This is a genomic window from Oerskovia sp. NPDC057915 (assembly GCF_042887685.1).
In the GTDB taxonomy this organism is placed as follows: domain Bacteria; phylum Actinomycetota; class Actinomycetes; order Actinomycetales; family Cellulomonadaceae; genus Oerskovia.
Genome location: NZ_JBHVOS010000001.1, coordinates 1 through 57671, shown reverse-complemented (window position 1 = coordinate 57671; position 57671 = coordinate 1). Strand labels below are relative to the sequence as shown.

Here is a 57671-nt window from a genome sequence, read left to right as displayed (position 1 = left end):
CGCCCCGCGCGACATCGTCGCCCGCTCGATGGCGAACGAGGTCCGCGAGGGCCGCGGCGCCGGGCCGAACAAGGACTACGTCCTGCTCGACCTCACGCACCTCGAGCCCGCGCACATCGACGCCAAGCTCCCGGACATCACGGAGTTCGCGCGCACCTACCTCGGCATCGAGCCCTACACCGAGCCGGTCCCCGTGTACCCCACGGCGCACTACGCCATGGGTGGCATCCCGACCAACGTCGGCGGCGAGGTGCTGCGCGACGGTCACAACGTCGTGCGCGGCCTGTACGCGGCCGGCGAGGTCGCGTGCGTCTCGGTCCACGGGTCCAACCGCCTGGGTACCAACTCGCTCCTCGACATCAACGTGTTCGGCAAGCGCGCCGGGCGCGAGGCCGCGAAGTACGCTGCGACCGCCGAGTACGGCGAGCTCCCCGAGAACCCCGCGGCCGCCGTGGTCGCGCAGCTCGACGAGATGCGCAACCGCCCCGACGGCGAGCGCGTGGCCGACGTGCGCAAGGCGCTGCAGGAGACCATGGACGCCAACGCCCAGGTGTTCCGCACGGGCGAGTCGCTCGACCAGGCGCTCTCGGACATCCGCACCCTCCAGGACCGCTACCGCAACGTCTCGGTCCAGGACAAGGGACGCCTGTTCAACACGGACCTCCTCGAGGCCATCGAGCTGGGCTTCCTGCTCGACATCGCCGAGGTCACGGTCATCGCCGCGATCAACCGCAAGGAGTCGCGCGGCGGTCACTACCGCGAGGACTTCCCGAACCGCGACGACGCCAACTACATGCTCCACACGATGGCCTACCGTCGCCCCACCTCCGCCGGCGACACCGCCGACGGTCACGTCGACGGCTACTTCGACCACGTCGAGGAGTTCGATTCCTACAAGATCGTGCTGGGTTCCAAGCCCGTCACCCAGACCCGGTACGAGCCCATGGAGCGTAAGTACTGATGACTGCCACACTCGAAGCCCCTGCCGGTTCTGAGAAGACCGAGGTCGGCGCCGTGCCCTCGTTCGAGGTCACGATCAAGCTCCGCCGCTACAACCCCGAGTCCGAGCACGGGGACGACGCGTACTGGGAGGAGTACACGGTCCTGGCCCACGGCACGGACCGCGTGCTCGACGCCCTGCACAAGATCAAGTGGGAGCACGACGGCTCGCTGACGTTCCGCCGTTCGTGCGCGCACGGGATCTGCGGCTCGGACGCGATGCGGATCAACGGCCGCAACCGCCTGGCCTGCAAGACGCTGCTCAAGGACGTCAACCCGGACAAGCCGATCACCGTCGAGCCCATCAAGGGCCTGCCGGTCATCAAGGACCTGGTCGTCGACATGGAGCCGTTCTTCGCCTCCTACCGCGAGATCATGCCGTTCCTCATCACCTCGGGGAACGAGCCCAGCAAGGAGCGCCTGCAGTCCGCCGAGCAGCGCGAGCGGTTCGACGACACGACCAAGTGCATCCTGTGCGCCGCGTGCACGTCGTCCTGCCCCGTGTTCTGGACCGACGGGCAGTACTTCGGCCCCGCGGCGATCGTCAACGCCCACCGCTTCATCTTCGACTCGCGCGACGAGGGAGCGGCCCAGCGCCTGGAGATCCTCAACGACAAGGAGGGCGTGTGGCGCTGCCGCACGACCTTCAACTGCACCGAGGCGTGCCCTCGTGGCATCGAGGTCACCAAGGCGATCCAGGAGGTCAAGCGCGCGATGATCACCCGCGCGTTCTGACACGCCTTCCCGCACTGCCCGACGGCGGTCCCCGGCTCTCGCCGGTGGGCCGCCGTCGGCGTCTCGCGGCTCAGAGCCTGACGGACACCCTGGGCTCGCGCCCCCGGCGCACCCCGCGGACCACGGGGCTCCACGGGTAGCCGTACCCCGCGCCTCGGCGGACGCGGTCCTCGAGCCGCTCGTCCTGCTCCGCCTCGGCCCGCTCGCGCAGCTCGTCCGCGGTCGGCTGGGCGGGCGGGTCCGCGATCCACGCCGCGACCATGAGCAGGATCCGCGTGACGAAGTTCGCGAGCAGCAGGATCGTCACGAACGTGGCGAACGAGCCCAGCAACGCGTTGCGCGACGAGCTGCCGACGATGATGCTCGTCCCGAGGTAGCGCAGCACGCCGAAGGCCGCGGCCGCCGTCATGGCGCCGATGTACAGGTCCTTGCGTGGTGGCTGTACGCCGGCGACGAAGCGGATGATGAGCAGCACCACGATCGCGTCGAAGACGAGCCCGACGAAGATGCCGGCCACGGGCACCAGGACGGCCGCCAGGACGCCGTCCCCGAAGATCGTCGCACCGAGGGTCTGGACCACGACCGTCGCGGCCGCCGAGATCACCACGCTGATCCCCAGCACGGCGAACCCACCCAGCTCTCGCAGCTTGGACAGCACCGGGTTCTGGCCGACGTCCGTCAGCGAGAACATCGCCCGGGTCGAGGTGCGCAGCGCCGCCATGAACGAGATCGCGCTGAAGAGCAGCACGAAGACCGCGATGATGCTCGACAGGTCGAAGCCGCGGTCCAGGATCAGGTCGTCGGGCTTGACGATCCCGCCGTCCCCCGTGTCGATGAGTCCCGGGATCGCCTTGTCGATCTGCGCGAAGATCTCGTCGCGCAGCTCCTCCCTGTTGCCCAGGAAGGCCATGAAGGCGGTGTAGAAGATCGTCAGCCCGGCGAACAGGGAGAACAGCGCCGAGTAGGCCATGCCGCCGCACAGGAGCGCCCCGCGCTGCACCCCGTACTGGGCGAGCGCGCGGGCCGGGCGGGTCGTGTTCCACCAGGCCTGCACGGCCTTGGCACGAGTGACGAGACGGGAGACGGTCCCGGGACGTTCGTGGGTGCCCTCGGCGGGCGGCGTGGCCTGCTCCGGTCCGGAGCGCGGCGTCCCGCGTGACGCGACCGTCGTCCGCGGGTCACCGGAGTCCTCGTGGCCCGGACCTGACCCCCTCGATCCTCGTGCACGTCCTGGGGTGGTTGCCTGGCTCATCGCCCGAGCCTAGAAGAGGACGGCGCGACTCACCCGTCCGACGGGCCGGTGAGCTCGAACCGACGAGCCGGACGCCACACGCCGTCGTCGCCGTGCTCGTACAGGTGGATGCCCGTGACGTCGAACGCCGCCTCGAACCCGGCCATCTCGTCGAACGCGAGGTCGAGAGCCTCGTCGTCGACCTCGTGCGCGACCGTGACGTGCGGGTGGTAGTTGAAGCGCAGCTCCTGGTCCAGGATCCCCGACCGCACCGCTCCCTCGAGCCCCTCGCACTCCGCGATCCCCTGGGCGACGATCACGAAGACCACGGGCGAGACGGGCCGGAACGTCCCCGAACCGCGCAGGATGGCACGGAACGGCGCCGCGTGCGCCGCGACGTCCTCCAGGTGCGCGTACACCTCGTCGAGGTCGGACTCGTCCACGACGGTGGGCCCCAGGAGGGTGATGTGGGGAGGGATGTCTCCCGCGAACGGGTCGCCGAACGCAGCCCGCGCCTCCTGGAGCGCGGTGCCGTAGGGCTCGGGGATCTCGATCGCGATACCGATCCGCACCTGGTGCGGACCCCGCTCCGGGAGGTTCATCAGCGCGTCCGACGAGCGGGCAGCAGCCCGACCCGGTCGTAGATGCGGTCGAGGGTGACCTGCGCCAGGCCCCGAGCCCGCTCCGCGCCGCGCGCGAGGACCGCGTCGAGCTCCGCCGGGTCCGACAGGTACTCGTTCGCTCGTGCCTGGAACGGGGTCAGGAAGTCCACGACGACCTCGGCCAGGTCCACCTTGAGGTGCCCGTACCCCTTGCCCTCGTAGTCCGCGGCGATCGCCTCGACGGGCCGCGACGTGAGCGCGGAGAAGATCGTCAGGAGGTTCGAGATGCCGGGCTTGGCCACCGGGTCGTAGCGGATCTCGTTCTCGGAGTCCGTCGCCGCCGACTTGACGCGCTTCGCCGCGACCTTGGGGTCCTCGAGGAGCCAGATGACCCCCTTGCCCCCCGAGGAGGACTTGCTCATCTTGGCCGTGGGTTCCTGCAGGTCGTAGATCTTCGCGACGGCCTTGACGATGTGCGGCTCGGGGACGACCGCGGTGTCCTCACCGAAGCGGGAGTTGAGGCGCTCGGCCAGGTTGCGTGCGAGCTCCAGGTGCTGGCGCTGGTCCTCGCCCACCGGCACGAGCGCCGCGTCGTACAGCAGGATGTCGGCGGCCATGAGCACCGGGTAGGTGAAGAGCCCGACGGTCGTGCCGTCCGTGCCCTGCTTCGCCGACTTGTCCTTGAACTGCGTCATGCGGCCGGCCTCGCCGAAGCCCGTCTGGCACGAGAGCACCCAGGCGAGCTCCGCGTGCTCCGGGACGTGCGACTGCACGAACAGCGTCGACCCCTCGGGGTCCACGCCACCGGCCAGGTACTGCGCTGCGGTGCGGCGCGTGCGCTCGCGCAGCCTCTCCGGCTCGGGGTTGACCGTCAGCGCGTGCATGTCGACGACGCAGTAGATCGCGTCGTACGACTCCTGCAGGGCCACCCACTGGCTCAGAGCCCCGATGTAGTTGCCCAGCTGGAGAGAATCTTCCGTGGGCTGCATCCCCGAGAAGATACGTGGACGGCGTGCACCGGGAACCTCGTTGACCATTGCCCCATTCTGACAGGTCGAGATGCCCTGGCCGAATCCGGCCCGCGCCGGGACCGGAAGGCGCCGACTCAGGTGGCTTCGTCGTCGAACGGCGCACGCCGCTCGGGCACGGGCACCTCGGTCGCAGAGGCTCGTGACGGCGGGGGCGGAGGGACCGGGCCTGCCGCCCGAGGGCGCGACGACGAGCCGAGCACGTCGTCGTCGAGCAGCGCCTCACGGACGATGCGCCGCGGGTCGTACTGGCGCGGGTCCAGCTTGGACCAGTCCACGTCGCCGACCTGGTCGCCCAGCTCGTCGTCCACCCGCTCCTTGGCGTCCTTCAGGAAGCCGCGAGCGGTGCGGACGAACGCGCCGAGCTGTTCGGCGTACCGGGGCAGCCTCTCCGGACCGATGACGATCACGGCGACCACCAGAATGATCCCGAATTCCCAGCCGTTGATTCCGAACACGCGGTCAGACTACTCGCTCGTGGCTTCGTCGAGCACGACGCGGACGTCGCGCTCCTCGTCCCCCGTGCGCACGCGCAGCGTCACGGTGTCCCCTGGCGCCTTGGCCCTGATGGCCACGATGAGCTCGTCGCTCTGGCTCACGGGTCGACCGTCGATGGACAGGATCACGTCTCCCGCCTGGATCCCTGCCACGGCCGCAGGTCCGTCCGCGGTCACGGGGGCCTGTCCGCCCTGCGGCTCGGTCGTGACCTGGACACCCTCGCCCTGGTACCGCGAGTCGAGCAGGACGCCGATCACCGGGTACGTGGCCGTGCCGCTCGCCATGAGCTCCTGCGCGGTGCGCCGGGCCTGGTTCGAGGGGATCGCGAAGCCCAGCCCGATGCTACCCGTCGCCGCCCCCGTGCCCGGCGGCTGCGCGATCGCCGAGTTCACCCCGACGACCTCCCCCGCGCCGTTGACGAGCGGTCCGCCCGAGTTGCCGGGATTGATCGCGGCATCCGTCTGGATGGCGTCGATGAACGCGGTCTCCGCCGAGTCGCCCGCTGCGACCGGACGGTGCAGCGCGCTCACGATCCCCGTCGTGACCGTGCCGTTGAGCCCGAGCGGTGCACCGATCGCGACGACCGGGTCGCCGACGACGACCGCGTCGCTGTCCCCGAGCACGAGAGGGGTCAGTCCCGACTCGTCGACCTTGACGACGGCCAGGTCGTAGTCAGGGGTGCGGCCGACGATCTCGGCCGGACGTTCGCTGCCGTCGGCGAAGAGCACCGTGACCTTGCCCCCCGCCGCCCCGCCGGCGACCACGTGGTTGTTCGTGAGGATGAAACCGTCCTCACGGATCACGAAGCCCGACCCCGTCGAGACGCCGTCCGCGCCCTCGACCTGGAGCGACACCACGCTCGGCAGCACGCTGGCCGCGACCGCCGCGACCGACCCCGCGGGTCGTTCCTCCCCGGGCGCCGTGCCCGCGGCCGGGAGGGAGACGTCGACGGGCCGACGGTCCGCCCCGTCCACGATCCTGTCCGCCGCGACCCCTCCGACCGCCCCGGCGACCAGGGCGAGAGCCGCGATGCCCGCGACGGCCCCCACACCGAGCCTGCGCCGTCGCGACGGGGCGGGCACCTGGTGCTCTCCCCAGGGCTCGACGGGGGGTGCCGGAGGACCTCCCTGCGGCTGCGGCGAAGGGTGACCCGGCTGCTGCGGGTGCGGTCCCGGCGGATACGCCCCGGGCCGGGCCACCTGGTACGACGGCGGGGGCGGGACCGGGGACTGCGGTCCCTGGGCGGCGCCGTAGCCCGCAAGACCTGGGCGTGCGACCGGCAGCGGACCGAGCGGCGCACCGTACGGTCGGGTGTCGTGCTGCCCGGGAACGGGGGCGGGAGGCGTCGAGGAGACCCTCTCGACAGGTGCCGACGGCGCACCGGGCGCCGACCGGTAGGACGACGGCGGCGCGAACGGGTTCCGGGGCTCCTGCGGCGGCACCTCGCGGTGGTCGGGCGCCGGCACGGACGGCGCCACAGGCGGCAGGGTGGCGTCCGGCTGCGGCAGGGTGACGTCCGGCTGCGGACGCGTGGCGTCCGGCTGCGGCTCCGCCGCCTCCGGCGGGGTGCGCGGCGCCTCGGCCGGTTGCGGCTCCGCGGGTCCGGGCGCTGAGTCGTGTGCGGTCATGGGGTGCCCAAGGCTCCTGTCATGGTCGTCCATCCCCGGGAGATGCGGGCCGGGACCCCCTCGTCGAAGTCGTGCGCCGGGAACGTCGCCACGAACGCGGCGAGGACCTCCTTGCGAGCCTCGGCCACCACGTCGATCACCGTGTCCCCAGCCTGCCACACGACGTGCCACGGCTCGTCGGACAGGACGTAGACGGCGCGCCCGTCGAACCCCTCGGACCGGGTCAGCGACGTGGTGTCCAGCCGACCCACCTGCTCCCGGACCACGACCGTCCCCTCGGGGCCCGCGAGATCGACCTGCAGCACGTCCTTGTCGTCTCCGACGAGGTGGACGCCCGTCACGTCGAAACCCTCGAGGATCCCCGAGGGGCTCGTCCAGCCGTGGTCGGCCATCCATGCCAGCGCCGCGGAGTCGACCAGGTCCATCGAGTCGGCGGCCCCGGTGCCGGAGGCGCTGTTCCCCGACCAGCCGGCCGTGGGGACCACCGGGACCAGGTCGGGGTCCGTCGCGTCCTGCGCGTCGTCCCCGGCCTGCGCGAGGAGCGTCAGCGGGGCCGCGACGTGCCTCTCGGGCACCACGACCGGACGGTCGCCGAGCGTGAACAGCGCGACCGCGAGGACCGCGAGCCCGCTCGACGCCGCGACGACCGTCCGACGCGAGCGGCGTCGTCGGGCGTGCGCGACGAAGTCTCCCGTGAGGGCGTCCCGCAGCGCGCCGGCCTCGGGCGACGCCGCCCACGGGTCGCGCGCGGGCGGCCCCTGCCGCAGCGGGTCGCCCTGCGCCGCAGGGATCTCCGACGACAGCGCCAGCAGGCGGGAGGTCAGGTCCGTGGTGGGCAGCACGTCGCGCGCGCACGACAGCCGCTTGCGCACCGCCCGCGCCACCGCGAGCTCGGCGGCGCACTGGTCGCAGCCCGCGACGTGCGTCAGCGCACGCTCACGGGTGGCCGGTGAGAGCTGGTCGTCGGCGAGGGCGCTGACGAGGGTCCCGAGGTGGGTCATGGTCCCCCCGGTGCGGTGTGCGCCGCGAGCGCGGCGAGCTCGTCGACGGCCGAGTCCGCCGAGGGCACGGCGCCGGCGTCGCTCCCGGGGCGCTCGGACGGGTCACGGTGGGGCAGGGCCGCGCGCAGCTGGGTGCGGGCGCGGTGGATGCGTGAGCGCACCGTGCCCAGCTTGATCCCCAGCGTGACCGCGATCTCCTCGTAGCTCAGACCCTCGATGTCGCACAGCACGACCGCCGCCCGGTACTCCGGGGACAGGGCGTCGAGCGCCCGCTGCACGTCGTGGTCGAGGTTGGTGTGCTCGTACCCGCGCTCCGGGTGGGTCATCTCGCCCGTGGCCGGGTACTGCGCCGAGTCGTCCCCCATCGCCTCCATGCGGATGCGCTGCTTGCGCCGCACCTGGTCGAGGAACAGGTTGGTCGTGATGCGGTGGAGCCACCCCTCGAACGTGCCGGGCGTGTAGCTCGACAACGAGCGGAACACCCGGATGAAGGTCTCCTGGGTCAGGTCCTCGGCGTCGTGCTGGTTCCCCGTCAGGCGGTACGCCAGCCTGTAGACGCGCGCGGAGTGCTCCCGCACGATCTGGTCCCACGAGGGGGGCGTCCAGGGCTGGGCACTCACGTCACTGCTCACACGGTCCATTGTCCCCTCTCAACGCCGCACGACCCGCATCCGTTCCCGCCCGTGCGGGGACGTCGACACGACGTGCACGAAACCTCCCCCCGTACGTGCTCCAGCCAGCGCTCGGAGGCTCTTCGACCGGTACGATCGCATCACCTGCACCGTGCACGGCCGCCGCACCACGCCAGTCCGTCCGGGTCACCGGAGACACGCGGTGCCCATAGACCAGGAGGGCCCTATCACCACCGACATCGGCCGGACCAACGCCAAGGCGTCGAGCTGGACCTACTGCGAGGAGTTCGTGCCGGAGGACGACGTCCTCCTGCGCGCTCGCGAGCGTGCCGCCGAGCTGGGTTGCCCCGCCGTCCTGCCCGGCGTGGGCGCCGTCCTCCAGGCCCTCGCCGCGGCCCTCGCCGCCCGCGCCGTCGTCGAGATCGGTACGGGCACGGGCGTCGCGTCCCTCTGGCTGCTCCGGGGAATGCCCGAGGACGGTGTCCTGACCACGATCGACGTCGAGGTCGAGCACCAGCGGGCCGCCAAGGACGCCTTCGCCGAGGCGGGGATCCGCGCGACGCGCACCCGGACCATCCCCGGTCGGGCGAGCGACGTGCTGCCCCGGCTCACCGACGGCGCCTACGACCTCGTGCTCGTCGGGGCCGACCGGCACAGCTACCCCGAGTACGTCGAGCAGGCGCTGCGTCTCCTGCGACCGGGCGGGATCGTGGCCGTCGACGGTGCGCTCGTGGGCGACCGCGTCGCGGACCCGGCACGGCGCGACGAGGTCACGGCGATCGTCCGCGAGGTCGGCCGCTCCCTGCGTGCGGACGAGCGGGTCCTGCCTGCCATGATCCCCAGCGGCGACGGGCTCCTGCTGGGCGTCCGGCGGTAGCCGCACACGACGAGAGGGCCCCTCACCGAGACCGGTGAGGGGCCCTCTTCGATGCCAGGTCAGTCGAGGTCGCGCAGGAACTGCAGCAGGAGGCGCGCCCCGTAGCCGGTCGCGCCTTCCGTGACCTCGTGCCGCGACGCCGTGGCGCGCGCCGGCCCGGCGATGTCGAGGTGGACCCACGGCAACCCGCCCGTGAACTCGCGCAGGAACAGGGCAGCGGTGATCGACCCGCCGCCGCGCGCCTCGAGCGGCACGTGGCGCAGGTCCGCGACGTCCGAGCGCAGCGCGCTCGTGTAGTCCTCCACGAGCGGCATGTGCCAGACCCGCTCCCCCGTGACGGCCGCCGCCGCCTCGACGCCGCTCACGAGCTCCGGGCTCGTGGCGTACAGCGCCGCGTGCCCCCGCCCGAGCCCGACGCTGGCCGCGCCCGTGAGGGTCGCGACGTCGACCAGCAGGTCGGGTGCGAGGGTGGCGACCGCGTACCCGAGGGCGTCGGCGAGCACCAGGCGGCCCTCGGCGTCCGTGTTCGCGATCTCGACCGTCGTGCCCGAGTAGGTCTCCAGGACGTCGCCCGGCCGGTAGGAGTCGGCACCGAAGTGGTTCTCGGCGAGGGGCAGGACGGCCGTGACCTTGTGCCGCACGCCGGACTCCGCCGCTCCGAGCACGGCGGCCAGGGCGACGGCGGCTCCGGCCATGTCCGTCTTCATGGGCACCATGGCCTCACGGGGCTTGATCGAGAGCCCGCCCGTGTCGTACGTGATGCCCTTGCCGACGAGGACGACGTGGCGCTGGGCGGCCTCCGGCTCGTACGTGACGGTCACGAGGCGGGGCGGGCTGGCCGACGCGGCCCCGACGGCGAGGAGGGCGCCGAAGCCCTGTGCCGCGAGCTCCTTGGGGCCGAGCACCTCGACGGCGAGACCGGCAGCGCCGGCCAGGGCCGTGGCCTGCTCGGCGACCCACGCGGGGTCCTTGACGTTGGAGGGCGTGTTGGCCAGGTCTCGCACGAGCCACGTCGCGGTGGCCGCGACGCGGGCAGCCTCGAGCTGCGCCTCCTGGCTCTCGCCGAGCAGCACGAGCTGCTCCGCCGGGGCGTCCTGCACCGTGCCCTCGCCCGTGCCTGCGGTGGCGGGGCGACCGAAGCGAGGTATGCGGTAGGCCGCGAGGAGGTAGCCCTCGACGAAGGCCCGCACCCCCGTCGCGGTCGCGTCCGCGGTGGCTGCGCTGACGACCCGTTCGAGGCCGCGGGTGGCCCCGGCGAGCGCAGCGCCGGCACGGCGCAGCTCCAGGTCTGTGCCACCGCCGATCCCGAGCAGCACGATCGTCGACGGCAGACCGGCCCACGGCAGTCGGTGCGTGGATCCCGTGTGGGTCCGCGGCAGGTCGACCGTGGCCACCTGCCCTGCCGCGCCGCGGAAGGACCTGCCTCCGGAACGGTCCGCGAGCTCGGCCAGGTCGATGCCGTAGCGCGCGGTGGCGTCCACGGTCCCGGCACGCGGCTGGAGGCCGTCCTCCTCCTCGAGCGGAGGAGCGACGGCCACCACGAGCGCGGCGACCGCGTCGTCGGTGAGGAACGGACAGTCCAGGACCGTGCCCGGCGCCTCGACGACCTCGGGGAGGTGTCGAGGGGCACCGCCGACGGGCGGGAGGTCCGGGACTGGCTGGGCTGCCTGGGCTGCGCGCGCGGTCAAGACGTCTCAGCCCACGACGGCTTGGAGAGCCTCGCCCAGCTCGCTGGCCTCGGTCGCGTTGAGCTCCACCACGAGTCGACCGCCACCCTCGAGCGGGACGCGCATGACGATGCCGCGACCTTCCTTGGTGACCTCGAGCGGGCCATCCCCCGTACGCGGCTTCATCGCAGCCATTGTGGGCTCTCCATTCCGTAGTCCAGTACTGCTGTGGTCGACGTCCCGGCAGGTCGGCGGCGCGTTCCCGCGCCGACCGTCCAGAGGACGTCCAGGTACCATTCTAGTTCACCGATACGACACGCCGTGGCCGCAAATGCCCAGATCGTGACCTGAGCCGTGGCAGGACGTGGCCAGGAGCGCGCCGGGACGCGCGCGCATCGTGGCGCCAGGACTCGCTACGGTGGCCAGCCGCTGGGTGGCGTGAGCCGCCACAGCGCCCAGACCCACCAGACCTGCCCTGCCACGCCGGCGGCCAGGCATCCCCAGAACCACCATCGTGAGCGGGTCCACCCGAGCGTGACGGCCCCCAGTGGGAACGCGAGGAGCAGGAACCTGACGATGCTCGTCCAGGGCTCGATCACGGCGACCAGGTATCCCAGGTAGGCCAGCGGCCAGGCCTGGAGCTCCGGGCCCAGCCGCCGGGCGCCCGGGCTCAGCCCGAGTGCCGCCACCCCCGCGAGGACGGCCGCGAGCACCCACGGCCCGGCTCCGCCGAACAGGGCGCGCGAGACGTCCAGCCAGGGCACGAACGGCACCACGGGACCGGTCCCTCGCCAGGCGCCCTGCGTCAGGAAGTAGGCGTCCGAGCGCCCCGTGACGACCCCGCAGACGAGCTGCCACAGCAGCCCGCTGAGCACGGCGACGACGAGCAGGACGGCGATGCGCGCGGCGTCCCGCCACGGGAAGGGTGCCGGGCCGGGAGCCCCGGCGAGGGCCACCGCACCGGTGGGTACGGCCCCTGCGGGTACCGCGCCCGCCTCCGGCGCACCCGGCGAGGCGCGGAAGGGTGAGGCGCCGCCGGGCGGGCCGCTCCCCACCGCGGCGGCGACCGACCGGCGCGCCTGCCGCCACTGCCGGTACCGCACGACGGCGTGCCACGCCACGACCAGCGCGAGCGGCAGCGCGACCGCGCGGGTGAAGCCGAGGAGCACGATCACGAGCGCCGCCCACTCGTAGCGCCTCGCCCAGATCAGGTACAGGGCCGCGGCGACCAGGAGCAGCGCGAGCGCCTCGGTGTAGGCGACCTGGAGGACGACCGAGGACGGGAAGACGCTGACGAGCGCGACCGTCGCGAGCGGCAGGCCGGGCCGCCGCGCGACGGCCCGGTGCCCGGCCCGCTCCACGAGGCGGTGGATGACGAGCATCGCCCCGGCGCCGCAGAGCAGGGAGATCGTGGGCGCCACGACGTCCCAGCCCAGCCCGGTGACCTGCTGGACCGCGCGGACCATGAACGGGAACAGGGGGTAGAAGGCCCAGACGTTCTGCTGCACGGCCCCGCCGGGTCCGACGGGCAGCTCCGCGGGGTACCCCTGCGCGGCGATCTGCTGGTACCACGAGGCGTCCCACATCCGCCCCGTCCACGCGCTGTACGACGGCGCGGCGTCCGTCCAGAGGTTGGCCTCCTGCCAGCGCGAGACGACCAGGAGGATCACGGTGGTGACGAGCCGCGCCGCGACGTAGACCGCGAGCACCCGGACCCACCAGGGCCACCGCGCCGGGACCAGCGCCGCAGGCCGGGGTCGCGGAACAACGGCTGGCACGCTGGGCACGGCCGATGCGTCCGCGCCGCTCGTCCCGTCCGCGGCCGCGTCGCGACGACTCATGCCAGACCGCGCAGCGCGCGCGCCGGCGGTGCGTCCCCGCGGATCGCCGCGACGGTCTCGAGGACCCGACGGGTCGCGGCGACGTCGTGCGCACGGAACACGCGGGCGCCGAGCCACGCTGCGACCGCGGTCGCGGCGAGCGTCCCCTCGAGGCGCTCGTCGGCGGCCAGGTCGAGCGTCTCGCCGACGAAGTCCTTGCGCGAGAGCGCCATGAGCAGCGGGTACCCGAGACCCGCGAGCGCCTGGGTCCTGCGCACCAGGTGGAGCGAGTGCCAGGTGTTCTTGCCGAAGTCGTGGGTCGGGTCGACGAGGACGGACGCGGGCGGCACGCCGCACGCGACGGCGCGCGCCGCGGCGGCGGTCAGGGTCGCCACGACGTCCTGCACGACGGCGTCGCGAGGGTCGTGCGGCCGGGTCGCCCCGTCCTGGTCCGCGGTCGGGTAGGCGACGCGGAACGGGTCGGTCCGAGGCAGGGCCCCGCCCGTGTGCGAGCACACGACGCCCACGCCGAGCTCGCCCGCGACCTCGACCAGGGCCGGGTCGTGCCCGGCCCAGGTGTCGTTGATCAGGTCGGCGCCGGCCAGGGCCGCCTCGCGGGCGACCTCGGCCCGCCAGGTGTCGACGCTCACGAGCAGGTCGGGGAACTCCGCGCGCACCCGTTCCACGAAGGGCACGACGCGTCGGATCTCCTCGGTCGGGGTGACCTCGGGCCCGGTGCCGGCTCGCACTCCGCCGACGTCGACGATCGCGGCCCCTTCGGACCATGCGCGTGCGACGGCCTCGAGGGCGGCTCCGTCGTCGAGCTGGCGCGCCGGGGCGTAGAACGAGTCGGTCGTGCGGTTGACGATCGCCATGACCACCGGCCGCTCGGGGCGCCCGGGGGCCGTCTCGTCGACACCGACCTCCCGACCCCGCAGGACCAGCGGTGCGCTCTGCGGCGGGACCCCGTGCACCGTCGGCCGGGGAACCGTGGGCGCTGCGCCCTGCGCCCCGGCTCGCTCCTCCGGGCGGGGTGCGTGCGTCACCGGTCGCCGGCCGCCCGCTGCTGGGCGGCTGCGGTGTCCGCCACGGCCTCGAGCTCTTCGGCGCGGAGCTCCGCCCCTCGCTCGCACACGTACTCGACGGCCTCGACGGGGTCGTCGCACAGGTACAGCAGGTCGAGGTCGTGGGCGCTGATCATGCCGCGCCCGGCGACGGTCGTGCGCGCCCAGTCGAGCAGCCCCTGCCAGTACCCGGTGTCCACGAGAGCGATGGGGAACTCGGTGACCTTGTGCGTCTGGACCAGGGTCAGCGCCTCGAAGAGCTCGTCGAACGTGCCGAACCCGCCCGGCAGGACGACGAAGCCCTGCGCGTACTTCACGAACATGGTCTTGCGGGCGAAGAAGTACCGGAAGTTCACGCCGAGGTTGACGTACTTGTTCATGCCCTGCTCGAACGGGAGCTCGATCCCGAGGCCGATCGAGAGACCTCCTGCCTCGTTGGCCCCCTTGTTCGCGGCCTCCATGATCCCGGGACCGCCACCCGTGATGACCGCGAGGTCGCGCTCGGCGAGGAGGCGGCCGACCTGCTCGGCCAGCGCGTAGTCGGGGTGCTCGGGGCTCGTGCGCGCCGACCCGAAGACCGACACGGCCGGGCCGACCTCGGCGAGGGCTCCGAAGCCCTCGACGAACTCGCTCTGGATCCGCATGACCCGCCACGGGTCGCTGTGCACCCAGTCCGCGCTGCCCGCGGTGTCGAGCAGCCGCTGGTCGGTCGTCTGCTGGGGAATCTGCTCGCCCCGCAGCAGCACCGGTCCCTTGCGGTACCCGGTGCCTGCCTGGGGAACTCCGTCGTCGCTCATGCTCTCGAGCCTAAGCCGTCCCGGGGCCGGTGGCGGGGACGGTCAGCGGGTGAGCCACGCGTGCAGCGCGTCGTGGCACAGTGCGAGGTGACCGACCGGGCAGCGCTCGTCGTCCTTGTGCGCGAGCACGGGGTCGCCGGGGCCGAAGTTCACGGCCGGGATCCCCATCTCGGCGAAGCGCGCGACGTCGGTCCAGCCGTACTTGGGCGCGGGGCCGCCGCCCGTGAGCTCGAGCACCGTGGCGGCGAAGTCCGCCGCGAGCGGGTCGTCGAGCCCGGGACGCGCACCGGGGGCGGCGTCGGTGACGACCACCTCGAAGCCGGAGAACAGGTCGCGGACGTGCGCCTCGGCGTCGGGCAGGGTGCGCGAGGGCGCGAAGCGGTAGTTGACCGTGACCACGCACTCGTCCGGGATGACGTTCCCCGCGATGCCGCCGCGGATGCCGACCGCGTTCATGCCCTCGCGGTAGACGAGGCCCTCGACCTCGATCGACGCGGGCTCGTAGGCCGCGAGACGGTCGAGCACGACCGACGCCGAGTGGATCGCGTTGGAGCCCATCCAGGCACGCGCCGAGTGCGCCGTGACCCCGGGCACGCGGACCTCGACCCGCAGCGTCCCGTTGCAGCCACCCTCGATGCCGGCCGCCGTGGGCTCGCCGAGGATCGCGAAGTCGCCCTGCAGGAGCTCGGGGCGGTTGCGTGCGAGGCGACCCAGTCCGTTGAGGTCGGACGCGACCTCCTCGAGGTCGTAGAAGACCCAGGTGACGTCCTGGTTGGGTTCCGTGAGCGACGCCGCGAGCGCGAGCTGGATCGCGACACCACCCTTCATGTCGACCGTCCCGCGCCCCCAGACCTCGGCCTGGGCACCTTCGCCGACCACGCGGGTGGGCAGGTTCGGCGGGTCGGTGAGCGGCACGGTGTCGATGTGCCCGGCGATCACGACGCGGCGCGAGCGCCCGAGGTGCGTGCGGGCGACGATCGCGTCGCCGTCGCGCACGACGTCGAGGTGCGCGAGCGGTCGCAGCGCGGCCTCTATCGCGTCCGCCAGCGCCTTCTCGTCCCCGCTCACGGACGGCGCGTCGCACACCGCGCGGAAGAGCGCGAGGAGGTCGCCGTCGAGGTCGAGCCGGATCGCGGGAGTCGACGACGCGGGCGGTGCGCTGTGGTCGGAGGTCTGGAAGGAGGTCTCGTCGCTGGTCACACGCAGACCCTACCCGGACGGTTCACCACCCGCGCCGAGGTGGCCGATAGGGTGAAGGCATGACTTCAGCGACCCCCACCGGCGCCGCACCCGGCCCCCGCACCGCCTGGGCCTTCGGCCTCGCCACCGTGACCGACGAGGGCACCGTCCTCGACGTCTGGTACCCGTCCCCCGCCCTCGGGCAGGCCCCGGCGGACGAGACCACCCCCGCCTCGCTCGACGCCCTCACGGAGCGCGACGACGCGCGCCGCGTGGACGTCGTGGTCGTGCGCACCGAGATCGACCTCGACGCCGCCCCTGTGGGCGCGGCCGACGCCTACCTGCGGCTGCACCTCCTCTCGCACCGCCTCGTCGTCCCGCACGGCCTCAACCTGGACGGTGTCTTCGGGGCGCTCGCCAACGTCGTGTGGACCAACCACGGGCCGTGCGCGGTCGAGGGCTTCGAGGAGACCCGCCTGCGCCTGCGGGCCGCGACGGGCCAGCCGGTGCAGGTCCTCGGGGTCGACAAGTTCCCCCGCATGGTCGACTACGTCGTCCCCTCGGGCGTCCGCATCGCCGACGCCGACCGGGTCCGCCTCGGTGCTCACCTCGCCGCGGGCACGACCGTCATGCACGAGGGCTTCGTCAACTTCAACGCCGGGACGCTCGGCACCTCGATGGTCGAGGGCCGCATCTCGGCCGGTGTCGTCGTGGGCGACGGGTCCGACATCGGCGGCGGCGCGTCCATCATGGGCACCCTGTCCGGCGGCGGCCGCGAGGTCATCTCCATCGGCCAGCGCTCGCTGCTCGGCGCCAACGCAGGCCTCGGCATCCCGCTCGGGGACGACTGCGTCGTCGAGTCCGGGCTCTACGTGACCGCCGGGACCAAGGTGACCCTCGTCGGCCGCAGCGGCCCCGACGGCACCCCGGTCGTCGTCAAGGCTCGCGAGCTCTCGGGACAGGCCAACCTCCTCTTCCGCCGCAACTCGCTCACGGGCGGTGTCGAGGCGGTCTCGCGCACGGGCGTCGGGATCGAGCTCAACGCCGCGCTGCACGCCAACTGACGTGTCCGCCACCAAGGGTCCCTCCGGTCCGCAGGGCACCGCGCCCTTCTTCGGACCGGAGGGCCCGGGGTCCGCGCCGCGCACGCCACGCGACCGGCCCCGGCGGCGGCCGCTGCGACTCGCCGTGACGGTCGTCGCCGTGCTCGCGGTCGCGACGACCGGGGTCGTCCTGGCCCTCAACCGGCTCGACGACCACAGCCCGGTCGCCGAACGGTGCGCGGCGACGGCCGACGGACAGGCCTGGCACCTGTCGCCAGCGCAGTCCGACAACGCCGCCCTCATCGCGGTCACGACCGTCCGGCGGGGCATGCCGGCCCGCGCGGCGACGATCGGTCTCGCGACGGCCCTGCAGGAGTCACGCCTGCTCAACATCGACTACGGCGACCGCGACTCGATCGGCCTGTTCCAGCAGCGTCCCTCGCAGGGCTGGGGCACGATCGAGCAGATCATGGACCCCGTCTACTCGACGACGGCGTTCTACGACGGCCTCGACAAGGTCGACGGCTACACCGAGCTGCCCGTGACCGTGGCGGCCCAGGCCGTGCAGCGCTCCGGGTTCCCCGACGCGTACGCGCAGCACGAGTCCCGCTCGCGCGCCTGGGCATCCGCTCTCACGGGCAACTCCCAGGGCACCCTGACGTGCGACCTGGCTCCCGTCGACCCCGCGACGCTCGTGAGCACCCAGGAGTCGGTCTCCGGCCTCGAGGCGCGGGTCCAGCGCGATCTCGGCGACCTGCCGGTCACCGCCGACGGGGCGGCCGTGACGGTCGACGCCCTGCCGCTCGCGGGGAACCCACCGGAGGCGGACCGGGCAGGCTGGGCCGTCGCCCAGTGGGCCGTGGCGAGCGCCGACGCGACCGACGTCGTGCAGGTCGACGTCGGAGACCGGACCTGGTCCCGCGAGTCGCCCGAGTGGGCCGCTGCCGAGGCCACCGACGGTTCGCCGCACCCCGGCCCGGGACAGGTCCGCGTCACGGTCGCGACGACCGACGAACCCTGACCCGCTCGTTCGGCGTCCTCGTCGAGGACCTTCCGCCCGAGCCCGGAGACGCGGACGGCGCCCCGCACCGTGAGGTGCGGGGCGCCGTCGGGCGGACGCGGGGTGAGGTCAGCGACCGTCGACCGGCACGTACGGACGCTCGGTCGCGCCCGTGTAGACCTGGCGCGGGCGCCCGATCTTGGTCTGCGGGTCCTTCATCATCTCGCGCCACTGCGCGATCCAGCCGGGCATGCGGCCCAGCGCGAACAGCGGCGTGAACATGGCCGGCGAGAAGCCCATGGCCTTGTAGATCAGGCCGGTGTAGAAGTCGACGTTCGGGTAGAGCTTGCGCTCGATGAAGTAGTCGTCGTTGAGCGCGATCTCCTCGAGACGCAGCGCGATGTCGAGGAGCTCGTCCTTCTTGCCGAGGGTCGACAGGACCGCGTCGGCCTTGGCCTTGACGATCGCGGCGCGAGGGTCGTAGTTCTTGTAGACCCGGTGCCCGAAGCCCATGAGCCGGACACCGTCCTCCTTGTCCTTGACCTTCTTCATGAAGGTGTCGACGTCGAAGTCGCTGTGCTGGATCTTGTCCAGCATCGACAGGACGGCCTCGTTGGCGCCACCGTGCAGCGGGCCCGAGAGGGCGTTGACCCCGGCGGCGACCGAGGCGTAGAGGTTCGCGTGGCTCGAGCCCACGACGCGGACCGTCGAGGTCGAGCAGTTCTGCTCGTGGTCCGCGTGCAGGATGAGGAGCTTGTCGAGCGCGTCGACCACGGTCGGGTCGGACTCGTACTTCTCGTAGGGCGTCGCGAAGGTCATGCGCAGGAAGTCGTCGACGTAGCCGCGCGAGTAGTCCGGGTAGAGCAACGGCTCGCCCACGGCCCGCCGGTGCAGGTAGGACGTGATGGTCCGCGTCTTGGCGAGGAGCAGGACCGTCGCGAGCTCGACCGTGTCGTCGTCGAACGGGTCGAGGGAGTCGGGGTAGAACGTCGACAGCGCGTTGATGGCCGAGGAGAGCACGGCCATCGGGTGCGCGTTGCGGGGGAACGTCCCCATGAACGTCCGGAAGTCCTCGTGCACCAGGGTGTGGCGGTTGACGCGCTCGACGAACGCGTCGAGCGTGGGACCGTCGGGGAGCTCGCCGTGGATCAGGAGGTAGGCGACCTCGAGGAACGTCGACTTCTCGGCGAGCTGGTCGATCGGGTAGCCGCGGTAGCGCAGGATGCCCGCGTCGCCGTCGATGTACGTGATCTCCGACTCGCACGAGGCGGTGTTCATGAACCCGGGGTCCACGGTGACGAGCCCGGTCGACTTCAGCAACGAGGAGACGACGATGCCGTCGTTGCCCTCGGAGGCTGCGACCACGGGCAGGTCCTGGCTCGATTCGTTGACGACGAGCCGAACTGTCGCCTGCTGGGTGGTGGTCATGTCTTCCTTCCTTGCGCGCGGCCGCACCCCCTGCGGGTGGCTGCGCGTGTCTTTCGTGGTGTCGCTGCGAGATCGTCACCTGTCCGGCCCGGATGCTGGATGGCCGAGAACGTCGGACAGCATTGGCCTGGGTCGACGGTACTCGCTTCACCCACACGTGACCAATCTGGAACGGTCACGAAACCGTCACGCGGGTGTGATGCGAGTCACAGGCGAGAACGTGCAGGGATTGCCCCAACAATCCCCCGGGCCCGCGCAGGCGGTCACCGCCCGGAGAGCCGGGCCGCAGCCTCGTGCACCCTCTCGTCGCTCGCGGTGAGAGCGACCCGCACGTGCCCCGCGGCCGCCGGGCCGTAGAACGCGCCCGGCCCCACGAGGATCCCGAGGTCCGCGAGGTCCCCCACGACCGACCAGCAGTCCCCCGACGCGTCCACCGCGCCCGCGGGGCGCGACCACAGGTAGAGCCCCGCCTGGGAGCCGTCGACCTGCAGGCCGACCTCACCGAGCGCGGGCAGCAGCACGTCCCGACGGCGCCGGTAGACCTCGCGCTGCGCCGCGACGTGCGCGTCGTCCGTGAGCGCCGCCACCATGGCCGCCTGGACCGGCGCGGGCACGATCATGCCAAGATGCTTGCGCGTCGTCAGCAGGTCCGCGACGACCGCGGGGTCGCCCGCGACGAACGCGGCCCGGTATCCCGCGAGGTTCGACTGCTTGGACAACGAGTACGCCGCGAGCAGCCCGTGCGTCGAGCCTCCGCTCACGCGCGGGTCGAGGATGCTCGGCACCCCCTGGCCCGCGAACGGCTCCTCCCAGGCGAGCTCGGCGTAGCACTCGTCGCTCACGACGAGCGCACCGATCTCCCGCGCCGCGGCCACGACGCGCGCGAGCTCCTCGACCCCCAGGACCTCACCCGTCGGGTTGCCCGGCGAGTTGACCCAGACGAGCCGCACGTCGCTGCGCCCGGCCCAGTCCTCGACCCGGTCGGTCGCGAGCGGGGTCGCCCCGGCGAGGCGCGCGCCCACGTCGTACGTGGGATACGCCGTGGCGGGGTGCACGACGACGTCGCCCGGGCCCAGCCTCAGCAACGAGGGCAGCAGACCGACGAGCTCCTTGGAGCCCACCGTGGGCAGGACGGCGTCCGGGTCGAGCCCCGGCACACCACGTCGGCGGTCGAACCAGCCGACGACGGCCTCACGCAGCGCGGAGGTACCGTGCGTGGTCGGGTAACCGTGCGCGTCGCCCGCGGCGGCGAGCGCGTCACGGACGACGGCGGGCGTCGGGTCGACCGGCGTCCCGATCGACAGGTCGACGATGCCCCGCGGGTGCGCGCGCGCACGCTCCGCGTAGGGCGTGAGCGAGTCCCACGGGTAGGCGAGGCCACCCAGGTCGGCGAATCCCATGCTCGGCTGCCCGCTCAGGCCTGCGGGGCCAGGGCCGCGATCATCGGGTCGTCCTTCTCGATCATGCCCATCTTCGCCGCACCACCGGGCGAACCCAGGTCGTCGAAGAACTCCACGTTCGCCCGGTAGTAGTCGCTCCACTCCGACGGCACGTCGTCCTCGTAGTAGATCGCCTCCACCGGACACACCGGCTCGCACGCACCACAGTCAACGCACTCGTCAGGATGGATGTACAACGACCGCTTGCCCTCGTAGATGCAGTCCACCGGACACTCCTCGATGCACGCCTTGTCCTTCACGTCCACACAAGGCTGAGCAATCACGTACGTCACGTCGGAGGTTCCCTTTCACCTGCTGCACCGAGCACTTCCCCCTAGTATCGCTCAGGAACGGGGCATCCCGGCCATCGGCGGACGAAGAGAGCGTGAGCACGACCATGGACTCCACCCCGCGCCCGGCGCTCGACCCGGAGTGGACCACGTGGCCCCCGGGCGCTCGCGTCGTGGTCCGGCGACGACTGACACCGGACGAGGTACGCGCCACCCAGGACCCCGCGACCGGGGAGGGCAGGTCGGTGACCGACGTGATCGGCATCGTCCTGTCGGTCTCCCCCGGGGCCTCGATCAGCCTGCGCACGGACGCGGGGGGCTCGCACGAGTCGGTCGAGGTGACGATCCCCGCCGAGCAGCTCGTCGCCGCCAAGCGGATCCCGCCCCGGCCCCCGCGCAGGCTGCCGCGTCAACCGGTCGACTGACCGGCCTCAGGCCGGGACGACCGCCGCGATCGCGCTCACCTCGATCAGCGCGCCGGGCACGCCCAGGCCCGCGACGCGCGCGGCCGTGACGAGCGGCGGTACGCCCGGTCCGGCGAGCCGGGGCGCGATCGCGCCGTAGGCCGCGCCCAGGTCGGCGTCCTCGACCAGCAGGACGGTCCACTGCACGACGTCGGCGAGCGTCGCGCCGGCCGCCTCAAGCGCGACGCTGACGTTGTCGATGGTCCGGACCGACTGCTCGGCGACGTCGTCCGAGACGACCGCCCCCGTGTCGTCGACGCCGTTCTGGCCGCCGACGTAGATGGTCGCGGCGCCCGGCGGGACGATCGCGACGTGGCTGAACGCCGGGCTCACGACGAGCCCGGCCGGCTGAATCCGTGTGATCTCCATGACGTCCACGGTTCCACCCACCACCGACACCCGCACGGGGTGGTGCGAGGTGGGAGGTGCGACGCGCCGCGTACCGTGTGCGGCGTGCGGCGTGCGGCGTGCGGCGTGCGGCGTGCGGACGACGGGATCTCCCGCACGACGCGCCCGGGTCGTGCACGGCCAGGCGCGACGCGGGGGTGAGGCACCTAGCGCGCGAGCTCCACCAGGGCACCGTGCACCGCGACGACGGCCCAGCCCGCGAGGGAGAGCTCGACGAGCTCGGCGGACCACCCGGGTTCCTCCAGGTCGACCGACAACCGCTCCGCGCCGCCGGCACCTGCGCCGCCGGCGTCGGCGTCGGCGGCATCGGTGTCGGCGGTGGCCGCTCCCTGGGGCTGCCACGTCGCCCGGACGTCGTCGGCCCGGTCGAAGAAGTCCGTCGTGGCGGCGTTCGCCTCCAGCGCCGTCGCGAGCGCCTCGAGGTCGCGCGCCGCGAGCCGGAGCGCCGGCGCGACCCAGCCCGCGTTCTCGGTGAGCATGGCCTCGGTCCGGCGCGGGTCCGTCCGACCCACCCGGGTCCCGTCGCGGAAGCTCCCCGCGGCCAGCGCCAGCGCCATCCCACGGACCGGGGCGGCCGACACGAGGTTGAGCATCTCGATCGCGAACGCGTGCGGGACGTGGCTGATGAGCGCTGCGGCCTCGTCGTGCACGTCGTCGGTCAGCACGAATGCACGACCGCCCGCGGCACCCGTCACGAGCGAGAGCACCGTCGCGAGAGGTTCGGGGCGAGTCCTGTCGGTGACCGTGACGGCCCACCGAGCGGCGTCGAGCAGCTCCGCCGACGAGGCGGCGAACCCGGACGCCTCGGTCCCCGCCATGGGGTGAGCGCCGACGTACCGGTCCCCCAGGCCGCACCCCTGCAGGACCTCACGCACCGGCCCCTTGACGGACCCGACGTCTGTGACGACGGTCGACGCGGGCAGGTGCCGGGCGACCTCGGTGGCCACGGGGCGCATGGCCCGCAGCGGGACCGCGAGGACCAGGACGTCGGGGGCCGAGGCGCACAGCGACTCGACGTCCTCGGCCACCCGGATCCCGGCCTCCGCGGCCTGCGTCCGCGTCTGGGCCGAGGCGTCGTACCCCGTGACGGTCACGCCCTCACGTGCCAGACGTCGGGCCAGCGAACCGCCGATGAGCCCGAGCCCCAGGACGGCGACCGTCCGGGGGCCCTCGCGGTGCGCGTCCGCGTCTCGCCTCACGCCCACAGCAGGCCCCTGTCGAGCTCGTCGGCCGGGGCGCCGGCCCGGACCGACCCCACGGGGACGTGGTCGGAGGAGAGCGCCTCGTCGAGCTCACCTCGTGCCGGGAAGACTCCCAGCGTCTTGACCGAGTCTCCTGCCGCGAGCAGCCCGTCGAGAACCTCGCGCACGGCGGGCTCCCAGGGCGCGGCGTCGACCGTCAGGACGAACACGTACTTGCCCTCGAGCGCCTTGAGCGGGCGGGTGATGAGGCTCGACAGGTTCACGCCCCCCGCACCGAACGCCCGGGTGATCCTCGCCAGGACCCCGGGGCCCGTGACGTGCGGCGTCAGCGCGAGCATGGTGCGCCACTGGTCGTCGCCCCCGCCGGCCCGGGCGGCGGCGAGCGCGACCTGCGCCCGGTCGCGTCGGACGATCGTCAGGAACCTCGTCCGTGCGCCCCGGAAGTCCTCGACCCCGGCCTCGAGCAGGTCGAGCCCGTACAGCTCGCCACAGATGGCGGGGCCGATCGCGATCTGGTGCTCGGTCGCGTCACGGCACGCCGCCGCGTTCGACGACGAGGGGACGGGGGCGGCCCCCGACCGGACCACGAAGTCCTGGCACTGGGCCAGGCCGTGCGGGTGTGCGGTGACCTCGGTCAGCTCGCCGTGACCCGGGCGGACGAACGCGTCGAACGTGATCTCCAGGACCACCTCGTCGATCGCCACGACGTCCTCGCTCCCCACGATCGCGTCGAGCGAAGGGACCACGTACCCCTCGACCGAGTTCTCGATCGCGACGATGCCGTGGTCGATCTCTCCCGAGGCGACGCCCGCGTAGACGTCGGTCACGGTCAGGGCCGGGACGAGCTCGACGTCCGCACCGCCGTCCGCGCCCTCGACGCCCGGGGCGAGCGACGACGTCGGGCCCGTCCCGCCGGAAACCTGCGCGCGCGCCCACCGGACCGCCGCCTGGTGCGTGAACGTCCCCTCCGGTCCGAGGTAGGCGACCCTGGTCACGCGCCCACGCGCCCCGGTGCCCACTGCGGTGCCAGGGCGTCGGGTCCGGGGACGAACTCCCGGCCCGGGAGGACCGCGAGCACCCGGTGGGCGACGTCGCGCGAGGAAAGCTCGGCGATGAGCCCCGTCAGCACCGAGTCGTCGGGGCACGAGAAGGAGGAGAAGAAGATGTGCGGACCAGCGGACGAGCGGTGGCTGCGCAGGTGCTGCATGTCGATCCCGCTCTCCGCGACGACCGACAAGGTCTGCTGGAGCGAGCCGCGGTGGTCGTCGCGCGGGCCGAACGCGAACCAGACCTGCGCCTCTCCCGCGAACTCCGGAGCAGGGCGGCGGGCCTCGACCAGTCCGTACCAGATCGGCGCCCCCTCGCTCAGGCGAGCGCTGCCGGGGATCTCCTCCCACCCGGCGGGGATCTCCGAGCGCTCCACGACGAGCGTGCCGCTCGGACCTGCCAGGGCGACCCTCTCGTCGAGCGCGGTCCGCGACGGGACCAGGCGGGGGTTCGCCCCGAGCGTCCGCAGGACGTGCCGGCAGTCACGCATGCCGGCCTCGTCGACGACGACGCTCCCCGTGGACTGGCCCGGGCGGCCCACCCACACCCACTGCGCGGGAACCGCGACCGACGACGTGATGAGCAGCGACGGCGCCGCCGCCAGCAGCGCACGCTCGAGGTCGTGGGACGGCTGCGCCGGATGGCCGATGTGCACGACCGCGGCCAGGTCGTCGATGCTCGCGACGGTCGCGAGCGTCGTCGAGGTGGACCCCAGGTCCAGCAGGTCGTCGGCCCCCGTGCCCGCAGGCCACCCGTCCGCGCCGTGCCACTTCGCGATCTGTGCGGCGAGCCGTGCGTGGGCCCCCGACTCGCGTTCACTACGTCCGAGCATCGAGTGTCCTCGCCCTGCCTCTCGCGGTGGCCGCGCGTGCGCGGCGCCTGTCAGCGTCCGACGAGCAGTCTAGCGGCGGGGTCCCAGGACGACCGGGGCGTGAGCCACCTTGAGACGCAAGGGCCCGCCCGCCCACCTCCCCCGCCCCGAGACGACGGAGCGGGCCGAGACCCGTCGGTCTCGACCCGCTCACCCCGCCCCGGCGCGTACCGGCGCAGGACCGTCAGTGCGACCTCAGGGCCCGCAGACGACCTGGTTGTCCGGCTTGTACGTCCACCGGTCCGACTCCTCCTTGACGACCTTCCCCTCGAGGAGGAGCTTGCGGTACGTCGTGATCGAGAAGCCCGCGTTGCCCTTGGCCTGGGGCACGCAGTCCGGACCCGAGTGCGTCACCGTGGTCGGCTCGACCACGTTCTGCTTGCCGCTCGAGGACTCCTCCACGGTCCAGTACTTCGTGCTCCAGATCGCGACGTGAAGCTGCCCCCCGCCGATCCAGGACTGCATGAGCACACCGTAGGGCGTGTTGTTCTTGAACTTCATGTCGATCGAGCCGACGAAGATCGTCGCCTCACGACCGGCCGGGTACCGGCTGAACCAGTAGCTGTGCTGACGGTGCTCGACGTCCTCCAGCCCGGCGTAGAAGCCGGCGTTGTAGGTCGTCGTGGCCATCTGCGACAGACCGCCACCGATGCCCTCGACGTGCTTGCCGTCCTGCACGATGCCGGCGGAGTAGTAGCCGCCGGCCGCCGTGATCGGGGACAGCGTGTCCGTGAGGGAGAACGTCTCGCCCGGCTTGACCAGGGTGCCGTTGACCTTGCTCGCCCCGACCCTCAGGTTCTCGGTGCGCTGCGCGTCGCTCGTCAGGTTAGTGGAGAACTCGGAGATCTTCTCCTTGACGCCGAGCGCCTCGAGCGCCGCGACCGACTCGGCGGGGTCCGACTGCGTGAGCTCGACGGTCGCGGTCCGCTCGGTGCCGACGGCGGCCGTCGTGACCGCGGCGCTCAGCGCGACCGGATCGATCGTGGTGCCCGGCTCGCCGCCCTGGATGACGGGTGCTCCGTCGACGAAGACGAACTTCGCGTCCGCGGCCTCGTCGAGCAGGTCGTCGGTCCCCGCGACGACGGCCTCGAGCAGCGTCGGGCCGTCGAAGGTGAGCTGGAGCGCGCCGTCCGTCGGGTTGAAGGCAGCCGCGGACGCGAGGACGTCGGGCGAGAGCTCGGCCTGCTGACCGCCGACCGCGACCGTGACGGGGGCCGAGACGACGCTCTGCGCCAGAGCGAGCGCCGCGTCCGTCTCCTCCTGCGTGACGGCAGGAGCTTCCGGGGTCGTCGGGAGGTCGAGGGGGTCAGGACCCGTGAGCCACGAGGTGCTGATGATGTCGATCGACTCGTCCTCGACGATCTCGGCGCCGTCCTGCGCCTGCGTCGCCACGGGCTGCCCGTCCGCGAACACGACGTTGCCGTCGACCGGCTCGAGCGCGAGGCGCGCCTTGAGCTCGGTGACCTGGGCCTCGAGCTTCTTGTCGTCGACGGTCGTCACCGGCTCCTCGTCCGTGCCCCCGAAGACGTGCTTCCAGAGCTGGACGGGACTCATCGAGAACGACGTGAGCTCGTCGACCGTCGCCTGCGCGTCGAACGCGAGCCCGGCCGTGGCCGGGTCGAGCGTCGTCGTCGAGGTGCCCGCCTGGAGCGTGATCGGCTCGGCAGCGCGTCCGCCGAGCCCCTTCTCGAGCGCAGCCGTGGCCGCCTTCGCGTCGAGACCTCCCACGGACACCCCCGCGACGGTGGTCTCCGGCGGGACCTTGTCGGAGTAGAACCACTGCGCCCCGGTGTAGAGGCCGCCGAGCACGACGACCCCGATCCCCGCCCACAGCGCCACCTTGGGCAGACGGCTGGGTGCCTTGTCGCCGGAGATCCCGTCGAGCGGCGACCCGCCGTCGGTCGGGGCGCCCGGCGCCGCCTCGGGAGCACCGACCGGGGTGAACGCCGACGCGATCGAGGGCCGGGCGGGTCCCGCGGCTGCCGCCGGGCCGGCGGTCGTCGCAGCGCCCGACGTCGCAGCACTGGTCCACGCCGACGTCGCCGGGGCGAAGGGCGAGACGGGAGGCGTCGGGTCCGCCGGCACGGCAGACGTCTCGACGGGGGGCATGACCTGCGTGGCCTGGGCGTCCGCGGCGGGGTGGACGTCCCCACCGGGCTCGACGTGCACGGCGGAGGTCGGCGGCGTGACAGGGACCGCGGGCGCGGACGCGGGCACGGCAGGCGTCTCGGTGGGCGCGGGCTGGACCGCGGTCCGCTCCACCGGTGCGTCGGGGCTGGCAGAGACCGGCGCAGGCGGCGTCTGAGGAACGACCGGGACGGCGACCGGCTCCTCGAAGGCGAAGACCCGCGGTGAGTACGGCACGTCGTCGTCGTCATCGAAGCTGGGGCGACGAGGCTCGACCGGCTCGACCGTCGGCGTCGCCGGGTCAGCCGGGTCCGTCGGCGTCGCGGGGGTCGCCGGCGTCGCGGGGGTCGCCGGCGTCGCGGGGGTCGCCGGGGTCGCCGGGGTCGCGACGGTGTCCGGCACGACCGGGTCGGCAGGCCTGGTCGGCACCACGGGCGCGACCGGCACGTCACGCTCGGCCGGCGCCACGGTCTCAGCCTCCGGCGTCACCTCGCTCGGAACGGGAGTCGCGACCACAGGGGTCGCCTCGTCGGCCGGTAGCGGCGCGTCGTCGGTCGCCGCAGCCTCGGTCGGCGCAGCCTCGGTCCCCGCGGCGTCGGTCGTGCCGGTGCGGTCCGCACCGGCCTCGGGTGCTGCCGTGGACGGCTCCTCCGGGGCTCCGGGCTCGGTGCTCTCGGGAGGAACGCCGTCGGTCGGCTGCTCCGGGGTCGACACCTCGTCGTTCGTGCTCGGTTCCTGCGCGTTCTCACGCTCGGTCGGGTGGCCCATCGACTGTCTCCGTGACGGTTCTGGCGCGCGGCGAAGGCCGCGACGAAGGAGGGTGGTGCGGACTGCCCGCGGGGGGCAATTCTATGCGTCCGTACCGATCTGTCCGGTCGTTGTCCGGCGTGAAGATCCGGTGACGATCTGCGCCGCCGGGTGGCTCGCAGCACCCGACCGCAGCGGCTGGTCGCTGAACCACGACGACGGCAGGAAGGCGATGACCGCGACGACGGCCATCCCGCCGTAGACCCATACGAGCCCGACGGTCTGGTTCGGTACCAGCAGGTCGCCGCCCGGGCCCTCGGAAGCGAGAACCTGCACCGCCACGACCCAGCCGATCGCGTAGCCGACGACCCCCGCCCAACCGGTCCACGCGCGCGCGAGCACTCCCCCGGCGAGAACCGCGAGCAGCGCCACGACGATCCCGACGGGCAGCAGGTGGTCCGTCACCACGACACGGTGCATCACGGTGCCGACGGCGCCCACCACGAGGCCGAGCACCACGCACAGCAGCGCACGCCCGATCGTGCGGGCCCGGGTCTTCTTCACTGTGTCCACGCTACTGGTCCTGTCTGATCATTTCCCGTGAACCTGCGGGGAGGTCCCGCAGACTCCGGGGTCACGCTGTAGAACTCGCGTGAAGGAAGGGCGGCGAGGACGTCGTTGCTCAACGCGTACCACCCGAGCACTCCACCGGACGCCTCGGACGGCGCCGCGACGCCCCAGGCTCCCGCCGGCCCGGTCCCGACGTGCTGGACCTGGGTCGCGTGCGCGCGCAATGCTCCGACCACTGCGTCGAGCACGGGCGCCACCTCGACGACCACGACGTCCGCGAGGTCGTCCTTCGCCACGGGAGGCAGGTCCTCCTGCGGGTCCGGCAGGGTGAGGTCGGGATGCTCGGCCAACAGGGTGCGCACTCCCGGCAGGTCGGCCAGCTCGCGACGAGCGGCCCGCGCCACCGCGGTCGGCACGACGGACTGCCACAGCTCAGGTCCCCGCTCCCCCGCCTCGCCCTCCGGCAACTGCTCGCCCTCCGGCCCCCGCTCGCCGTCCGGCGCGACGCCGTCGAGCACTGGGTTCTGCTCCCCGCGGACGGCGAGCGCGATCGCCCGGACGGTGATCTCGTGCGCCCGGACGTGGTCAGGGTGCCCGTAGCCCCCCGACGGCTCGTACGTCACGACGACGCGGGGCCGCCGCTCGCGCAGGACCCGCGCGAGGCGGTGTGCGGCCTCGTCGAGCGGGACCCCGACGAGCGCGCCGTCCGGGAGGTCGGCCTCCGCTGCCGCCCGTGCGATGCCCGGCGCGGCCCACGCCATGCCCGAGTCCCGGTAGGCGACGGTTGCGCGCCCCTCGTCCGCGGCGCTCTCGTCGGGCTCGACCTGGTCGAGGAACAGGTGGTCGGATACCCCCAGGCTCGTCAGGGCACGCGCAAGCTCTCCCTCACGGTGTGCAGCGAGGGCCGGACCGTCACCCTCGAGGTGCGCGAGCTCCGGGCCGATCACCTCGCCCTGCTCACCCCGCGTGCACGTCACGAGCGTCACGGGCTCGCCCGACGCAGCCCACGTCGCCAGCAGCGCGCCGGTCGCGAGGGTCTCGTCGTCGGGATGGGCGTGCACCGCGAGCAGCCCACCGCGGGGCCGGACCGGCTCGGACCTCATACGTCCTCCAGGGGGGCGGGTAGTGCGGAGCCCGCACCGCCGGTCACGAGGACCGGCGGCACGGGCTGCACGCTCAGCGGTGGTGCCGTCCTGACGAGGTCAGGACTTCTTCGCGCGGGAGAACGCGCGGGCGCGCTCGGTCTGGTCGAGGATGACCTTGCGGATGCGCACGACCTCGGGGGTGACCTCGACGCACTCGTCTTCGCGGGCGAACTCGAGCGACTCCTCGAGCGTCAGGTGCTTCGGGGGCGTGAGGTTCTCGAAGGTGTCGGAAGACGCTGCACGCATGTTCGTGAGCTTCTTCTCCTTCGTGATGTTGACGTCCATGTCCTCGTTGCGCGAGTTCTCGCCGACGATCATGCCCTCGTAGACCTCCTGCGTGGGGTCGACGAAGAAGGAGCCGCGCTCCTGCAGGTTGATCATCGCGAACGGCGTCACGACACCGGCACGGTCCGCGACGAGCGAACCGTTGACGCGGGTCTCGATGGGGCCGGCCCACGGCTCGTAGCCCTCGGCGATCGAGGACGCGATGCCCGTGCCGCGCGTGTCGGTGAGGAAGCGGGTACGGAAGCCGATGAGCCCACGCGCCGGGACGACGAACTCCATGCGGACCCAGCCCGTGCCGTGGTTCGACATGGTCTCCATGCGGCCCTTGCGCTGCGCGAGGAGCTGCGTGACGTTGCCCAGGTACTCCTCGGGCACGTCGATCGTCATGCGCTCCATGGGCTCGTGGCGCTTGCCGTCGACCAGCTTGGTGACGACCTGGGGCTTGCCCACGGTCAGCTCGAAGCCCTCGCGACGCATCTGCTCGACGAGGATGGCCAGCGCGAGCTCACCACGGCCCTGGACCTCCCAGGCGTCGGGGCGCTCGGTCGGCAGGACGCGCAGCGACACGTTGCCGATGAGCTCCTTGTCGAGGCGGTCCTTGACCTGGCGGGCCGTGACCTTGTGGCCCTTGCCGCCCTTGCCCGCGAGCGGGGAGGTGTTGATACCGATCGTCATCGAGATCGCGGGGTCGTCGACCGTGATGAGCGGCAGCGGACGCGGGTCGTCGGGGTCCGTGAGGGTCTCACCGATGGTGATGTCCTCGATGCCGGCGACCGCGACGATCTCGCCCGGGCCCGCGGAGTCGGTGGGCACACGGGTGAGCGCCTTGGTCTCGAGCAGCTCGGTGATCTTGACGTTCTGCATGGTGCCGTCGGCACGCGCCCACGCCACGGTCTGGCCCTTGTGGATGGTGCCGTTGAAGATGCGCAGGAGCGCGAGGCGACCGAGGAACGGCGACGCGTCGAGGTTCGTGACGTGAGCCTGGAGCGGCGCGCCCTCCTCGAAGGTGGGGGCCGGGATCTTCTCGAGGATGACCTTGAACAGGGGCTCGAGGTTCTCGCTGTCGGGAACCGAGCCGTCCGCGGGCTGCTCGGTCGAGGCACGCCCGACCTTGGCCGCGGCGTAGACGACGGGCATGTCGAGGATCGCGTCGAGGTCGAGGTCCGGGACCTCGTCCGCGAGGTCGCTCGCCAGACCCAGGAGCAGGTCGGTCGCCTCGGCGACGACCTCCTCGATGCGCGAGTCGGGGCGGTCGGTCTTGTTGACCACGAGGATCACGGGGAGCTTGGCGACGAGCGCCTTGCGCAGCACGAAGCGCGTCTGGGGCAGCGGGCCCTCCGACGCGTCGACGAGGAGCACGACACCGTCGACCATGGACAGGCCGCGCTCGACCTCACCACCGAAGTCGGCGTGGCCCGGGGTGTCGATCACGTTGATCGTGATGCCCTCCGGGTGCCCCGCCTCGACGGCCGCCGGGCCGGCGTAGTGCACGGCGGTGTTCTTCGCGAGGATCGTGATGCCCTTCTCGCGCTCCAGGTCACCGGAGTCCATGGCCCGCTCGTCGACGTGCGCGTGAGCGCCGAAGGCGCCGGACTGGTGCAGCATCGCGTCGACGAGGGTCGTCTTGCCGTGGTCGACGTGGGCGACGATCGCCACGTTGCGCAGGTCAGAGCGCACAGACATACAGAACTCATTTCGGGAGAGGAGCGAGCGACGGAGGATTCCGCCCCGGAGCTGGTGGCCGGCGGACGGGCGCCGCCCGCGCAGAGCACGCGCGCGCCGTCGTCCGGGCACGGCTATCTTACCGGGTGCGAGCCAGTGGGTGGAGAGGGTGCTCCGTCACACCCCGCCCTCGCCCCTCCGAGAACGCAAGATGCCCGACGACGGCGCGTGCCGTCGTCGGGCATCTCACCCGTGCTGTGCGAGGTCAGGGCTGCTGCGGGATGCGGTCGCCCTCGATGTTCTCGCGGCGGTCCGCCTGCGAACGCAGGAGCTGGTCGACCTCGCTCGCCTCGTCCTGGGCGATGTCCTTCGCCTCGTTGACGAGCAGGAGGTCGCGCGCCTCGCGGCGCACGCGCTGCTGCTCCGGGTCCGGGACGGGCACCGCGGCGAGCAGGCGACGCGTGTAGTCGTCCCGCGGGGAGTTGACGACCTGCGCCGTGTCCCCGACCTCGACCAGCTTGCCGTGGTGCATCACCGCGATCCGGTCGGACAGGATCTCGACGACCGCCAGGTCGTGCGAGATGAACAGGCACGCGAAGCCGTGCTCGCGCTGCAGGTCCTGGAACAGGTCGAGGACCTTGGCCTGGACCGACACGTCGAGGGCCGAGGTGGGCTCGTCCGCGACCAGGAGCTTCGGCTCGAGCGAGAGCGCCCGGGCGATGCCCACGCGCTGACGCTGACCACCCGAGAGCTCGTGCGGGTAGCGGTTGCGCATCGCACGCGGCAGCTCGACCTGGTCGAGCAGACGCTCGACCTCGTTGCTCAACGCCTTGCCCTTGATGCCCTTGTGGAGCATGAGGGGCTCCCCGATCGACTCACCGATCGGCAGGCGCGGGTTGAGCGACGAGCCCGGGTCCTGGAAGACGATCCCGACCTGGTTGCGCAACGGACGCAGGTCGCGCGAGCGTGCACCGACCATGTTCTGGCCGACGATCGTCAGCTCGCCACCCGTGACGGGCAGCAGGCCCACCACTGCGCGACCGATCGTCGTCTTGCCCGACCCGGACTCACCCACCAGACCGACGACCTCGCCCTGGCGGATCGTCAGGTTGACCTGGTCGACGGCGCGGAAGCCCGGCGCCCGACCACGGCCCGGGTACTCGATGACCATGTCCTTGGCCTCGAGCACGACCGGGCGCTGGTCGACGACGGGCTGCACGGGCTCGACGACCTCGGCACGCGCGGTGCCCAGGTGCGGGACCGCGTCCAGCAGGCGCTGCGTGTAGGGGTGCTGGGGCGAGGAGAAGATCTGCGCCGCCGTCCCCTCCTCCACGACCAGGCCGTTCTTCATGACGAGGATGCGGTCCGCCATGTCGGCGACGACGCCCATGTCGTGGGTGATGAGGATGATGCCCGAGTCGATGCGGTGACGCAGGTCGCGCATGAGCTTGAGGATCTCGGCCTGGACCGTGACGTCGAGGGCCGTGGTCGGCTCGTCGGCGATCAGGAGGCGCGGGTCGCACGCCAGCGCCTGCGCGATCATCGCGCGCTGGCGCTGACCACCCGAGAGCTGGTGCGGGTAGGAGTCGAACCGGCGCGCCGGGTCGGGGATCTCCACGAGCGTCAGCAGCTCGATCGCGCGCTTCTTGGCGTCCTTGGGACCCATGTCGAAGTGCGTGCGCAGCGTCTCGACGATCTGGAAACCGACGGTGTACACCGGGTTGAGCGCCGTCATGGGCTCCTGGAAGATCACCGAGATCTCCTTGCCACGGATGTGGCGGAGCTTGCTCGTGGACATCCCGATGAGCTCACGGTCGCCCAGCTTCGCGCTGCCGGTCGCCCGACCGTTGGGCGGGAGCAGACCGATGAGCGACATCGACGACTGCGTCTTGCCCGAGCCGGACTCGCCCACGATCGCGAGCACCTCGCCCGGGTGGACGTCGTAGCTGACGCCGGACGCAGCGGGGAACCACTCGCCGTCGACGTAGAAGTCGACGCCGAGGTCACGGACGGTCAGCACGGGTTCGCCGGTGGGCGCCGGTGCCGCCTGGGGTGCTGTCTCGATTGCCACAGGTATCAGGATCCTTCCTGTATGCGACGGACGTCGGCGCTGGTCAGCGCTCCGGTCGATGTCTGCATCTCTGGGAGTATGGGCCCATGGGACCCACACACGTTTTCAGGTCGACGTACGGCCGGATACTGACCGGTGCCGCGGCGCTGGTCGCGCTCGTCACCCTGGTCAGCCTCGCGACGTCGGGGGGCGTCGAAGAAGTACTGCGCTACGGCGCGTGGCCGCTGCTCGCGGTGCTGGTCGTCTGGGCGCTCTTCTGGTACCCCGAGGTCCAGGTGAGCGACGGCGAGATCGTGCTGCGCAACGTGCTGCGCACGGTTCACGTCCCATGGCCCACCTTCACGAGCGTGGACTCGCACCTCGCGCTCAAGGTGACGACGACGAGCGGCACCTTCACGGCGTGGGCCGCACCCGCCAGCAGCGGCTCCGTGGCGAGGCTGCGCAACCCCCGCACGGTGGACCCCGCCAAGGGCATGGTCGGTGACCGGCTGGTCAGCGGTGCAAACGCCGACGCGGTGGCGCTGGTGATCGGCGAACGCTACGAGGCTCTCCGCGCCGCGGGCCACCTCGACGGCGACGACCACGGGCTGACGCCGCGCGCGACGTGGCACGTCGCGACCCTCGCGGGCCTCGTGGTGCTCACGGCGCTCGGGGTGCTCGCACCACAGCTCGGCTGAGCACGCCACCGGTACCGACGGCGCTCCGAGGAGCGTCGTCGGTACCGGTGACGTGAGGCCGGTCATGTCAGCTCCCGCCGCCGATGGCCATGCCCGCCTGGCCGCCCTGGCCCTGCAGCGGGACCGTGGTCTCGCGCGAGGCGCCGGCGGCGCGGTCCATCTTCTTCTGCGAGGGGATCCGCTTCTGACGCGGGTCGAACGCGTCGCGGAGGCCGTCACCGATGAAGTTGATGCAGAGCGCGATCACGACGATGAACAGACCGGGCCACCAGAACAGCCAGGGACGCGTCGCGAACGACGACTGGTACTGGCTGATGAGCTGACCGAGCGAGATGTCGGGGGCCACGATCCCGAAACCCAGGTAGCTCAGCGCGGTCTCGAGCAGGATCGCCGAGCTCATGAGCAGCGTCGTCGCGACGATGATGACACCGATCGCGTTCGGCAGGATGTGCTTGAAGATGATGCGGGTGTTGGACGCCCCGGCGACCCGTGCGGCGTCGACGAACTCGCGCTCGCGCAGGCTCAGGAACTCACCGCGCACCAGTCGGGCCAGGCTCGGCCACAGGATCAGGCCGAGCGCCGCACCGAAGATCGCCGCGCTCAGGGAGCCGGCCATCTTGCCGATGACGGCACCGATCACGATGGTGGGGACCGTGATGACGAGGTCCGTGAAACGCATCAGCATGCCGTCCGTGCGACCACGGAAGAAGCCCGAGAGCGAGCCGATCAGGACACCGAGCACGCAGGCGATCGTGCCGATGATGAACATGACCCCGAGCGAGGTCTGGGTGCCCTTCATGACGTAGTAGAACATGTCGTGCCCGTTCTCGTCCTGACCGAACGGGTGCTCGCCGATGGCGAAGCCGGAGCCGCCGAGCCAGGTGGGCATGCTCAGCGTGGGCGCTCCGCCCGCGTTGATGACCTTGCCCGACCCCGCACCCTGCGGCCACCAGCCCGGCACCGGGCCGAAGCCCACCGAGGTGAAGGCGAGCAGCACGACGAGGATCAGGACGGCGAGACCGACCATGGCGCCCTTGTGCCGGAAGAACCGGCTGCGGACGATCTGCCCCTGGGACAGACCTTCGACGTCCTTCAGCTCGATCGCGTTCTCGATGGTGACCGAGTCGTCGCCGTTCTGGGGGTTCTGAGGGGTACTCATGCGTTCACCCGAATTCGTGGGTCGAGGGCAGCGTAGATCAGGTCCGCCACGATGTTGGCGATGATCGCGAGCGCAGCGGTGATCAGGAGGTAGGCCATGACCGGCTCGATCTCGGCCTCCTGGAGCGAGTTGAGGAAGAGCGCGCCCATACCCGGCCGGTTGAAGATCCGCTCGGTGACGACCGCACCACCGATGAGGGTGATGACGTCGATCGGGACGATCGTCGCGAGCGGGATCAGCGAGTTGCGGAAGCCGTGGCGCATGATGACCGTGCGCTCGCTCAGACCCTTGGCACGAGCCGTGCGGATGTAGTCCTGGCTCATGACCTCGAGCATGCTCGAGCGCGAGTAGCGCGTGTACCCCGCGAACGCGACCAGGATCAGCGTCAGGGTCGGCAGCAGCAGGTGGGTGTACTGGTCGAGGACCTGCACCCAGTAGTTGCCGCCGAGATTCGGGGTCCGGTCACCGAAGGTCGCGATGGGGCGGCCGTTGATCGCGTTCGAGTTGACGTACGCGGGCCAGACCTGCATGACGCGGTCGACGTAGATCATGGCGGCGACCACGAACGCCGTGATGCCGCCGGTCCGCGCGGAGACACCCCAGTCGGGTCCGCGGAACAGGTAGCCGACCAGGACGCCCACGCCGATCGCGACCAGCGCGAGGCCGAACATCATGAGGTGGCTCGGGGTGACCGACGTGAAGAAGCCCTGGAGCGGGTAGTAGAGAGCGACGCCGATGGCCACGGTCGCGAGCGCCGTGTACAGCGCGCGACGGTTGCGCAGACCCGCGGAGAGCGCCGTCAGGGCGAACGCGAAGCCGACTCCGGTGATCGCGATCAGGATCGGGCCCAGCTGCGGCTCGGACCACCAGTCGGTGAGCTGGACGTAGAGCATCACACCGAGCGTGGCCGCGAAGGCGAGACCGAAGGTCTGCACCCTGCGCTTGACCGAGCCGCCGATCGCGAGCACCCACAGCAGACCCGTGAGCGCAGCGACACCGATCAGCACCGGGATCGAGAGCGCCGGGTCCTGGAGGAAGTCGTTGAAGCCGATCGCCCCCCACTGCTTGAGCAGCACGGCGACCCAGAAGGAGGGCAGCGAGTACAGCAGGAAGGACAGGAAGATGATCAGGTAGTCGAACGTCGCGTACTGGCGCAGGGCGCTGACGATACCGACCGAGACACCGAGGATCAGCGACAGGACCGTGGCGGCCGTCACGAGCTGCAGGGTCGAGCCGATCGCGTGCGACACCAGGGTCCCGACCTCCTGGCCGGAACGCCAGGCGACGCCGAAGTCCCCCTGGAACGCGTGGCCGAGCCACTGGAAGAACCGCACCACGACGTTCGTGTCGAGGTTGAGCATGTCCTCGCGCGCGGCGATGCGCGCCGCCTTGTCCGCACCCTTGTACTCACGCAGGTCGGCAAGGGGGTCGATCGCGAGATCGACCAGGAGGTACATCAGGAAGATGGCCACGAACAGCGTGGCTATGCCGGCCAGAAGGCGGCGCGTAATGAACGTCAACACGTTGGGGTAAACCTCGCAGACGACTGAGGACTCGCGATCAGCGAGTCATTCTATTCCGCGGTCCGGCAGCTGATGCACGGCGGGAAGTTCTGGCCGGCATGTGCAGGCACGCGCGAGGGCGCCGGATGGGTGCTTCCGGCGCCCTCTCGTCGTCTCCGACCGAGGAGATCCTACGCGCTCGCGGGGAGGGACTCACATCCCTCCCCGCGAGCGATACGTCTCGCCTGACGGAGTCGGTACTACTTGCTGGCCTCGGCGTTGCCGGTCTTCCAGTCCCAGTAGCCGTAGAAGATGCCCGGGGCGATCGTGAGCGGCTTGACGCCCGAGATCTTGGACTCGTTCCAGGCGGTGACGCCCGGGAATTGGAAGATGGTCACGCCGAACGCGTCGTCGACGAGGTGCTTCTCGACCTCACCGAGGATGCGGGTCTGCTCGGCCGGGTCCGTCTCGACCTGGAGCTGGTCGAACAGCCCGTCGACCTCAGCGTTGGAGTACCCGTAGAAGTTGTTCGTCGCGCCGGTGCGGTAGTTCGCGTCCGACTCCGTCACGGCGGTCGAGGTGGACTGCCACCCGAAGAGCGCCGCGTCGTAGAACGACGTCGCGTTGCTCAGGTCCGTACCCCAGTCGGTCTGGACCTGGTACGGGGCGACCGTGAAGCCGGCGAGAGCGGCCGACTCGGTGATGAGCTGCGCCTGGTTGACACGACGCGTGTTGTTGGGGTCGAACAGCAGGCGGACGGAGACGGGCGACGTGACGCCGGCCTCGGCCAGGAGCGCCTTGGCGCCCTCGATGTCGACCTCGTCGTACTGCGACTGACCGTTCGCCTCGACGATGGAGTCGTACGCGGGCGAGCCGGGAACCTGGGTGTACGAGTTGCGGATCTCGGCGTCCGGGTTCAGCGGCTTGATCAGGTTGTCGACGATCTGCTGACGCGGGATCGTCTTGAGGAACGCCTGGCGGACCTTCTTGGCCTTCTCGGCGTCGCCGCCGTAGTTAGCCGGGTCGAACGGTCCACCGTTGGCGAACTGCAGGTCGACGTGCTCGTACGTGCCCTCGGTCGCGGACTCGACCGTGACGCCGTCGAGCGCGCTGACGGCCGAGAGGATGTCGGCCGTGGACTGCGGGTTGATGAGGTCGACCTCACCGTTCTGCAGCGCCTGGACCTGGCCCATCGGGTCGCCGTTGTAGCGGATGGTGACCTGGTCGATGCCGGCCTTGCGGTCGCCCTTGTACTTCTCGTTGGCCTTCAGCGTGACGTACTGGTCCTTGACGAAGTCCGTCATGACGTACGCGCCGCTCGAGAGGTAGAGGTTCGCGTCGTCGGGCAGCTCGGCGTAGTTGAAGTCCGTGCTCCACACCTTGGCGATCTTCTGCAGGCTCGCGGTGTCGTTGTCCTGGATGGCCTTGACGACGGCGTCGCTCGCCTCGGTCGCGTCCTCGATGCCGAGCGCGCGCTGGCCCACGACGTGAGCCGGGAGGTTCGGGGAGATCGCGGTCTCCCAGTCGGCAAAGGGCTTGGAGTACGTCATCGTGATCGAGTTGTCCTCGATGACGGGCGTCTCGGTGATGAGCGCGACGGCGGGCGACGCGGCGTCGAAGTAGACACCTGCGTCGACCTCGGCCTGGTTCGTGACCTCACCGGTCTCGTCGTCCAGGATCGGCTCGACGGTGTTGAACTTGCCGTTCTGAGCAGCCCACTCGAGCAGGAGGTCCGCGGGGCCTGCCGCGACGTCGTCGGACCAGCCGGCGGTGTCCGCGTAGGTGTACTTGATCGTCAGCGGGTCGTCGGAGACCTTCTCGTAGGTGCCGTACGACTCGTCCTGAACCAGGTTCAGGTCCTCGTCGTAGTAGTTGAAGCCACCCTTCATCAGGTAGATCACGACGTTGTTCGCCGTGGCGTTACCCGTCATCGAGTTGCCGTTGTACGAGTAGAACGGCTGGTTCCACGCGATGTTGACGCTCTCGCTGTCGTTGATGCCCGCGCCGTCGTCGCTGTTGCCGTCGCCGGACCCACCGGCGCACGCGGAGAGCGCCAGTGCGCTCGCCGCCACGGCTGCGACAGCCGCAGACTTCCGTGAGATCTTCAATGTTCCTCCTCAAGGGGATGGTGGGTTCCCCGTCGACGTGCTCCGCAGCAGCACTGCGCGCGGAGCTCGGCGACACTCGCGGGAGACCCACCATTGGTTTGGGGCAACGGTACCGACCAAGATGGGCGACTTCACCCGGTTGCACCTTTCGAGCGGCCGATCGTTACCGAGTTGATACTGGCCGGTACGGTGCTGTTTCCCTTCCGATACCCGGCGAAACGGGTACGTAACGGACCGGAAACACAGGACGGGCGCCGGTCGCATCTCACGATGCGGCAGCACCCGTCCCATATCCGGCGAATGTGGCAGACCTCATAGCGGCCTGCCGGGGCCCGGCCGGAGGGCTCAGACGTTGAAGCGGAACTCCACGACGTCGCCGTCGACCATGACGTAGTCCTTGCCCTCGATGCGGGCCTTGCCCGCCGCGCGGGCCGCGGCCACCGAGCCGGTCTCGACGAGGTCGTCGAACGAGATGACCTCGGCCTTGATGAAGCCGCGCTCGAAGTCGGTGTGGATGACCCCGGCCGCCTGCGGTGCGGTCCAGCCCTTGCGGATCGTCCAGGCGCGCGACTCCTTGGGCCCGGCCGTGAGGTAGGTCTGCAGGCCCAGCGTGTCGAACCCGACACGCGCGAGCTGGTCGAGGCCCGACTCCTCCTGGCCCGTCTCGGCGAGCATCTCGGCCGCCTCCTCGGGCTCGAGCTCGGCGAGCTCGGACTCGAACTTCGCGTCCAGGAAGATCGCCTGGGCCGGCGCGACGAGCGCACGCAGCTCGTCCTTGCGGGCCTCGTCCACGAGCCCCGCGTCGTCGGTGTTGAAGACGTAGATGAACGGCTTGGCCGTCATGAGCTGCAGGCTCGCGATCTCGGCCAGGTCCAGCCCGGCGGCCTTCGCGCCCTGGAACAGGGTGATCCCCTGCTCGAGCAGCGACTGCGCCTTCTGGGCCGCGGCGACCAGGACGGGGTCGCCCTTCTTGATCTTGACCTCTTTCTCGAGACGCGGCAGCGCCTTCTCGAGGGTCTGGAGGTCCGCGAGGATCAGCTCGGTGCTGATGGTCTCGATGTCGTCGGCCGAGTCCGTCGAGCCCTCGACACGGATCACGTCGGGGTCGTCGAACGCGCGCGTCACCTGGCAGATCGCGTCCGCCTCACGGATGTTCGCGAGGAACTTGTTGCCGAGCCCCTCCCCCTCGCTCGCGCCCTTGACGATGCCCGCGATGTCCACGAAGGACACGGTCGCGGGCAGGATGCGCTCGCTGCCGAAGATCTCCGCGAGCTTGTTCAGCCGCGGGTCCGGGAGGGACACGACGCCGACGTTCGGCTCGATCGTCGCGAACGGGTAGTTCGCGGCGAGGACCTGGTTGCGCGTCAGGGCGTTGAAGAGGGTGGACTTGCCGACGTTGGGCAGGCCGACGATGCCGATTGTTAGAGCCACGGGGCCTGAGTCTACGCCGAGCGACCGTGCGCGCCGCTCGCGCCGCGGGGGCGGCAGGCAGGCAGACGGCCCGACGGCGCCGCCCGCCCCGGGTGGCCACGTGCACTGGTGCACGGGCCCACCTGGGCGGGCGGCGCCGTCGGGCCGCTGCGGGAGCCGCCTACTTGTAGCTCATGACCTGCTGGAGGAGCTCCGGGCCCCGCTGGTCGACCAGGCGGCCGCCCCAGCGCATACCCACCACGAGGAACACGACCCCGAGGCCGACGCCCACGACCAGCGTGAGCCAGCCCCAGACCGCAGCACCCGTCAGGACGTTCGTGAGCGCGAGCCCCGCGGCCGGCAGGCACAGCGCCGTGAGGACCAGCATCGTGATCATCTGCGCGACCAGCGTCGCCATCGCCGCACCCTGCGGGGACTTGAACGGGCTGTCCCCCGGCTTCGGCACCGGGTAGAGCAGCCGTGCCGAGACCACGCTCGACACCCCCAGCCCCGCACCCAGCACGCCCAGGCTCAGCCCGACCGTCGCGACCAGCAGGTCCCAACGGCCCGTGAAGGCGACCGAACCCACCGCGAAGGCGAGCACGACCGGCACACCGATGACCGCGGCCGCGACCACGCGGCCGGCCCGGTCGGCGAACCCGCTCACACCCGACGACACCTGCGTCCAGAACGCGGTGTGGTCGTACGCGACGTCGGCCGAGATCGAGAACCCGAACGTGAACGCCGTGACCGGGCCCAGCACGAGCATGAGCTCGACGAACCCGTCGCCGCCGTCGATCCCCACGCTCGACCCCACGAACCACAGCAGGACGGGGAGCAGCGGCACCACCGCGATCGAGCCCGAGTAGCGCGGGTCGCGGAACCAGTACGTCAGGCAGCGCGCCGCCACGGCGCCCACGGGCGTCGCCGGGAACCGGCCGAACCAGCCGAGCCCCTTGGACTTGCCCGCCGCCGCGCCACCGTGCGGCGCGACCAGCGCCTTCGCGAGCGCACGGTCCCACACGACCCACGCGGCGACCAGGACGACCACCGCGATGCCGAGCCGCGCGAGCGCGAGGCCCCAGGCGCCGTCGGACACCGCCGACGCGACCGCCCACGGCGCACCGAACGGCGTCCACCCCAGGACGTCTGCGATGACGGGCAGCACCTCCTGGCCGCGGGCGATCGCCGACGTCGCCCAGCCGATGATCGGCCCCGCGAGCATGAGCGGCACGAACGCCGCGATCGACAGGACCTCGCGGTAGCGCCGCGAGTCGAGCAGCGGGGCGAGCGCCGTCGTCGTCGCACGAGACCCGACGACGCACAGCGCCACCGCGACCAGCGCGCCCACGAGCGCGGCCAGCGCCGCGAGCGGCGAACGCCACCACGCGAGCGCCGTACCGGCCGACGCCACCAACGTCACGATCCCCGGGATGCCCACGAGACCCGCGACCGCGAGCCCCGCCAAGAGCTGGCGCTGCGGCACCGCGAACGTCACGAAGCGCTGCGGGTCGAGCGTGGCGTCCACGCCGAACGCGAACAGCGGCACGATCCACCATGCGAGGACCACGACCGCACCGACGATCGTGATGATCTGGCCCGCCATCTCGGGGGCCGTGGTGCCCAGGACCGCGAGGCCGATCAGGGCCATCGAGATGACGCCCAGCCCGTAGAGGATGCCGAGGACCAGCCCGACCGTCTGCCACACGCTCTTCTTGAGCGTGTTGCGCAGGAGCGTGAGCTTGAGCCTTACGAGGTGCGCAACCACGACAGCCCCTCCGTGGTGTGACGCCCGCCCACCAGGTCGACGAAGCGGTCCTCCAGGCTCTGGCCCGCACGGACCTCGTCCACGGTGCCCGCAGCGAGCACGTGCCCGCCCGCGATGACCGCGACGTGGTCGCACATGCGCTGGACCAGGTCCATGACGTGCGAGGACACGATGACCGTGCCGCCGCTCGCGACGTACCCGTTGAGGATCTCCCGGATGTTCGCCGCGGAGACCGGGTCGACCGCCTCGAACGGCTCGTCGAGCACGAGCAGGTTCGGGGCGTGGATCAGCGCCGAGGCCAGCGCGATCTTCTTGGTCATGCCCGCCGAGTAGTCGACCACGAACGTGTTCGCGTCGGCCGCCAGGCCCAGGGCCTCGAGCAGGTCGGTGGTGCGCTCGGCGACCGTCTCGCGGTCCATGCCGCGCAGCAGGCCCGCGTACGTGATCAGCTGGGCACCCGTGAGCCGGTCGAACAGGCGCACGCCGTCCGGGAGGATGCCGAGCAGGCGCTTGCCCTCGAGCGGGTTCGCCCACAGGTCCAGGCCGTGCACGTGGACCGAGCCGAAGTCCGGGCGCAGCAGGCCCGTGGCCATCGACAGCGCGGTCGTCTTGCCCGCGCCGTTGGGGCCGACGAGCCCGTAGAACGAGCCCGCCGGGACGTCGAGGTCGATGCCCGCCACGGCGACCTTCTCGCCGAACCTCTTCCACAGCCCGCGCACCGACAGCGCGGGGGCCGCGCCCGCCGCACGGGTCGAGGGAGCGGGCGTCGCGGGAGCGAGCACGGGCGCTGCGGTCTGCGCGCCGGGCGCTGCCGGGGCTGCGTCGTCACGGGGTGGGAACTGGTCGCGGGGCTCAGGATCGTGGGCCATACGGACAAACCTAGTGGAGCCGGGCGACGTCCCCCCAGGAGATTTGTCACGTCTTTCCAGGTGGGAACCGGATTCACCCGTCCGTGCGCCGACGCAGGCCCAGCGACGCGCCCGACGGCGCAGCTCCCCAGACCCTGTGGGTGTCACCTGGCAGAGTGCGGGCATGGACAACGCCCTGCCGTGGCTCATGCTCGTCGTCGGACTCCTCGTGGGAGCACTCCTGGGCTGGCTCGCGCGCCGCACCTCCCCCGATTCCGGGCGCGCCGAGATCGGCCGGCTCACCGGGCTGCTGACCCAGGCCCAGCACGAGGCCGCGCGCGGCGCGGGCCTCGCCGAGCGGCTCGCGGCCGAGCGCGAAGGCTTCGAGCGCCAGCTCCGCACCGAGCGCGAGGCGTTCGGGCGCCAGCTCGCGAGCACCGAGCGCGCCGCGGACGAACGCCTCGACATCGAGCGCGCCAACCACGAGCGGTCGATCGAGGACCTGCGCGCCGGCTCCGAGAAGCGCCTCGCGGAGATCCGCGGCGACCAGGCCCGGCTCGAGGCCCAGTTCGAGGCACTCGCGCGCAAGGCCCTCGCGACCAGCTCCGAGCAGTTCCTCATGCAGGCCGAGGAACGCTTCAAGCGCAGCCAGCAGGTCGGCGAAGCAGAGCTCGCCAAGCGCGAGCAAGCCGTGCAGCAGCTCGTCGAACCCCTCAGCAAGGCCCTCGACCAGGTCAAGGCCGAGGTCTCCGCCGCCGAGCAGGCACGTCGCGAGGCCCACGGCACGCTCACCGAGCAGGTCCGCGGCATGCGCCACGACTCCGAGGCGCTGCGCGCCGAGACGTCCCAGCTCGTCACCGCCCTGCGCTCCTCGCAGGTCCGCGGGGCGTGGGGCGAGCTCCAGCTGCGCCGCGTCGTCGAGGCCGCAGGCATGATCCCCCACGTCGACTTCATGGAGCAGGACCAGGTCACGACCGACGACGGCGCCCTGCGCCCCGACATGGTCATCAGGCTCGCGGGCGGCAAGAACGTCGTCGTCGACGCCAAGGTCGCCTTCCTCGGCTACCTCGACGCCCAGCAGACCACCGACCCCCGCGTGCGCGCCGAACGCCTCGCCGCGCACGCCCGCCACTTCCGCAAGCACATCGACGACCTCGCCGGGAAGCGGTACTGGGACCAGTTCAGCCCGGCCCCCGAGTTCGTCGTCATGTTCGTCCCGGCCGAGTCCTTCCTGTCGGCCGCGATCGAGCAGGACCCGTCGATCCTCGAGTACGCGGTCGCGAAGAACGTCATCATCGCGGCGCCCATGACCATGATCGCCCTGCTGCGGACCGTTGCGTACGCCTGGCGGCAGGACGCGCTCGCCGCGAACGCCCAGCAGGTGCTCACGCTCGGCAAGGAGCTCCACGGCCGGCTCGCCGTCATGGGCAGCCACCTCGCCAAGCTCGGACGGTCCATCCAGGGCGCCGCCGAGTCCTACAACCGCACCGTCGCCTCGCTCGAGACGCGCGTCCTCGTGAGCGCACGACGCTTCGCCGACCTCAACGTGGTCGACGAGGACCTCGAGACCCCCGCCGTGGCCGACCCCCAGCTCAGCGCCGTGAGCGCCCCCGAGCTCCTGGCCTCGGTCCACGAGAACTTCGTGGCGATCGACGAGATCAGCGCAGGACCACGAGCGGTCGCCGCTCCGGCGGAGGACGACGAGCAGGACCCGCTCGACGCCGGGATGCTCGGGACCATCAACGCCCCCGGACGGCACGAGCGCGACCGGGGAGCCGACGCGTCATGAGATGAGCGGCGACCGAGCGTCGCCGTGGTGAGGGACGCGCCGGGATGAGGGGCGCGCCTGGGTGGAGCTGCGCCGTCGACCCGACGACCGGGCTGGTCTCGGGGCCGGGCGGGGTGGGGCGTCCGGCTCGCCGCGCTAGGAACTTGCTAGCGGTGGCTATCGTGTGCTGGCGGTCGCTAGCGCAGGCTAGATCGCTCTACCACAACAGGGGGCGGACCCCCGCCGCGGACCCCTCGTGACGCACCCATGGCGTCCCCGCCGACCCCCGGCGCGACGTCGACCACGACCACCGAGCCCGCCCCCGCTCGACGACGGCCCGAGCCCGAGCCGGGTCGGGTCGACGTCGCAGCCGAGCACGGCCCCCGCGAGCGACGAGCCCGCCCCCTGGACGTCGACCCGGCACCCGACTCCCTCGACCCCCACACCACCCCGACGACGGCCGCGAGCGAGCCCCTGGCGCGTTCGAGCTCGAGCCCGAACCGGCACCAGGTCGACGCCCCAGCCGTGCCCTCGTCGACACCGCGACCGGCCCCCAGCCGCTCCCCTGAACACGACGACCAGCCGGCCCCTGGGCAAGGAGCCCCCTCAACGCCCCCCAGACGCCCCCAGAACACCCACCCCCGCCAGGGCCCCGGCACCCCCCAGGCCCCCCACGCCCACCTCCCGCACCCCACGAGGGCACCAAGGCAGGCACCAACCCAGGCACCAAGGCAACGGCCAGAGGGCGCGGCACCCCACACCTTGAGTAGTGGCACACTCACACCACTTCCGCTACGGTGACCGAGATTCACCTGACCAAAGCACTCCCCCTCAAAGAAGATCGGGATAGACATGGCCAAACGAATGAGACAAAGCGCGATCGCCGTTGGCATCGTCTCAGTTCTCAGCTTGCTAGTCCCAACCGCCTACGCGGCAGGGACGACAACCACCCCCCTGCCGCAGAAGTTTCGACCGATGATGACCAAGTCACCCTAATTGACAACCTTGGAAATGCGACCATCCTCAACGATGGCGTCGCTGCAAGGTCGTCATTCTCGGCAGACGAGCCGCGTGACGGAACGGGAAACCTCTCACAGCTCGGAGGAGACGCAGTTCTCAATCCGGAGCTCCCTGACGAGTTCCTGAAGGCTCTCGACCCCGCGACGGGTGAGCCGTTCGATTTCTCGAGCGTCTCACCTTCCGACACGCAGGTGTCACCATTCTCTGTCATCGGCGGTGATGGCCGATACGCCGTCGACCCTGGTGCAAACCCCTACAACAGAATCGTATTCATCACCTACGCCCTAAAGGGTGAGCCCTACGTCTGCACTGGATCCCTCGTCGCAAACCGCATTCTGGCCACAGCGGCACACTGCCTAAATGACGGACTGGGCACGAGCAGCACTGACAATGGAACGTGGGGAACCAACTACAAGGTGTGGTTCGGCTACACCGGCGTAGGGTCTGTTGCCACGTGCGGCTCCAATGTTACTGCTGCCCCGAACGGATTCACCAACGGTGGCGGAAACAGCAATTGGGACTGGGGACTCCTGGTTCTGAACTGCAACGCAGGGAACGTCTTCGGCTCGTTCAGGCCCGTCGTCCAGACAGACATCCCTTTGTACACCTGCGAAATCACCGGCCTCCCTGGCGACAAGGCCGATCAGCAGGGCTACTGGTCGATGTTCTCGATGGCTGGCCCCATCAACGGAATGACTGACTACCGGTGGACCTACTCGATGGACACCGCTGGGGGGCAAAGCGGTGGACCGGTCTGGGGCGACAACAACCCTGGATGCCCTGGGTTCTGCGCCATCGGCATCCACACCACTGGCAACGTGATCTTCAACGCAGGAAGTCGCATTACCCAAAACGTAGTGAATGCCTTCGACGCATACAAGACCGCCTACCCCTAACAACCCCGCAGTTTCACCCATCATCAGCTCCGGCGGTCGAAGCAAACTCGACCGCCGGAGCTGTTCAATCTCGACAGGAATGCCTTCTACGGTGAAAACCCAACGAATCGACCTCGCTGTTTCACGTGGCGCTCTGGCTCTAGTTGTTGCGATAACCTTACTCACATCCTGCGCTAGCGGCGGTTCTGAATCGCCAGCCGCTACCATTCGCGGGAAGGTCAACATTTCGCCAGAGAAGGTCACCGCCGTTTGCAGTACGTCTTTGTCGTCTAGAGATTACTCGCTTCCTGAAGTTGCAAAGATTCTCGCCGATGACGGCTCTTTCAAATGGGAGGTTCCTGGCCCCGGGGACTTCCTTGTAGCGGTCCATTGCGGTGGACTCTCAGAAGAGGTGTCTGTCCATGTCGGAGAGGATGATGTAACGCTGGAGATCGACCTTGACGACAACTAAAGTGTCACGGAATTGAGGGAACCGCCCACACGCCCACACGCCTCCAGCGCACCCCATCAGCTGCCAAGGCTTTTGTCACCCCACGCCCCCTCCGAGCCTCAGCCCCCCTCCCCCGGGGCCCCCGCCCGCATTGGCGGAGCGCGCCAGCGCTCCCGCCGCGCCGGACTGCCGAGGGTGACGGAACCCCACGCCGAGGGTGACGGACCCGACCGCCGAGGGCGACCCGCCGGACTGCCGAGGGTGACGGACCTGACCGCCGACGGAAGGCGGCAGGACTGACGAAGCCCGTCCCGGAGCATCCGGGACGGGCTTCGACGTACGACGGCTCAGACGGGCTCGACCGAGAGCGAGGTGCGGTTCTCCCGGCGCGGGCGCGCGGGTGCGTTGCCCGCGGCCTTGAGGTCGGCGCGCAGCTCCTTGGGGAGCGAGAACATCAGGTCCTCGGTCGCGGTCCGCACCTCCTGGACGTCGCCGTAGCCGCGCTCGGCCAGGTACGCGAGCACGTCGTTGACGAGGATCTCCGGGACCGAGGCGCCCGAGGTCACGCCGACCGTCGTCACGCCCTCGAGCCACGACTCGTCCATCTCCTGCGCGCGGTCGATGCGGTACGAGGCATCCGCACCGGCGTTCAGGGCGACCTCGACGAGACGCACCGAGTTCGACGAGTTCGCCGAACCGACCACGATCACGAGCTCGCACTCGGGCGCGAGCTTCTTCACCGCGACCTGGCGGTTCTGCGTCGCGTAGCAGATGTCGTCCGACGGCGGGTTCTGCAGCGTCGGGAAACGCTCGCGCAGGCGGTCGACCGTCTCCATTGTCTCGTCGACCGACAGCGTCGTCTGCGAGATCCACACGACCTTCTCGGGGTCGCGGACCGTGACGTTCGCGGCGTCGTCGGGCGAGTTGACGATCTGGACGTGGTCCGGCGCCTCGCCCGCGGTCCCCTCGACCTCCTCGTGGCCCTCGTGGCCGATCAGCAGGATGTCGTAGTCGTCCGCAGCGAAGCGCACGGCCTCCTTGTGCACCTTGGTGACCAGGGGGCACGTCGCGTCGATGGTCTGGAGGTTGCGCTGGGCGGCCGCCTCGTGGACCGCGGGCGAGACGCCGTGCGCCGAGAAGACGACGCGGGCACCTTCGGGCACCTCGTCGGTCTCGTCGACGAAGACCGCGCCCTTGTCGCTCAGCGACTCGACGACGTACTTGTTGTGCACGATCTCCTTGCGGACGTACACGGGGGCACCGTAGTGCTCGAGCGCCTTCTCGACCGCGATCACGGCACGGTCGACGCCCGCGCAGTAGCCGCGGGGGGCGGCGAGGAGGACACGCTTACCAGTCGGGGAAGTCACGTCACGAGTCTAGGCGACGGGCTTTCGACGGCGGGCCCGGCGGGTGGGTCCGGGAGCGGTCCGGGCCATGTCCTGGCAGCAACTCCACAGGATCCTCACGGGGCCGGTGCCTGCCGAGGGTGGCGTGCCACCTGGTCGAGGGTGACGTACCGCCGCGCTGACGGTGCCGTGCGCGCCGGCCGAGGGTGACGCGGCGGGCCGCCGACGGTGACCGACCTGGTGGCCGAAGGTGACGGGACCGTCACCCTGGGCACGTCAGCACGTCGCCCTCGGCGGGCGTGGCCGTCACCCTCGGCGCATCAGCACGTCACCCTCGGCCCATCAGCACGTCGCCCTCGGCGCATCAGCACGTCACCGTCGGCGGGCAGGCCCGTCGCCCTCGGCGCCTGTCACACCCATGAGGCAGGCTTGACCCCGTGACCGACCGACCCGCCGACCCCGCTGCCTCTCCCGGCTCCCCCAGCTCGCCAGCCGCATCACCGGCCGCACCCGCACAGCCGACCCCCCTCCCCGTCCGGGCCCTCGACACGAGCGCCGAGCACCCCTGGCCGGTGCGGCTCCTGTCGAGCAAGATCACGGCGTACATCGACAGGATGTCCCCGGTCTGGGTCGAGGGGCAGGTCGTGCAGCTCAACCGTCGGCCCGGCGCCTCGATGGCCTTCCTCACGCTCCGCGACACCGACGCCGACATGTCGCTCCCGGTCGCCGCGCTCGCCAAGGTCTTCGAGTCCGCGAGCACTCCCCTCTCGGAGGGGGCGCACGTCGTCGTCCATGCCAAGCCGGTGTTCTGGCCCAAGCGCGGGTCGTTCCAGCTCCAGGCGAGCGAGGTCCGCACGGTGGGGATCGGTGAGCTCCTGGCCCGGATCGAGCACCTCAAGCGCATCCTGGCGGCCGAGGGCCTGTTCGACGCCGACCGCAAGGTCCCTCTCCCGTTCCTGCCCGCGGTCGTCGGGCTCGTGTGCGGGCGCGAGTCGAAGGCCGAGCACGACGTCGTGGTCAACGCCCGTGCGCGCTGGCCGCAGGTGCGGTTCGAGATCCGCGAGGTCGCGGTGCAGGGCGCGAGCGCGGTCTCGCAGGTCAGTGCCGCGATCGCCGAGCTCGACGCGCGCCCCGACGTCGACGTGATCGTGGTCGCGCGCGGTGGAGGCGCGGTCGAGGACCTCCTGCCCTTCAGCAACGAGACGCTCGTCCGGGCGGCGGCCGCGTGCCGCACACCTCTGGTGAGTGCGATCGGTCACGAGACCGACACCCCGCTCCTCGACCTGGTCGCCGACTACCGCGCCTCGACCCCGACGGACGCCGCCAAGCGCATCGTGCCCGACGTGGGTGAGGAGCGTGCGCGCGTGCTGCAGGCCAGGTCCCGCATCCGGGCCGCGATCACGCACCAGCTCCAGCGCGAGCAGTCCCGCCTCGACAGCGCGCGCTCGCGTCCGGTGCTCGCGGCCCCGGAGACCATGATCTCCACGCGCGAGCAGCAGGTGCTCGCGGCCCGCGACCGGGCCCGGCGGTCGCTCGACGCGATCCTGCTGCGTGCGCACGGCGAGGTCGACCGGTTGGCCGCCCAGGTGCGCGCCCTGTCCCCCGCGTCGACGCTCGAGCGGGGCTACGCCGTCGTGCACGGGCCCGACGGCGGGATCGTCCGCTCCCCCGACGACGTGAGCCCGGGCGACGCCCTGCACGTGCGTCTCGCGAACGGCGCGATCGACGCGACCGTGCGCTGACGCGACGCGCCAGGACCAGCCCGAGCCCCGCCCCCTCCCTCCGACGACCCAGACCCCAGACCCCAGCCCAGGAAGGCCCTCCATCATGAGCAGCACCACCCCGCCCCCCGCCGACGTCGCGACGCTCACCTACGAGCAGGCGCGTGACGAGCTGGTCCAGGTCGTGTCGCGGCTCGAGGCCGGCGGCGAGCCGCTCGAGGCCTCGCTCGCCCTGTGGGAGCGCGGTGAGGCCCTCGCGGCCCGTTGCCAGCAGTGGCTCGACGGCGCGCGCGAGCGCCTCGCGTCGGCCCGGGCGGCGGACGCGTCGGGCACGCAGGCCACCCCGCAGGACGCCCCCACCGAGGACGACTGACCAGGACGATCGGCCCCGTCGGTGGTCAGGCGCTCTTGCGCGCCTGACCCTCGGACTGCGCCTGGGCCCGTTCGAGCGACGTGCGACGGTCGTCCTCGTTCTCGCGGTCGAGCCGGTCTACCTCGTCCTGGTCGTGCGTGAGGTTCTCGCCCGTCTCGGGGTCGAAGACCATCATCTTGTCGGGGTCGAACCAGAGCTCGGTCGTGTCGCCGTCGCGCACGCGGGACGCGGAGTTGAGCGCGACGACGAACTGGGTGCGCAGTCCTTCGCCGTCGAGCTCGCGGTCGAGCTCCTCGAGCTGTGCCGCGACCGAGGCGTGCATCTCGAACGGCACGTAGGCGTAGAGCTCGGCGCCGAGCCACTCGGTCACGTCGATCTGCGCGTCGAACGTCCGCCCCCGGTCCTTCTTGGACGGGTCGACGAGGCGGGCGTCCTCGAAGTGCTCGGGGCGCAGGCCCACGATCACGAGCTCGCGGTCCCCGATCGCCGAGACGATCCGTTCGGGCAGCTCGAACGTGCCGAACGGCAGCTCCATGCTGCTCCCGGAGACCTCGCCGGGCAGGAAGTTCATGGGCGGGGACCCGATGAACCCCGCGACGAACAGGTTGACGGGCTGCTCGTAGAGCGCGCGCGGGCTCGCGATCTGCTGGAGCTCGCCCTTGCGCAGGACGGCGACGCGGTCGCCGAGCGTCATGGCCTCGGTCTGGTCGTGGGTCACGTAGACGGTCGTGGTCGCGAGCCGTCGTTGGAGCCGCGCGATCTCGGTGCGCATCTGGCCGCGCAGCTTGGCGTCGAGGTTGGACAGCGGCTCGTCGAACAGGAACGCCTTGGCGTCGCGCACGATCGCGCGGCCCATCGCGACGCGCTGGCGTTGGCCGCCGGACAGGTTGGCGGGCTTGCGGTCGAGGTGCTCGTTGAGGTCGAGGAGGTCGGCGGCGTGCTCGACCTTCTCGCGGATCTCGGCGTCGCTGAACCTGCCCTTGGTCAGGCGCAACGGGAACGCGATGTTCTCCGCGACGGTCAGGTGCGGGTAGAGCGCGTAGTTCTGGAAGACCATCGCGAGGTCGCGGTCTCGGGGCGCCTTCTCGTTGACGCGGTCGCCGTCGATCAGGAGGTCGCCCGAGGTGATGTCCTCGAGGCCCACGATCATGCGCAGCAGCGTCGACTTCCCGCAGCCCGAGGGGCCCACGAGGATCACGAACTCGCCGTCGGCGATGTCGATGCTGACGCCTTTGACGGCGGGGAACCCGTCGCCGTACTTCTTGACGATGTTCTTGAGGGTGATGGAGGCCATCAGCTCTCTCCTCGGTCGGTGGACGGGCGGCGAAGGGTGCGGGGGCGTGACGGGGTCGCCCGAGGGTGCCCGACGACGTCGCGCACCCCGACGTGCCGCCGCACCCGGGCGGGGCACGCCACGCGGGGGGTGACGTGGCAGCGGTGGGCGGGCGGCGCCGTCGGGCAGGTCGTGGTGCTCATCCCTTGACCGCCCCCTGCGTGAGGCCCGAGACGATCTGGCGCTGGAACAGCACCACGAGGATCACGACGGGGATCGTCACGACGACCGCTGCGGCCGAGATCGCGCCCGTGGGCTCCTCGAAGTACGACGCGCCCGTGAAGAACGCGAGGGCCGCCGGCACGGGCCGTGCCGCGCTCGTGGACGTGAGCGAGATGCCGTACACGAAGTCGTTCCACGCGATGAAGAACGCGATGAGCGCCGTCGTGAAGACGCCGGGTGCGGCGAGCGGCACGATCACCTTGCGGAACGCCTGCCAGGGCGTGGCGCCGTCGACCTGCGCGGCCTGCTCGAGCTCCCACGGGATCTGCCGGAAGAACGCGGCGAGGGTCCAGATGGAGATCGGGAGGGTGAGCGACAGGTACGGGATGATCAGGCCGAGCCACGTGTCGTAGAGCCCGATGTTGCGCCACAGGTTGAACAGCGGCGTGACGATCGAGACCACGGGGAAGATCGAGACGCCCAGCGCGGTCGTGAGGATCAGGCGCTTGCCGGGGAAGTTCAGGCGAGCGATCGCGTACGCGGCGAGCGTCGCGAGGACGACCGCGATGGCTGTCGCGATGAGCGAGATGCCGACCGAGTTGCGCAGCGCCGACAGGAACAGCTCCTGCGCCGACCCGCCCGAGGACAGGATCTGCTCGTAGTTGTCGGTGCTCCACTGCGGCGGCAGGAACGTGCCGGAGTTGAGGTCGCTCGGTCCCTTGAAGCTCGTCATGAGGATCGAGACGACCGGGAACAGCGCCCCCACGAGGACGACGACCGTGATGACGGCCCACCACACGCGGGCCCGGGTGCTCAGGACGCTACCCATCATCGCTCCCCTCTCGCGCCGGCCAGATCCACCTTGAACAGCTTGATCGCGACGAAGCAGATCCCGATCACGCACAGGAACAGCAGGACCGAGATGGCCGAGCCCATGCCGATCTGGAGCTGACCGATCGAGGTCCGGTAGGCCAGCAAGGACAGCACCTCCGTGTTGTTCGCGCCGTTGGTCATGATGAAGACGTTGTCGAAGATGCGGAACGCGTCGAGCGCGCGGAACAGGACGGCAACCATGATCGCGGCCTTCATGTTGGGCACGATGACGCGCGAGAAGCGCTGCCAGGCGGTGGCGCCGTCGACCTTCGCGGCCTCCTCGAGCTCGCCCGGGACCTGGGCGAGGCCCGCGAGCAGCAGGAGCGAGATGAACGGCGTGGTCTTCCACACCTCGGACGCGATGATGACGAACAGGCTCGTGCCCTGGTGCGCGAACCAGTTGAGGTCCGGCCCGATCCCGGGCACCCAGTCGAACCAGCTGTTGACGTAGCCGGACGTGATGTCGAACGCGTAGAACCACGCGAACGCCGAGACCACCGTGATGATGCCGTAGGGCACGAGGATCGCGGTGCGCAGGAGCCCGCGCAGGCGCCTGATCGCGCGGTGCATGACGAGCGCGAGCGCGAAGCCCAGGACGAGCTCGACGACCACGGACACGACCATGATGAAGAACGTCACCGCGAAGTCGCGCCACCAGACGGGGTCGGTGAGGATCACGACGTAGTTGCCGAGGCCCACGAACGAGCGGTCGTCGGGGGCCGTGAGCTTGTAGTTGAACAGCGAGTCGTAGACGGCCTGGAGGATCGGGTAGAGCGTCACGGCCAGCATGACGACGAACGCGGGGCCCGCGAGGTACCAGCCGAGGCGGGCCTCGGCCCGGGCCCGGTCGCTGCGCGCGGCCTTGGCCTTCGTGTCGGGGGCCAGGCCGGCGGGGTCCGGTTCGGGCTGGGCGCGGTGCGCGCCCCGGGTGTCGGTGCTCACAGCAGTCGCTCCCCTCGCAGGACGGCGGTGATGAAGTCGGTCGACGTCACGGGCGTGCCGTCCTCGGTCACGCTCGCGGGCGGGTACCAGGTCTGCTGGAGCCCCGTGGAGACCTCGTTGTAGAACGGTGTCTGCGGCCGGGGTGCGGCCTGCTCGAGCGACTGCCGGATCACGTCGTACATGGGGTAGGCCTTCTGCACGGCGGGGTCGTCGTAGGCCGCGGTGCTCGCCGCGGGGTTGCCGTCCGACACGAAGTACGAGGCCTGGTTCTTGGCGCTCACGATGCACTGGGCGGCCTCGTAGGACAGGTCGGTGTGCTTGCTGAACGCCCCGACCCCGAGGCTGATGCCGCCGTAGGGCGGGCGTGTGTCCTGCCCCTCGACCACCTGCGGGTACGTCGTCCAGCCGATGTCGTCGAGCAGCGACTGGTCGAGCGACCCGGCGTCGACGCCGCTCAGGGTCGAGGACCACACGAACGGCCAGTTGACCATGAACGAGCCCTTGTCCCCCTGGAAGAGGGTCAGCGACGCGGCCTCGTCCTCGCTGGGCAGGCCCGGGCCGCCGAGGCCCGAGCTCCCGATCTCGCCGATGATGCGGGCGGCGGCGCGGCCGGCGTCGGTCTCCAGCCCGAGCGTGAGCTCGTCGGCCGGGGCCTCGGGGTTCTCGAGGATCTGCCCGCCCGCGGACTCGACGAGCGCGTTGATCCACACGGTGAGCGACTCGGCCTTGGCTCCCTGCACCGCGAGGTACTTGTCCTGGTCCTTCGCGGCAGCCATGATCTGGTCCCACGTCACGGGCTTCGTCAGGTCGAGCCCCGCGGCCTGGGCGACGGACTTGCGGTACCACAGGAGCTGCGTGTTGGCCCAGAACGGGATCGCGACGAGCTCGTCCTTCCACGTCGAGCCGTCGATCGCGCCCTGCACGACGTCCTGGGTCGTCGCGGCCGCGACGTCGTCGGGCACGGGCGCGAGGAAGCCCGCCTCGGCGAGCTCGGGGATGAACGGCGGGTCGAGGCTCATGAGGTCGATCGACGAGTCCTTGGCCGCGAGGCGGCGCGCGAGCTGTTCGCGCTGGGCCGCGGCGTCGCGCGGCAGCAGCGAGGTCTCGATGCTGTACGCGCCGCCCGAGGCGTCGCTGCAGGACTTCGCGATCGCGGCCTGTCCCCCGTTGTCCGGGTTGATGTACCAGGTGAGCACGGGTGGGCCTGAGCCCTCCCCGGTGCTGCACGCGGCGAGCGGCACGATCGTCGCGACGGCCAGCGCCGCGGCGAGTGCCCGGGTGCGTCGGTGCACGGTCTCCCCTTCGTCCAACGGGCGCATCGCTGCGCCCGCTCTCGGTTGGTTCCTCCTTCTAGGGGTACCCGCTCCGGGGACGTCTCGCCACGCGAGGGACATTTCCACCACGCCCGACGGCGCCGCTCACCCGGGTGCGCACGTCGCGGTGTCCAGGGGTCTGGTCAGATCGTGAACGCCGTGCACGGCACGGCCCGCGGTGAGCGAACATGGAGGTTGTGACGACGACGAGCAGCACCCCCGAGACCACGTCCATGACGCCCGCAGAGGCCTGGGCCCAGCTCCGCGACGGCAACGGCCGCTTCGTGCGGGACGAGATGGAGCACCCGTCGCAGGGTGCCGCGCGTCGCGCCGAGGTCAGCGTGGCCCAGCACCCCCACACCGTGATCTTCGGTTGCGCGGACTCGCGAGTCGCGGCCGAGATCATCTTCGACCAGGGGCTGGGCGACGTCTTCGTCGTGCGGACCGCGGGTCACGTCCTGGACACCACGGTGATCGGGTCGATCGAGTACGGGGTCAACATCCTCGGCACGCCGCTCGTGGTCGTGCTCGGTCACGACAGCTGCGGGGCGATCGCCGCGGCCGCCCACACGCTGGCGACGGGCGAGCAGGCCGACGGGTTCGTGCGCGCGGTCGTCGACCGGGTCATCCCCTCGATCGTCAACATCACGAGCAGCAAGGGCGGCGTGTCCGCCGTCGACCCGGACACGCTGCGGCGCGAGCACGTGCGCCACACCGTCGACATGCTGCACGGCTACTCCGCGGCGCTCGCCGAGGCGGTCGCCGAGGGGCGTCTTGCGATCGTGGGCGTCGAGTACACGCTCGCGGACGGTCGCGCCCGGCTGGTCGAGGTCGTGGGCGAGGTCGGCGACACCCCGGACGTGTGAGGCCCGGGTCCCGCCTGCGGGGCAGGACCTGCCCGGCGGCTCGCGGGTCGGGCACGGACCGGTTCGAGAACACCCGTCCCGGTGCGGCACCATTAGGCCCATGACTTCTGCCGAAGCTTCCGACTACCGCATCGAGCACGACACCATGGGTGAGGTCCGCGTCCCCGCGGCCGCCCTCTACCGCGCGCAGACGCAGCGCGCCGTGGAGAACTTCCCGCTGTCGGGCACTCCTCTCGAGCGCAGCCACATCGAGGCCCTCGCTCGCGTCAAGAAGGCCGCCGCGCGCGCGAACGCCGAGCTGGGGGTGCTCGACGAGGACGTCGCGGCCGCCATCGTGGCCGCCGCCGACGAGGTCGCCTCGGGCGTCCACGACGCCCACTTCCCGATCGACATCTTCCAGACGGGCTCCGGCACGTCGTCGAACATGAACACCAACGAGGTCCTCGCGACGCTCGCGACGCGCTCGCTGGGCCGTGAGGTCCACCCGAACGACCACGTCAACGCGTCGCAGTCCTCGAACGACGTCTTCCCGACGTCGGTGCACCTGGCCGCGACCGCGGGCGTCGTGCACGACCTGGTCCCCGCCCTGACGCACCTCGCGGAGGCGCTCGAGGCCAAGTCGGCCGAGTTCGCGACGGTCGTGAAGTCGGGCCGCACGCACCTCATGGATGCGACCCCGGTCACTCTCGGCCAGGAGTTCGGCGGGTACGCCGCGGCCGTGCGCTACGGGATCGAGCGCCTGCAGTCGGCGCTGCCCCGCGCGGCCGAGGTCCCCCTGGGTGGCACGGCCGTCGGCACGGGCATCAACACGCCGGCCGGCTTCCCGCAGCGCGTCATCGCGCTGCTCGTCGAGGACACGGGCCTGCCGCTGACCGAGGCGCGCGACCACTTCGAGGCGCAGAGCTCGCGCGACGGGCTCGTCGAGCTCTCGGGCGCGCTGCGCACCATCGCGGTCTCGATCACGAAGATCTGCAACGACCTGCGCTGGATGGGCTCGGGCCCCAACACGGGCCTGGGCGAGATCTTCATCCCCGACCTGCAGCCCGGTTCGTCGATCATGCCGGGCAAGGTCAATCCCGTCGTGCCCGAGGCCGTGCTCATGATCGCCGCGCGCGTGATCGGCAACGACGCGACCGTGGCGTGGGCCGGGGCCTCGGGGAGCTTCGAGCTCAACGTGCAGATCCCGGTCATCGCCCTCGGCGTGCTCGAGTCGATCCGCCTGCTCTCGAACGCGTCGGTCGTCCTCGCCGACAAGACCGTCGTGGGCATCACGGCCAACGTCGAGCGTGCGCGCGCGCTCGCGGAGTCCTCGCCGTCTATCGTCACGCCCCTCAACCGCGTGATCGGCTACGAGGCGGCGGCCAAGGTCGCCAAGCACTCGGTCAAGCAGGGCCTCACGGTCCGCGAGGCCGTGATCGACCTGGGCTTCGTCGAGCGCGGCGAGGTCACCGAGGAGCAGCTCGACACGGCGCTCGACGTCCTGTCGATGACGCGCCCGCCGCAGGCGTGACCACGCGCTGAGGCGCCGAGGGGCGCGCTCCGGCGTGGAGCGCGCCCCTCGGTGTGGACGACGGACGGCGTGGGCCGGGTGAGGTCACC

Annotated in this window: 49 protein-coding genes (1 of these 49 running past the window's edge); 13 read left to right on the top strand and 36 right to left on the bottom strand. The window is 71.3% G+C overall.

All coding sequences use genetic code 11. From position 1 onward, the window contains the following. Both sdhA and ACFVQ3_RS00240 read left to right on the top strand, forming a co-directional pair. Positions 1-961, top strand: partial view of a succinate dehydrogenase flavoprotein subunit gene (gene sdhA / locus ACFVQ3_RS00245; RefSeq protein ID WP_387633732.1) — the 3' portion only. 872 nt of this gene lie to the left of the window's left edge; 961 of the gene's 1833 nt are visible here — the last part of the coding sequence; its start codon lies beyond the left edge, outside the window; it ends in the stop codon at positions 959-961. Further along, positions 961-1734, top strand: a complete 774-nt coding sequence (locus ACFVQ3_RS00240; protein ID WP_138823851.1) for a succinate dehydrogenase iron-sulfur subunit — start codon at positions 961-963, stop codon at positions 1732-1734. Before sdhA ends, ACFVQ3_RS00240 begins: the two co-directional genes overlap by 1 nt. 70 nt (positions 1735-1804) lie before the next feature. Here the strand turns inward: ACFVQ3_RS00240 and ACFVQ3_RS00235 are convergent, their stop codons facing one another. The 7 genes from ACFVQ3_RS00235 to sigE form a co-directional block, all read right to left on the bottom strand. Further along, positions 1805-2986 carry a YihY/virulence factor BrkB family protein gene (locus tag ACFVQ3_RS00235; protein WP_387633730.1) on the bottom strand — a complete coding sequence of 394 codons (1182 nt, stop codon included), beginning with the start codon at positions 2984-2986 and terminating at the stop codon, positions 1805-1807. A gap of 29 nt (positions 2987-3015) precedes the next feature. Next, on the bottom strand, positions 3016-3567 hold the full coding sequence (locus ACFVQ3_RS00230) for a 2'-5' RNA ligase family protein (protein WP_387633728.1): 552 nt from the start codon (positions 3565-3567) through the stop codon (positions 3016-3018). Further along, positions 3567-4604 (bottom strand): tryptophan--tRNA ligase, encoded by a 1038-nt coding sequence (trpS, locus tag ACFVQ3_RS00225; protein WP_387633726.1) that lies wholly within the window; start codon positions 4602-4604, stop codon positions 3567-3569. The genes ACFVQ3_RS00230 and trpS overlap by 1 nt, the downstream gene beginning before the upstream one ends. A gap of 68 nt (positions 4605-4672) precedes the next feature. Further along, positions 4673-5053: a twin-arginine translocase TatA/TatE family subunit gene (locus ACFVQ3_RS00220; protein ID WP_387633724.1), complete on the bottom strand. Its 381-nt coding sequence runs from the start codon at positions 5051-5053 to the stop codon at positions 4673-4675. 9 nt (positions 5054-5062) lie between these two features. Next, positions 5063-6175 carry a S1C family serine protease gene (locus tag ACFVQ3_RS00215; RefSeq protein WP_387633722.1) on the bottom strand — a complete coding sequence of 371 codons (1113 nt, stop codon included), beginning with the start codon at positions 6173-6175 and terminating at the stop codon, positions 5063-5065. Positions 6176-6717: 542 nt separating this feature from the next. Continuing rightward, positions 6718-7722 (bottom strand): anti-sigma factor family protein, encoded by a 1005-nt coding sequence (locus ACFVQ3_RS00210; protein WP_387633720.1) that lies wholly within the window; start codon positions 7720-7722, stop codon positions 6718-6720. Next, a complete protein-coding gene (gene sigE / locus ACFVQ3_RS00205) occupies positions 7719-8363 on the bottom strand; it encodes an RNA polymerase sigma factor SigE (RefSeq protein WP_387633718.1) in 645 nt (214 codons plus the stop codon). The genes ACFVQ3_RS00210 and sigE overlap by 4 nt, the downstream gene beginning before the upstream one ends. A 199-nt stretch (positions 8364-8562) precedes the next feature. Here sigE and ACFVQ3_RS00200 point away from each other — a divergent pair, with 199 nt between their 5' ends. Then, positions 8563-9231 carry an O-methyltransferase gene (locus tag ACFVQ3_RS00200; RefSeq protein WP_387634125.1) on the top strand — a complete coding sequence of 223 codons (669 nt, stop codon included), beginning with the start codon at positions 8563-8565 and terminating at the stop codon, positions 9229-9231. Positions 9232-9290: 59 nt separating this feature from the next. Here ACFVQ3_RS00200 and ACFVQ3_RS00195 read toward each other — a convergent pair whose 3' ends face one another. The 6 genes from ACFVQ3_RS00195 to dapE form a co-directional block, all read right to left on the bottom strand. Continuing rightward, positions 9291-10919 carry a leucyl aminopeptidase family protein gene (locus ACFVQ3_RS00195; RefSeq protein WP_387633716.1) on the bottom strand — a complete coding sequence of 543 codons (1629 nt, stop codon included), beginning with the start codon at positions 10917-10919 and terminating at the stop codon, positions 9291-9293. A gap of 6 nt (positions 10920-10925) precedes the next feature. Further along, the gene (locus ACFVQ3_RS00190) at positions 10926-11093 is read right to left on the bottom strand and encodes a DUF3117 domain-containing protein (protein WP_064506638.1); all 168 of its coding nucleotides are present in this window, start codon (positions 11091-11093) and stop codon (positions 10926-10928) included. A gap of 218 nt (positions 11094-11311) precedes the next feature. Further along, positions 11312-12676: a hypothetical protein gene (locus ACFVQ3_RS00185; RefSeq protein ID WP_387633714.1), complete on the bottom strand. Its 1365-nt coding sequence runs from the start codon at positions 12674-12676 to the stop codon at positions 11312-11314. 59 nt (positions 12677-12735) lie between these two features. Continuing rightward, entirely contained in the window at positions 12736-13692 is a 957-nt protein-coding gene (gene folP / locus ACFVQ3_RS00180; RefSeq protein ID WP_387634123.1) for a dihydropteroate synthase, read from the bottom strand. Positions 13693-13760: 68 nt separating this feature from the next. Continuing rightward, positions 13761-14579 (bottom strand): TIGR00730 family Rossman fold protein, encoded by an 819-nt coding sequence (locus ACFVQ3_RS00175; RefSeq protein WP_387633712.1) that lies wholly within the window; start codon positions 14577-14579, stop codon positions 13761-13763. Positions 14580-14621: 42 nt separating this feature from the next. Continuing rightward, a complete protein-coding gene (gene dapE / locus ACFVQ3_RS00170; RefSeq protein ID WP_387634121.1) occupies positions 14622-15710 on the bottom strand; it encodes a succinyl-diaminopimelate desuccinylase in 1089 nt (362 codons plus the stop codon). 128 nt (positions 15711-15838) lie between these two features. Here dapE and dapD point away from each other — a divergent pair, with 128 nt between their 5' ends. Both dapD and ACFVQ3_RS00160 read left to right on the top strand, forming a co-directional pair. Further along, entirely contained in the window at positions 15839-16822 is a 984-nt protein-coding gene (gene dapD / locus ACFVQ3_RS00165; RefSeq protein WP_387633710.1) for a 2,3,4,5-tetrahydropyridine-2,6-dicarboxylate N-succinyltransferase, read from the top strand. Between the two features lie 124 nt (positions 16823-16946). Continuing rightward, the gene (locus ACFVQ3_RS00160; RefSeq protein WP_387633708.1) at positions 16947-17822 is read left to right on the top strand and encodes a hypothetical protein; all 876 of its coding nucleotides are present in this window, start codon (positions 16947-16949) and stop codon (positions 17820-17822) included. Positions 17823-17930: 108 nt separating this feature from the next. Here ACFVQ3_RS00160 and ACFVQ3_RS00155 read toward each other — a convergent pair whose 3' ends face one another. From ACFVQ3_RS00155 to fdxA, 3 genes are all read right to left on the bottom strand, one after another. Beyond that, positions 17931-19229 (bottom strand): citrate synthase, encoded by a 1299-nt coding sequence (locus ACFVQ3_RS00155; protein ID WP_191794409.1) that lies wholly within the window; start codon positions 19227-19229, stop codon positions 17931-17933. A 263-nt stretch (positions 19230-19492) separates the two neighbouring features. Then, complete coding sequence (dapC, locus tag ACFVQ3_RS00150; RefSeq protein ID WP_387633706.1) at positions 19493-20629, bottom strand: succinyldiaminopimelate transaminase; 1137 nt, start codon at positions 20627-20629, stop codon at positions 19493-19495. Between the two features lie 14 nt (positions 20630-20643). Beyond that, positions 20644-20961 carry a ferredoxin gene (fdxA, locus tag ACFVQ3_RS00145; RefSeq protein ID WP_056764260.1) on the bottom strand — a complete coding sequence of 106 codons (318 nt, stop codon included), beginning with the start codon at positions 20959-20961 and terminating at the stop codon, positions 20644-20646. Between the two features lie 92 nt (positions 20962-21053). Here fdxA and ACFVQ3_RS00140 point away from each other — a divergent pair, with 92 nt between their 5' ends. Further along, positions 21054-21383: a DUF6725 family protein gene (locus tag ACFVQ3_RS00140; RefSeq protein WP_387633703.1), complete on the top strand. Its 330-nt coding sequence runs from the start codon at positions 21054-21056 to the stop codon at positions 21381-21383. Positions 21384-21389: 6 nt separating this feature from the next. Here ACFVQ3_RS00140 and ACFVQ3_RS00135 read toward each other — a convergent pair whose 3' ends face one another. The 9 genes from ACFVQ3_RS00135 to ACFVQ3_RS00095 form a co-directional block, all read right to left on the bottom strand. Continuing rightward, on the bottom strand, positions 21390-21791 hold the full coding sequence (locus tag ACFVQ3_RS00135; protein ID WP_387633701.1) for a RidA family protein: 402 nt from the start codon (positions 21789-21791) through the stop codon (positions 21390-21392). Between the two features lie 185 nt (positions 21792-21976). Beyond that, a complete protein-coding gene (locus ACFVQ3_RS00130) occupies positions 21977-23029 on the bottom strand; it encodes a prephenate dehydrogenase (protein WP_387633699.1) in 1053 nt (350 codons plus the stop codon). Further along, positions 23026-24027: a prephenate dehydratase gene (locus ACFVQ3_RS00125; protein ID WP_387633697.1), complete on the bottom strand. Its 1002-nt coding sequence runs from the start codon at positions 24025-24027 to the stop codon at positions 23026-23028. The genes ACFVQ3_RS00130 and ACFVQ3_RS00125 overlap by 4 nt, the downstream gene beginning before the upstream one ends. Continuing rightward, positions 24024-24911: a hypothetical protein gene (locus tag ACFVQ3_RS00120; RefSeq protein ID WP_387633695.1), complete on the bottom strand. Its 888-nt coding sequence runs from the start codon at positions 24909-24911 to the stop codon at positions 24024-24026. The genes ACFVQ3_RS00125 and ACFVQ3_RS00120 overlap by 4 nt, the downstream gene beginning before the upstream one ends. Before the next feature lie 234 nt (positions 24912-25145). After that, positions 25146-27845, bottom strand: a complete 2700-nt coding sequence (locus ACFVQ3_RS00115) for a VanW family protein (RefSeq protein WP_387633693.1) — start codon at positions 27843-27845, stop codon at positions 25146-25148. An 81-nt stretch (positions 27846-27926) separates the two neighbouring features. Continuing rightward, positions 27927-28397 (bottom strand): DUF6113 family protein, encoded by a 471-nt coding sequence (locus ACFVQ3_RS00110; RefSeq protein WP_387633691.1) that lies wholly within the window; start codon positions 28395-28397, stop codon positions 27927-27929. After that, positions 28385-29497: a PIG-L family deacetylase gene (locus ACFVQ3_RS00105; RefSeq protein ID WP_387633689.1), complete on the bottom strand. Its 1113-nt coding sequence runs from the start codon at positions 29495-29497 to the stop codon at positions 28385-28387. The genes ACFVQ3_RS00110 and ACFVQ3_RS00105 overlap by 13 nt, the downstream gene beginning before the upstream one ends. A 99-nt stretch (positions 29498-29596) precedes the next feature. After that, complete coding sequence (gene typA, locus ACFVQ3_RS00100; protein WP_387633687.1) at positions 29597-31507, bottom strand: translational GTPase TypA; 1911 nt, start codon at positions 31505-31507, stop codon at positions 29597-29599. Positions 31508-31751: 244 nt separating this feature from the next. Next, positions 31752-33557, bottom strand: a complete 1806-nt coding sequence (locus tag ACFVQ3_RS00095) for an ABC transporter ATP-binding protein (protein WP_387633685.1) — start codon at positions 33555-33557, stop codon at positions 31752-31754. An 86-nt stretch (positions 33558-33643) separates the two neighbouring features. Here ACFVQ3_RS00095 and ACFVQ3_RS00090 point away from each other — a divergent pair, with 86 nt between their 5' ends. After that, positions 33644-34234, top strand: a complete 591-nt coding sequence (locus tag ACFVQ3_RS00090) for a hypothetical protein (RefSeq protein WP_387633683.1) — start codon at positions 33644-33646, stop codon at positions 34232-34234. 67 nt (positions 34235-34301) lie between these two features. Here the strand turns inward: ACFVQ3_RS00090 and ACFVQ3_RS00085 are convergent, their stop codons facing one another. The 6 genes from ACFVQ3_RS00085 to ACFVQ3_RS00060 form a co-directional block, all read right to left on the bottom strand. Then, on the bottom strand, positions 34302-35393 hold the full coding sequence (locus ACFVQ3_RS00085) for an ABC transporter permease (RefSeq protein ID WP_387633681.1): 1092 nt from the start codon (positions 35391-35393) through the stop codon (positions 34302-34304). After that, complete coding sequence (locus tag ACFVQ3_RS00080) at positions 35390-36865, bottom strand: ABC transporter permease (RefSeq protein WP_387633679.1); 1476 nt, start codon at positions 36863-36865, stop codon at positions 35390-35392. Before ACFVQ3_RS00080 ends, ACFVQ3_RS00085 begins: the two co-directional genes overlap by 4 nt. A 290-nt stretch (positions 36866-37155) precedes the next feature. After that, positions 37156-39003, bottom strand: a complete 1848-nt coding sequence (locus ACFVQ3_RS00075; protein WP_387633677.1) for an ABC transporter family substrate-binding protein — start codon at positions 39001-39003, stop codon at positions 37156-37158. 345 nt (positions 39004-39348) lie between these two features. Further along, a complete protein-coding gene (ychF, locus tag ACFVQ3_RS00070) occupies positions 39349-40434 on the bottom strand; it encodes a redox-regulated ATPase YchF (protein WP_387633675.1) in 1086 nt (361 codons plus the stop codon). A 160-nt stretch (positions 40435-40594) separates the two neighbouring features. Then, positions 40595-42181, bottom strand: a complete 1587-nt coding sequence (locus ACFVQ3_RS00065) for a hypothetical protein (RefSeq protein WP_387633673.1) — start codon at positions 42179-42181, stop codon at positions 40595-40597. Next, entirely contained in the window at positions 42163-43050 is an 888-nt protein-coding gene (locus ACFVQ3_RS00060) for an ABC transporter ATP-binding protein (RefSeq protein WP_387633671.1), read from the bottom strand. The genes ACFVQ3_RS00065 and ACFVQ3_RS00060 overlap by 19 nt, the downstream gene beginning before the upstream one ends. 163 nt (positions 43051-43213) lie before the next feature. Here ACFVQ3_RS00060 and rmuC point away from each other — a divergent pair, with 163 nt between their 5' ends. Together rmuC and ACFVQ3_RS00050 are read left to right on the top strand one after the other, a co-directional pair. Then, positions 43214-44818: a DNA recombination protein RmuC gene (gene rmuC, locus ACFVQ3_RS00055; protein WP_387633669.1), complete on the top strand. Its 1605-nt coding sequence runs from the start codon at positions 43214-43216 to the stop codon at positions 44816-44818. A 776-nt stretch (positions 44819-45594) separates the two neighbouring features. Next, complete coding sequence (locus ACFVQ3_RS00050; RefSeq protein WP_387633667.1) at positions 45595-46713, top strand: trypsin-like serine protease; 1119 nt, start codon at positions 45595-45597, stop codon at positions 46711-46713. A gap of 777 nt (positions 46714-47490) precedes the next feature. On the opposite strand, the gene ACFVQ3_RS00045 is transcribed toward ACFVQ3_RS00050, so the two are convergent. After that, the gene (locus tag ACFVQ3_RS00045) at positions 47491-48510 is read right to left on the bottom strand and encodes a 4-hydroxy-3-methylbut-2-enyl diphosphate reductase (RefSeq protein WP_387633664.1); all 1020 of its coding nucleotides are present in this window, start codon (positions 48508-48510) and stop codon (positions 47491-47493) included. Between the two features lie 416 nt (positions 48511-48926). Between ACFVQ3_RS00045 and xseA the strand changes: the two genes are divergently transcribed. After that, entirely contained in the window at positions 48927-50231 is a 1305-nt protein-coding gene (xseA, locus tag ACFVQ3_RS00040) for an exodeoxyribonuclease VII large subunit (RefSeq protein ID WP_387633662.1), read from the top strand. A gap of 85 nt (positions 50232-50316) precedes the next feature. Continuing rightward, positions 50317-50583 carry an exodeoxyribonuclease VII small subunit gene (locus ACFVQ3_RS00035; protein WP_387633660.1) on the top strand — a complete coding sequence of 89 codons (267 nt, stop codon included), beginning with the start codon at positions 50317-50319 and terminating at the stop codon, positions 50581-50583. 25 nt (positions 50584-50608) lie between these two features. Here the strand turns inward: ACFVQ3_RS00035 and ACFVQ3_RS00030 are convergent, their stop codons facing one another. From ACFVQ3_RS00030 to ACFVQ3_RS00015, 4 genes are all read right to left on the bottom strand, one after another. Further along, the gene (locus tag ACFVQ3_RS00030; RefSeq protein ID WP_387633658.1) at positions 50609-51877 is read right to left on the bottom strand and encodes an ABC transporter ATP-binding protein; all 1269 of its coding nucleotides are present in this window, start codon (positions 51875-51877) and stop codon (positions 50609-50611) included. A gap of 178 nt (positions 51878-52055) precedes the next feature. Further along, positions 52056-52910 (bottom strand): carbohydrate ABC transporter permease, encoded by an 855-nt coding sequence (locus tag ACFVQ3_RS00025; protein ID WP_387633656.1) that lies wholly within the window; start codon positions 52908-52910, stop codon positions 52056-52058. Next, positions 52907-53836, bottom strand: coding sequence for a carbohydrate ABC transporter permease (locus ACFVQ3_RS00020; protein ID WP_387634119.1), 930 nt, complete (start codon positions 53834-53836; stop codon positions 52907-52909). Before ACFVQ3_RS00020 ends, ACFVQ3_RS00025 begins: the two co-directional genes overlap by 4 nt. A gap of 53 nt (positions 53837-53889) precedes the next feature. After that, positions 53890-55185 (bottom strand): extracellular solute-binding protein, encoded by a 1296-nt coding sequence (locus ACFVQ3_RS00015; RefSeq protein WP_387633654.1) that lies wholly within the window; start codon positions 55183-55185, stop codon positions 53890-53892. Between the two features lie 254 nt (positions 55186-55439). Here ACFVQ3_RS00015 and ACFVQ3_RS00010 point away from each other — a divergent pair, with 254 nt between their 5' ends. Both ACFVQ3_RS00010 and ACFVQ3_RS00005 read left to right on the top strand, forming a co-directional pair. Continuing rightward, entirely contained in the window at positions 55440-56072 is a 633-nt protein-coding gene (locus tag ACFVQ3_RS00010) for a carbonic anhydrase (RefSeq protein WP_387634117.1), read from the top strand. Positions 56073-56172: 100 nt separating this feature from the next. Continuing rightward, positions 56173-57582: a class II fumarate hydratase gene (locus ACFVQ3_RS00005; protein ID WP_336708563.1), complete on the top strand. Its 1410-nt coding sequence runs from the start codon at positions 56173-56175 to the stop codon at positions 57580-57582. Positions 57583-57671 lie beyond the last annotated feature (89 nt).

What these genes read in the sequence shown, in the direction of transcription:
- ACFVQ3_RS00240 (WP_138823851.1), top strand. Translation starts at nt 961, where the DNA reads ATGACTGCCACACTCGAAGCCCCTGCCGGTTCTGAGAAGACCGAGGTC.
- ACFVQ3_RS00235 (WP_387633730.1), bottom strand. Translation starts at nt 2,986, where the DNA reads ATGAGCCAGGCAACCACCCCAGGACGTGCACGAGGATCGAGGGGGTCA.
- ACFVQ3_RS00230 (WP_387633728.1), bottom strand. Translation starts at nt 3,567, where the DNA reads ATGAACCTCCCGGAGCGGGGTCCGCACCAGGTGCGGATCGGTATCGCG.
- trpS (WP_387633726.1), bottom strand. Translation starts at nt 4,604, where the DNA reads ATGGTCAACGAGGTTCCCGGTGCACGCCGTCCACGTATCTTCTCGGGG.
- ACFVQ3_RS00210 (WP_387633720.1), bottom strand. Translation starts at nt 7,722, where the DNA reads ATGACCCACCTCGGGACCCTCGTCAGCGCCCTCGCCGACGACCAGCTC.
- sigE (WP_387633718.1), bottom strand. Translation starts at nt 8,363, where the DNA reads ATGGACCGTGTGAGCAGTGACGTGAGTGCCCAGCCCTGGACGCCCCCC.
- ACFVQ3_RS00190 (WP_064506638.1), bottom strand. Translation starts at nt 11,093, where the DNA reads ATGGCTGCGATGAAGCCGCGTACGGGGGATGGCCCGCTCGAGGTCACC.
- ACFVQ3_RS00175 (WP_387633712.1), bottom strand. Translation starts at nt 14,579, where the DNA reads ATGAGCGACGACGGAGTTCCCCAGGCAGGCACCGGGTACCGCAAGGGA.
- dapD (WP_387633710.1), top strand. Translation starts at nt 15,839, where the DNA reads ATGACTTCAGCGACCCCCACCGGCGCCGCACCCGGCCCCCGCACCGCC.
- ACFVQ3_RS00155 (WP_191794409.1), bottom strand. Translation starts at nt 19,229, where the DNA reads ATGACCACCACCCAGCAGGCGACAGTTCGGCTCGTCGTCAACGAATCG.
- dapC (WP_387633706.1), bottom strand. Translation starts at nt 20,629, where the DNA reads ATGGGATTCGCCGACCTGGGTGGCCTCGCCTACCCGTGGGACTCGCTC.
- ACFVQ3_RS00135 (WP_387633701.1), bottom strand. Translation starts at nt 21,791, where the DNA reads ATGGAGATCACACGGATTCAGCCGGCCGGGCTCGTCGTGAGCCCGGCG.
- ACFVQ3_RS00120 (WP_387633695.1), bottom strand. Translation starts at nt 24,911, where the DNA reads ATGCTCGGACGTAGTGAACGCGAGTCGGGGGCCCACGCACGGCTCGCC.
- ACFVQ3_RS00115 (WP_387633693.1), bottom strand. Translation starts at nt 27,845, where the DNA reads ATGGGCCACCCGACCGAGCGTGAGAACGCGCAGGAACCGAGCACGAAC.
- ACFVQ3_RS00105 (WP_387633689.1), bottom strand. Translation starts at nt 29,497, where the DNA reads ATGAGGTCCGAGCCGGTCCGGCCCCGCGGTGGGCTGCTCGCGGTGCAC.
- typA (WP_387633687.1), bottom strand. Translation starts at nt 31,507, where the DNA reads ATGTCTGTGCGCTCTGACCTGCGCAACGTGGCGATCGTCGCCCACGTC.
- ACFVQ3_RS00090 (WP_387633683.1), top strand. Translation starts at nt 33,644, where the DNA reads ATGGGACCCACACACGTTTTCAGGTCGACGTACGGCCGGATACTGACC.
- ACFVQ3_RS00085 (WP_387633681.1), bottom strand. Translation starts at nt 35,393, where the DNA reads ATGAGTACCCCTCAGAACCCCCAGAACGGCGACGACTCGGTCACCATC.
- ACFVQ3_RS00060 (WP_387633671.1), bottom strand. Translation starts at nt 43,050, where the DNA reads ATGGCCCACGATCCTGAGCCCCGCGACCAGTTCCCACCCCGTGACGAC.
- rmuC (WP_387633669.1), top strand. Translation starts at nt 43,214, where the DNA reads ATGGACAACGCCCTGCCGTGGCTCATGCTCGTCGTCGGACTCCTCGTG.
- ACFVQ3_RS00035 (WP_387633660.1), top strand. Translation starts at nt 50,317, where the DNA reads ATGAGCAGCACCACCCCGCCCCCCGCCGACGTCGCGACGCTCACCTAC.
- ACFVQ3_RS00030 (WP_387633658.1), bottom strand. Translation starts at nt 51,877, where the DNA reads ATGGCCTCCATCACCCTCAAGAACATCGTCAAGAAGTACGGCGACGGG.
- ACFVQ3_RS00025 (WP_387633656.1), bottom strand. Translation starts at nt 52,910, where the DNA reads ATGATGGGTAGCGTCCTGAGCACCCGGGCCCGCGTGTGGTGGGCCGTC.
- ACFVQ3_RS00010 (WP_387634117.1), top strand. Translation starts at nt 55,440, where the DNA reads ATGACGCCCGCAGAGGCCTGGGCCCAGCTCCGCGACGGCAACGGCCGC.
- ACFVQ3_RS00005 (WP_336708563.1), top strand. Translation starts at nt 56,173, where the DNA reads ATGACTTCTGCCGAAGCTTCCGACTACCGCATCGAGCACGACACCATG.